A 51,637-nucleotide genomic window follows, 5' to 3' on the forward strand; every position below is an offset into this window, starting at 1 on the left:
TCCGAACAGAGTAGTTAAGCCCGTTAGCGCCGATGGTACTGCATCTCGTGGGAGAGTAGGTCGCCGCCTTGTTTTAAAGTCCGCATCAGTTTATGATGCGGACTTTTTTTATGCACTAAACTCAGATGTTAGACTAGAGTTCAGACCTTGAATTTTAAACCTTCAACTTTGAATGAAACCCGCGTTAGGGGTTGTAGTTGAAATCCTTTTAAACACAACAGGTGTTTAAAAGATTGAAACGAAAGACCCGACCCGAAGGGAACGCCCTGAAAAAACTATTCTTTATTAAGAAGAATGTAAGAAGGATACATTTAAAAATTTCGGTATGTTCCCATTAAATAACTATTTACCTCTTCTTCTTTAAAACGCGCCTTTTCAGCATCCCAATGCAGGGTTTGATTGGGAAAACGACCTGCTATGACGCCTAATAGTATAGTTTCGGTTAAACGTGCAGCATAATCAAAGGGTGCAGAAGTTTCACCTTTACCTAAACAGGCATCAATAAATTCGTGATAATGCTTTGGACTTTCGGCTTCATAGTCGCGTACCGGTGTTCCTAAATGGTGTTTTTCAGAAATTGTTTTGATTTCCTTACTGATATCAACATATTTTCCTTTTACAATTTTAAGAGGTAGTTGCATAAAGTGGGGTAGAAGTAGTCTTCCCTTTTCACCCACAAACATGGCTCCCTGTTCGGGAAGCTGCCCTTTTTCAGCAATACTGGCATCTAAGGAGGTTTTATCTTTTAGACTTTCATTTTTTGATGAATTGGACTTTGTATTTGTCGAGTCAGGAAGGATTAAATCTTCATTTAGTAAAGGTGCGCCCGGACCATCATACCAGATCCATTTTAAACTTTCTGTCGTGTATTTGGTACCCGGAAACTCATAAGTTACCGTATTCTGTTCCGGATAGCCGAAATCATTAGGAGGGCGGCAGTCATTTTTTATAGTTTGAGGAACGCCTAATGCCAATGCATTGTATGGTGTGTCAAAAATATGCACTCCCATATCTCCCAGTGTCGCGCAGCCATAATCAATCAGTTTTCTCCAGTTTGCCGGATGATAAAAGCCTTCTTTGTAAGGTCTCTCCTGTGCTGTGCCTAACCACAGATTCCAGTCTAGCTGCGGGGGGATAGGATCTGATCCTTCCGGTTCGGGGCCGTTATAGCCCCAGTTTTTGGGAGACCAGGCGTGAACGGTGTGTACTTTGCCTATAATGCCCGATTGTATGAGAAGGGTTGCTAACTTGTAATCGTAAAACGAATGCACCTGAATACCCATTTGGGTCACCAGATTTTTGTCAGCCGCCAATTGCCGCATTTCACGGGATTCTGATACATAGTGCGTTAAGGGCTTTTGGCAGTAAACCGGTTTGTTGTTTTGCATTGCGAGTATCGCAGCCGGTGCGTGAATATGATCTGGAGCCGAAATAACCACGGCATCGATCTCGTCTCCCAACTCTTTGAGCATTGCGCGGTAGTCAAAGAATATTCGGGCTTGAGGATGATTTTTATGTGCTACAGCTAAATTGATCGCGTCCACATCACAAAGGGCTTTTATAACGACCTGAGGATGCGAAGCCATAGCCTTTAAATCTTCAGCACCCATACCGCCAACGCCTATGTGCGCCGTACGAATGATTTCTGTATCCTTATTTAATCCTGATACTTTTGTTACAGATTGGTTTTCGGTTGCCAAAACGATTCCGGAGGTCATCAGCCCTAAAGCGCCAACCCCACTTTTCTTAAGGAAATCTCTTCTTTTATTGTATTGTGCTGCCATTATAAGCTTTTGATTTTAATATTTCTAAACCAAATAGGGCTTGAATGATCCTGCAGCCCAATATAACCGGTTTTAAATTTGCCGTAATCAGGCGCGTTGTCCCACTTACCCGATTGTTTTTTTTGCTGCCATTCTTCAGACCAGGGAACAAATTCAAGAATTTTTTCACCATTGAGCCAATGTTCCACTTTTTCGGGGGTAAAGACTATTTTGGTGGTATTCCATTCTCCGGCAGGATTGAGCTGTTTTTTAGACAGGTCTGGAGTATGCATCGCATAATCTGCTCCCGTGCTCTGCCAGTCCTGTAATTCTTCGGGATGTGCTGCTCCAAATTGGGAGTTGTAGCTCGTGAGATCATGTATTTTGGCATAATTCTCATCATCTATAAGCTGATATTCGGGAGCAACTTCGGGTGGACCCGAATAGCCTTCTTTCACATGGTAAAAGATGCCGCTGTTTCCGCCTTCCGGGATTTTCCATTCCAGATACAGTTCAAAATTGTCAAACTCTTCAGCCCCGTAGATGATGTCTTTTCCACCTTTATAATTTTGTTCAAGGCCCAATTCTGTATCAAACGTAAGCACGCTGTCTTTGACCGTCCAGCCCGGCGGAAGTGAATCTATACCATAACCCCGCCAGCCTTCGAGCGAAGTCCCGTCAAAAAGATAGGTCCAATCCTGTTCTGTGCGTTGAGAAGCCATTTCTTTTTCCGCTTGTTCGGTTTTGTTTTTGCAGGAAATTGTATTCACTGCTAAAATGCTTAAAATAAATGCTTTGAAGAAGGATAGTTTTTTGGTCTGAATCATAAAAAATAGAAATTGAAGGAAGATTAAGTTCTAGGGCCTGACTAAAAATACTAAAAACAGGAATAGGTATTCTGAAGACTTTTGAAAGTTTTGGCTTGAAAAGGCTACTACCTGTTCAGGCTGTTTCTCAAAGTAAGATAAAGTCAACATGAGCGTATATTTAAGTAACTTGCCCCTATGAAGCACCTGAATCTTAATTGGAGAGAAGAAGAATTCTGGAATGCCTTTTCCCACGGAATGGGAGTTTTGATGGGTATTTTTGGAATTTATTTGCTGTTGACTGAAGATCATTACAAGTCTGATTACAGCACCTTAAGTATTCTGTTTTACGGTTTTTCGGTCCTTATTCTCTATATCGCATCTACCGTTTATCATCTGGTTGCGCACGTTTCGTGGAAACAGATTTTTAGAAAAATAGACCACATCAGTATTTATTTCTTAATCGCCGGTACCTATACCCCGGTAGCGTTAATATCTTTAGCTGACCGCAACGGGTGGATTATTTTCTGGACGGTCTGGGGTATTGCAGCGGTAGGAACGCTTTTAAAGCTATTCTTTACCGGGCGTTTTGAAGCGCTTTCCCTGATTTTGTATCTGGCGATGGGATGGTTAATCGTACTGGATTGGGATAATCTGGTCGCTGTTTCTTCAGAGCAGGGTATTCAGCTTTTAATGCTGGGCGGGGCGTTTTATACGCTGGGCATTGTTTTTTATGTGGTTCGGAAAATTCCCTTCAATCACTTTATCTGGCACCTCTTTGTATTGGGAGGCAGTATTTGTCACTTCCTGTTTATCCTGACCGATGTGATTTAGGCTGTGATAAAATCCTGATACTCGTACCAGAACAATTCAAACTTCTGCATGTGTTCGTTGAAAAAGTCAAAGACTTCCGGCCAGTGCGTTTTGTTGTGAATATTTACTCCGGTTTTCTCCACATAAATTCTTGAAATGATCTTGCCACTGCTGCGCAAATAGTTTTGTTCTAAACTGATATCTTCAGAGATTTCAGCTTTCAATAGATTTTTCAGGCTTTCAAATTTCTCAAAATAGTACTCCCGAATGAGTTCGTCGTGTGTTTCAATATCGAAAGAAACCTGAGCTTTTTGGTTGTCAAAACTGAATTTGAGATTGATTTCCTTGACCTTGGTATCGTAAAGCAACCATTTTCGCGGATAGCGCTTTCCGAAAAAGATCCAGAAATCCTGACGTATTTGTTTTGATTCTTCTTTGCTAAACATATTACAGGATGTAAGCTAAACCAATTCCCAACAGGATTACTCCAAATTTACTCGCGTTAAACTGATGGTTTTTTGAAGATTCAAAGAGAATCGTGGTTGAAACGTGCAGTAGAATACCCACTACCAGCGCGTTGATGTTGCTTTTTATCACGGGTGACCAAATATCCAACTGTCCCAGAAAACTGCCTAACGGAGTCATTAAGGCAAAGATCAGGAGGAATACCAATACCTGAATGCGGCTGATGTTTGAGACCAGTAGAAAGGAGCTGATGATGATTGCAATGGGGATTTTATGAATGACGATCCCGTAAACAAGATCTTTATTTTCGGCAAGAGGAAAGCCTTCAAAAGCTGAATGTATGCATAAACTTATAAGGAGCAACCACGGAATTTGACGTCTTTCGTTATCCAGGTGTAAGTGCCCGTGTTCCGCACCGCGGGAAAGGAATTCGAGTAAAATTTGCAGCAGCAATCCGCCCATAATAAACAGACCGGTATTTTTTGAACCGAAAGCATATAAATCGGGTAAAAATTCAAAAATGGTTATCGATAATAAAAAAGCACCGCTAAAGGAGAGCAATAATTTTACGGCATTGTTGATTGCTGGTTTTAAAAAATAAGCAATAAAAAATCCTACCAGAACGGCGGCTACAGGTAAACTAAAAATCATATTCTAAATGGCTAGGCGTCGTTAGTCGTACTAAGCCGGTAAAATTAACCTATTTTTGCAATCTAAATTTTTAGGATGGAAGGCAACTTTAAAATGCTGGCCAAAACCTTGTTTGGTTTTGAAGAATTATTAGCCCAGGAACTTCGTGAATTGGGCGCCGGCGATATAACGATAGGCACCCGAAGCGTAAGTTTTACAGGGGATAAAGGCTTTATGTACAAGGCTAATTTATGCTGCAGAACCGCGATTAAGATTTTAAAGCCACTTAAATCTTTTGTGATCAAAGATGAAAACGCACTTTATGCAGCTGTTAAAAGTATCGACTGGAGCCAGTATATGCGCGTAAACGATACGTTTGCGGTAAATGCAACCATCAGCGGCGAGCAGTTCACCCATTCGCTTTTTGTGGCTCAAAAGGCCAAAGATGCGGTGGTTGATCAATTTAGAGAGCAAACGGGCGACCGGCCTGATGTAGATTTAAAATTCCCGGACTTAAGTATAGACGTACACATTCGGGAGAACCGCTGTACACTTTCTCTGGACAGCAGTGGTGTGTCTTTACATCAGCGCGGCTATCGTTTGTCTACCAATATTGCGCCTATAAATGAAGTACTGGCAGCGGGCTGTTTGATGCTCGCCGGCTGGAAAGGGCACAGCGATTTTATGGACCCGATGTGTGGTAGTGGAACAATGCTCATCGAGGCCGCGATGATCGCCTGTAATATTCCGCCTAATTTAAACCGAAGACAATTTGGTTTTGAAAACTGGCATGATTGGGATCCTGATCTGTTTGATGTTATAGAAGCCTCGGCGCTCAAAAAGGTACGGGAGTTTCATTTTACTATAAAAGGCTACGATTTGGATCCTTCAGTTATTGAAAAAGCGAAGGAAAACATCAATAATGCGGGGTTGAATGAATTCATTACGCTCGAACAGGCCGATTTTTTCAAGACCGAAAAGGAGAAGGAGCGTCATTTGCATATGGTTTTTAATCCGCCATACGGCGAACGGATTCCAGTAGAGATGGAAGCATTCTACAAAAATATAGGAGATACCCTAAAGCAAAATTATAAGGATACCGAAGCCTGGTTTATCACTTCCAATCTGGAGTCCTTAAAGCACGTAGGCCTGCGCACTTCCCGAAAAATTAAGTTGTACAACGGTTCGCTGGAGTCGCGCCTGGTAAAATACGATATCTACGCGGGTTCTAAGAAGGCGAAATATCAGCAGGAGTAGCGTTTTTTAATGCAGAATTATGAGTTTTCCGAATAGAGTATTTAATACAAATGCCCAATTAACTATTAACAGTTAACTGGTTTTAGCACTGAACTCCGAAAGAAGTAGAATTACTTTTAAATAACCCAATAACCTATACCACCTTTTTAATCACCCGAAGTTTATGCGTATGGGTGCGACGTTCGGCATTATAGATGCCTGTATGGTCAATGCGGTCGATACGCACTTCACCGTGTGCGTGAATGATGTGATTGTCCTGTAGCATGATCCCCACGTGCACGATACGGCCCTCATCATTATCAAAAAAGGCCAGATCACCCGGTTCACATTCTTCAATAAAACTTAAGGGTTCGCCCTGAGCGGCCTGTTGCGAAGCATCGCGAAATAGAGCATGCCCGTTAAGGCGGTAGACCATTTGCGTAAAACCACTGCAGTCGATGCCAAAAGGCGTTCGGCCACCCCACAGATATGGACTTTTTAAATACAGAAGTGCCGTATTCACAAAAGCACTTTTGTCTCTTTTTTCAGAAATGGTATTGCCTTCATACTGATCCCCGGTAAGATCCAGATTGGCCAGTTGTGCACCAAGCGGAATGCTCAATACGTGATTGTCTGAAGAAGTAGCCATCTGTAGCAAATCGGTAGCTAAAACCGGCGTGCGCTCATCTGCTGCAAAGTAGTTTTCTTCGGTAATTTCTTTATACTGCTTGTTGTCTATCCAGCCCTCATACTTATCGTGAGCTAAGCGAATGCGGCTCCATTTTTTACGGATTTCGAGCACTTTAAAGTGTTCTCCATAAAGCACCTGATTTACCATTTCGCCGGCATCTGAAGGTTCCAGACGCATAGGTACAATACTTAAAGGGCAAATGCCATAATTCATCAGGCTGATTCAAATTTTGGTAAACAACTTCTGCATTATATAGCGAAGCATTTCATTGAACAAAAAAATCGGAGCTTCCTTTTAACCAAAGTTCACTTCGTGAGTAAAAGTAATTCAAATGATTTTTCTGTACCAAATAGATTATTAACATTTGCCCTGTAAGCTGAATTTATCTGCTAATCACCATTGCCGAAGCACCGCCGCCACCATTGCAAATCGCGGCAGCTCCCAGCTTAGCATTATTCTGTTTTAAGACGTTGATAAGTGTTATTAAAATACGCACACCGCTACATCCTAAAGGATGCCCCAGCGATACAGCGCCCCCATTTACATTCACTTTTGAAGCATCAAGGCCTAGAATTTTCATATTGGCAAGACCCACAACCGAGAAGGCCTCGTTAAATTCGAAATAATCGACTTCATCCTGATTGATTCCGGCTTTATCAAGTGCTTTAGGTAAAGCTTTAGAAGGAGCGGTGGTAAACCATTTAGGTTCTGTTGCCGCATCTGCATAACTTTTAATGGTGCAAAGCACTTCCAGACCCAGTTCGTCTGCTTTCGCTTTGCTCATCACGATAACAGCCCCTGCACCGTCGTTGATGGTAGATGCATTGGCAGCAGTTACGGTGCCGTCTTTAGAAAATGCGGGACGCAGGCTTGCAATCTTATCCATATGCACGTTTTTGAACTCTTCGTCTTCTTTAACGACAAGAGGCTCCCCACGTCTTTGAGGTACTTCAACAGGAATAACCTCGTCGTCAAACTTTCCGGCTTCCCAGGCAGCGGCAGAACGCTTATAGCTTTCAATTGCAAAAGCATCCTGATCTTCTCTGGAAAACTCATATTCTTTGGCGCACAAATCGGCACAAACGCCCATAGCATTGCCGTCATAGGCGTCTACCAAACCGTCTTTCTGCATCCCGTCAACCAGTGTGGCAGGGCCAAATTTAGTTCCGTTACGCATGTGCACGTAATGCGGAATCTGGCTCATGCTTTCCATTCCGCCAGCGATGACAATCTCATTATCGCCCAGCGCAACAGATTGTGCGGCAAGCATAACTGCTTTCATACCCGAAGCACAGACTTTATTTACCGTGGTACAGGGCACTGTATCGGGGATTCCTGCCCCCAAAGCAGCCTGTCGTGCAGGAGCCTGTCCCACCCCGGCCTGAACGACATTGCCCATAAAGACTTCGTTAACCAGTTTGGGATCGAGATTTATTTTATCTAAAGCCCCTTTAATAGCGGCAGTGCCCAGTTGAACAGCTGTAAGTGAAGATAAGCTCCCTAAAAAACTGCCAATAGGCGTGCGTACCGCAGAGACAATTACAATTACCTTTTGCATAATAGTGTATCTTGGTTTATGTGTTCTGCAAATTTAAAGAATACCGTACGAAAACGTTATATTTTAGCAAGGCTTTAGTCTTTAGGTGAAAGCGCATTATTTAGTATTTTTACGAGGTGCGAAGCTATTGATCAGGGCATCAGGTTATAAGTTGGTTTTTTTAAGAACATTTAATTCTACCGAAATCATAATTTGTTGTATTCTGAATATATCTGACCTAATTACACTAATTTGCCTGTTCCCAGAATCTTTTTATGAGTGACCTATTAAACCGTTTTTACAAAAATCAAGGTTCTATTTACAAGGTGCTGCTGTGTATTGCAAGCACCATTCTCATTGTATACCTGTTTCCCAAAAGCGGAAAGTTTCAGTTTGATTTTCAACAGAATAAACCCTGGCAGTACGATAACCTTTATGCGCCGGTAGATTTTGCTATTTTAAAGAGCGACGAGCAGCTTGAAGTGGAGCGGGCAGAAGCCCGCGATAACATTATTCCGTATTTCAATTATGATCAGGATATAGCCAATGAAGCCAAAGCGGCTTATGAAAATCAGTTTGCTTCGGTCTTTACCGATTCGATTTTTAAAAATCGCCAAAAAGAACTCAAGACTTTCGGCCTTCAAATACTGGATGATATCTACAAATACGGTGTGATAAGTGATATTAGCGCGTTTGAAGATGGCCGTAAGATTTACCTGAGACGCGGTAATGAGGTTGAAGAAACCTCTATTGAAAACCTCAATACGACCGATGAGATTACCACATTAATAAACAGACGCCTGGTAAACGGACCTTATGTGCAGGCCGTGAACCGTTTTAAGGAACTGTTTTACGACATTGTACAGCCTAATGTGTTTTACGACGAAAAACTCACCACAAAAGAACTGAATGCCGAATTAAGCAAAATAGCACCCACCAAGGGAGTGGTAAATAAAGGCAGTCGTATTGTAGCCAAAGGTGAGATCGTTGAGCAGAAAACCTATCAGATTCTAAAATCCCTTCAGGCGGAATACGAATCGCAAACCTGGACAGCCAGTAAATACAACTGGGTGGTGTTTGGTTATGTGCTTTTAGTTTCGGTGGCACTTACGATGTTGTTGTTATTCATTCGTAACTACCGGGAGCAGGTTTTTGAAAACAATACCAAAGTAACCTTTATCTTTTTCAACATCATCCTTATGGTGTTGTTTACCACGCTCATCGTTAAGTATGATGCAAATTATGTGTACGTAGTGCCGCTTTGTATTTTGCCTCTGGTTATTAAAGCCTTTTTTGATGCGCGCCTGGGCTTGTTTACACACGTCATTGCCATATTACTTCTGGGGTTTATTGTACCCAATACTTCCGAGTATATGTTTTTGCAGGTGATTGCGGGTATTGTAACCATTCTTACGGTTTCTGAGCTGTATAAGCGCGCCAATCTATTTATATCTGTTGGGCAAATCACGTTTATTTATATTCTGGGTTATTTTGCCTTTCACATCATTCATGAAGGCACGATAGACAATCTGGAGTGGGAAACCTTCAGTATGTTTATCATTACCGGACTCGCAACCTTGTTTGTGCAGCCTTTGATCTATGCCTACGAAAAGATTTTTGGTCTGGTAAGTGATCTGTCATTGCTTGAGCTTACCGATACGAATTCCAAATTGCTGAAAGAGTTGGCAAACAAAGCACCGGGAACCTTTCACCACAGTTTGAATGTAGCCAATCTGGCGGAAGCGGCGGCGAATGAAATAGGAGCGAATTCTATGTTGGTGCGGGTAGGAGCTCTGTACCACGATATCGGTAAAATGGTCAACCCTACAGATTTTACCGAAAACCAGTCAACCGGGATCAATACACACGAAGACTTATCGCCCGATGAAAGCGCCCGTATCATCATTGATCACGTTTTAAATGGAATCGAAATTGCCCGTAAAAACAACCTGCCTGATCGCGTCATAGACTTTATACGAACGCATCACGGGACGAGTACGGTTTATTACTTCTACAAAAAAGCTCAGGAGCAGGACGGGGAAGTGAATGTAGAAGACTTTAGGTATCCGGGGCCATTGCCGTTTAGTAAAGAGACTGCGATACTGATGATGTCTGATAGCGTGGAGGCGGCCAGTAAGAGTCTTAAAAACCCAACTTCGGTGCTCATTGACTCGTTTGTAGAGAAAATTATCAATAAGCAGATGGACGAAAATCAGTTTTTAAATGCAAACATTACGTTTAAAGAAATACAGACGATCAAGAAGGTTTTAAAACTAAAGCTCAATAATATTTACCATTTGCGGATTGAATACCCGGAATAGTTTTTTGGCGGAATTCTTAGAATCAATCAGTTAGAGTAAAAATTAAAATTTCTTATCAAAATAGCCTGAAAAGCTTTGGTTGATCAAAAGTTTAAATATATATTTGCACCCGCGTTTTGAGACAGAGACGCTAGTTCTTAGGAGAGGTGCCGGAGTGGTAACGGAGCAGATTGCTAATCTGTCGACGGGTAACCGTCGCCAGGGTTCGAGTCCCTGTCTCTCCGCAACAAATTGAAAAGATAACCGAAATTCAATTGAAGTGTAGTTTCTTGACAAGCTCGAGATAAATTACAATACAGATTGAAATCAATCGGGGTGTAGCGTAGCCCGGTTATCGCGCCTGCTTTGGGAGCAGGAGGTCGCAGGTTCGAATCCTGCCACCCCGACTTTTTAACATATTAAATTATGTTATTCAAAAGGGTAATTATATGTAAATCATATAGTTACCCTTTTTTTTGTATCAAATTGAATCATTTAGCATCATTTTAAACGTGAGTTAATCGTGAGTTTAGTGTGCTAATCGTGAGTTGATCGTGAGCTCATATTTTGTAAATTCATATAGAATTAACCTCGGGTTAATAGTTTGTCTTTCGTGTTCACTAATTGTTTAACTAAACAGTATGATGCGATGCGTACAAACAAAACATTCTCCATTTCGTTTTTCATAAGGAAAACAAAAAAGTCCCCATCTAAAGCTTTACTTTATGTACGGCTTACCGTGAATGGTAAGTCTAAAGAAATAAGTTTAAAGCGGGAATTAGTCACAGATAAATGGAATCAATCTCAGTCTAAAGTGCAAGGATCAGGTATAGAAGCTATTCAGATCAATCGAAAGATTGAACGAGTTCGCTCCAAACTTTACGACTGTTACGACGAGCTCCTTAATGAAGAAAGTTTCATTACAGCAGATACCATTAAAAATAGATTTCTTGGAAGTGACGAAAAGCATAAGACGTTACTAACAATACTTGCTTACCATAGTACTAATATGAAAAGAGTACTAAAACCTGGGACACTTAAGAACTACAGTACTACTGAGCAGTATTTAAAGGAATTCTTAAAAATTGGTCTAAAAGTGCCAGACATTTATCTTAAGCACATCAATTACGAGTTTACCATAGGCTTCGAAACATTTTTGCGAAATAAAAGCTCCCTTAATAATAACGGAGTGATGAAACATATGGAGCGATTTAAAAAGATTATGGGTCTGGCCGTTAACTTAGATTGGATTGAGAAAAACCCTACTTCACGTTTCAAATTAAGGTTTGATAAAGTTGACATGGTTTATTTAAATCAAAATGAACTAAAGAGACTCAAGGAATTTCAATTCAGCAATAATACCTACAGTACTACCAGAGATGTATTTATTTTTGCTTGTTATACCGGATTAGCATATGCAGATGTGAAAGCCCTCAAAACGGATAATGTGCAAATTGGTGTCGACGGTAAAAAGTGGATATTTACCAAAAGGATTAAAACAGATACAGCTGTAAGAATCCCTCTTTTAAAGGAGGCAGAAAGAGTATTGAAGCAATATGAGATTGATCCTCGCACAATTAATTCTGACAAATTACTCCCTGTTTTTTCTAATCAGAAAACCAATAAATATCTAAAGGAATTAACACCAATTTGTAAAATACGCAAGAAACTAAGTTTTCACGCTGCGCGGCATACATTCGCAACGACAGTTACTCTGGCAAATGGTGTTCCTATAGAAACTGTATCAAAACTTTTAGGTCATCATAAAATATCCACCACACAAATTTATGCCCGAGTCATAGATGCTAAAATATCTAGTGATATCGACATATTAAGAACGAAGTTATAGGCTTTGTTGTTTTAGTGGGATCTAATCAATCAATATTCCCGAAAGTTAAACTCGCAAAATTTTTACGGAAAAGGGACGGCATAAAGCCAGGTTGCTACGCCGCCCTTTTTTATTCCGTTTCCTTTCCACTTCAAAATTTTGTCTTCCGTTTGATTCAATGCTCAAATTAAAGATTAGGCGGTTAACGGATATTTAATTATGAAAAGGTTTCAATGAATTTGAAATTAATTAGCCTTACCAAATAATAATAAGTTATTTAGGTTCTTAAATTTCAAGCGGATCTTTTGAACTACCAAAGGCCTTTGAAATTGAGCTAATTTGATTTTTTCGGGATAAAACCACTACGATATCATTGACAAATATGCGTGTCTCTCCTTCCGGAATGATGATCTGATTATTGCGTTTAATCAGGTTGATAAGGGTGTCTGCCGGAAGAATGCGTTCTTTACTCAATTCCCTGATTTGTTTATTTGCGATTGCAGATTGATGCTCTACAATGATCTCTAGAAGCTCAAAACCATCACCCAGATCCAGGAATTCTTTAACATTAGGCCCCTGTACCGCACGGTACAAATACCTGCCATTTAGCCGGTGCGGACTTTCCACCGTATCTATGCCCAACTGCTCAAAAACAGGAAGCAGATCATCATTATTGACAGAACTTACTAAACGGGATATCCCCAGATCTTTTGCGAGTAAAATGACCAGAGCATTTACAGCATCATCATGAGTGGTCACAATAATGGCATCAGCCTGTTCTGCTTTAGCCTCTTTGAGTATTTCAACGTGAGTTGCATCACCGTGTATAACCACACAATCAAAATTTGTGGCTACCCAGTTTGCTACTTCCTTATCTTTTTCAATCACATAGACATCCTGCCGGTCTTGAATTGCAGCCTGAATGATGTGTTTTCCGGTTCTTCCTGAACCTACTATAATAATGTGCATAATCGTAGTTATTTAAAATTAAAGTTTACGTGATTTCGTTCCATAAAAAAGAATGCGCACCAGCACCAGCACGGGTATGATCTCAATTCTGCCAGACCACATCTGAAGGATGTATACCGTTTCTAAAACAGGTGACATAGCAGGGTCTGTTATACCTGTGGAAAGCCCAACGGTTCCCTGGGCAGATGCTGCTTCAAAAAGTGCGTCAGCCAGTGTAAAATCGGTACTCATATAATAAACGGTGAGCATTGCTGAACCCAAAAGAAACAGGAGATAGATCAAGGTAAAAATGCCCGCACGTGCCAGTTCCTGATTCATCTGAGCCGGCATCAGATTGCGATTGTTAAACCGGACGCTTTTGATTGTATTTGTGGAAAGAAAAATTTTATTGATATGCCAGCGCAATCCTTTTTGCAGGAGCAGGGCTCTGATGATTTTGATACCCCCAACAGTACCTCCCGCCGAACCGCCCACAATCATAGCACCAGCAATTATAAAGAGTATGGAAAGATCACCCCAGCCACCAATATTAGAGGTTTGCCAGCCTGTGGTGGATAGGGCACTAATAAATTGAAAAACACCTTCTCTAATGGGATCTGTAATCTCACCTTCAAGCATAAGCAATACCGAGAGCAGGATTCCACCTGCAACCGAAGCGATAAGTATCGCCCGTGTCTGAATATCGTTCCATACTTCACTAAACTTTTTTAGAATGATGAAGCGGTATAAAAAGGGTATAGAGAGACCGCCCAGCAACATCGGGAGTAAAAAGAGAGCTTCCATTCGTTTTGACTGATACCCCGCGATGCTGTCATCAAGAGTACTGAATCCGCCGGTTGACTGCCCTGCCATTGCGTGATTTATCGCATCAAAGAGGGTTTCACCTACAGGATATTCAGGCAAAATCAATAGCGTGCCGGCTGTGAGGTAGAGAAACATAATCAGCGTAACAATGAAGTATACTTTCCAGATGGAGCGAGCGGTTTGTATGACGTTGGTTTTTAATTTAGTACCGCTGGCTTCAGAACCGTAAAGTAAGATGGCTGACTGACCCGGAATATGTTTAAAAACCGCCAGAGCCATAACGATAAATCCGGCGCCGCCCACCCATTGCGAAAAACTACGGTAGAACAACAGTGATTTTCCTATGGAGGGTTCGTGATAAGCCATGGTTAGCCCGGTCGTAGTGAAGGCGCTGGTGCTTTCAAAAATACAGTGCAGTATATTTCTGAAATTGAGCAGGCTGGACTCTACATAAGATACCCCGGCAGGAATAAATTCCTGCATAGTGGCAATTGGGCTTATCTGCGCGATAACAAAATAGGGTATAGCTCCTACAATTATTATACTGAGCCAGCCCAGTGCGGCAATTATTAATGATTGCTGATATTGAGGCTCCTGCGCTGTGTTTAGCAATTTATGCGCGAAGTACCCCAGTGAGGAAGTGAATATACCAGACACGGCAAAACCCAGTAGCGCATACCATTCTTCATAAATAAGTGCCACTATACACGGCACGAGCATCACGCCACCCAAAATGATTAAAAGGCTTGCTATTTGCTTAGCTATTGTTTTGTACATAAGTTCCTGTATTTAAGTCGTATGGTTTTAGCAGAAGTTGAATGTGCTTTAAAGGATCAGCTAATTTTTGAAGCTGATTTAGCTCCTTAAGCATATGGTTTACCTGTGTGGCCAATTGTTGAAAGTTGCTTTGCGCTTCGGTTTCAGTTGCGCTTGCCAGGATCGCTGCAACCGATTCTTCTAAGTGGGAATGGAGTTCAGCCAGATCTGTGAAAGCAGCATTCTTTAGAGAATGACCTGCAACCTGAATCGCTTTCAGGTGAAACAATACTGCGACTATAATATGGGCGTTTTCTTTATCCATAATTGATGAATCGATCTGATAAAGAAATCTTCGGCTTAAGAAAAGTCGATGTGAAAGGGAACTATAGGTACATCAACCGAAACTTCGTATTGCCAGATTTCTTAGACAGTACAAAGTTGAGCTGAAAGTCATATGTATAAAATCAAAGGAATCCCTCAGCGCATAAAGATTTTATAAAGACTACTGGAACCGGTAACCCACTCCGCTTTCCGTTATTAGGTGCTGCGGATTATTAGGGTTTTCTTCAATTTTTTTACGTAAAGTACCTACAAATACCCTCAGGTAGTGTGTTTCATTTTGATAACCATAGCCCCACACTTCCTTTAAAATGTATTGATGGGTAAGTACTTTGCTTTCATTTTTGGCGAAAAGGGCTAGTAAGTTGTATTCCGTAGCGGTAAGCTTGACAATCTCATCCTTGCGCTTGACCACCCGTGCTACCAAGTCTATCTCGAGATCTTTAGCATAAACCACAGAAGCATTTTCTACAAGCTGGCTTCTGCGTATTGCAGCCCGAATACGGGCAAGTAACTCTCCCGTTCTAAAAGGTTTGGTAAGGTAGTCTGTGGCACCGTTATCAAGTGCAGAAACAATATCTTTTTCACTATCAATGACGGAGAGTATAAGTATAGGTTTAGCATACCACTGTCTCAATTCTGCCAGAACCTCGTGGCCTGTAAGATCTGGTAAGCCTATATCGAGCAGAATAAGATCAGGCAAATGACTTGCTGCGAGGAGTATTCCTTCCTTGCCGGTAGAAGCCTGTAACACTTTATAATCATTGCTTTCCAGATTGATCTGTAATAACTTTCGAATTTGCGGCTCGTCATCAATGACCAGAATCGATACTTTGTTCATGCTCCTAATTCGTTAAATGAGATCGTCTTGACTGGTAGCTGAATAGTAAAAAGCGCTCCTCCTGTTTTTTTATTGACTAATTTTATGGAGCCCGCCAGGGCTTCGGTAAATCCTTTAGCAATAGATAAGCCCAAACCGGTACCCCCCGTAGATCTACTGCTTAATTTATAGAATTTATCAAATACCTGAGGGATACGTTCTGCGGGAAAGCCAGGACCATTATCTGAAACTTCAATTTCCAGGAGATTTGAATTTATTCGGGTATCGATTAAAATGGTCGTCTGCCTGGGAGTGTGTTGCAGGGCATTGTAAACTAGATTTTGAAGAATGGTTTCCAGAAAGCCGCCGTCTGTCCATACCAGATCCATTTTTTCAGGACTAAAAGCAATGTGGTGATTAGAATTCAGTTCCTGATTTTGATTGATCACCTTAAAAATAAGCTCGTTGATATCAAACCAGTCAAAGGAAGGTTTTAAAATTCCAGCTTCAAGTCTGCTCATGTTAAGTAAATTTTCAACCTGTCTGTTGAGGCGTAGACTGGCTGTGGCAATTTCACCGAATAACTCGGTTTGGTGTATTTTATGAAGTTTATCTCCCTGATCCTGTAGTGTATCTATTGAACCAATAATCGTAGCTATGGGCGTACGCAGTTCGTGAGAAAGCGAGTTTAAAAGTATGTTGTACAGATTAATTGTTTTATTCTTTTCTTCTTCATCCCGTTTTTTACGATTGTAATCTCTGATTTTGTAAGTTAAAACCGTATTTACTAGGGCCAGTATTAGGTACATAAAAAACATAAGTACATCTTCCGGACTTACTATTTTGAAAGTATAGAGTGGCGTGATGAAAAAAAAGTTGAGAATAATGGCACTGATCAAAGCAGTGATCAAAACCGGCCAAATATCAAATAACATGGCACTGATTGATACTACCAAAAGGTAGATGAGCGCGGCTCCCTGATATCCAATATATTCGATGGAAAGTTTTGAGGCTAGTGTGGCCGTGGTAATGAGCAGTGCACTCAACACATATTGATTCGATATCGTAAAGCTTTTAAAGCTCATCTTAATAATTTTTCGGAAGTTATAACCAAAATTGTAAAGATTTTATAAAAAGCTAAGACTTAAATAAATTTCTAATACTAAATATAATCTGAGTGATATTTAATAATATCAATATTCCCGAAAGTTAAACTCGCAAAATTTTTACGGAAAAGGGACGGCATAAAGCCAGGTTGCTACGCCGCCCTTTTTTATTCCGTTTCCTTTCCACTTCAAAATTTTGTCTTCCGTTTGATTCAATGCTCAAATATTGTTTAATCTAAATTCATAAGCTATGTATTTACAAAATTTGCAGCAGGATGAGATTTTTGTTTCTAATGAACTTACATCCCTTAAAGGTTTGACCCAGATGGAATCTCGAAGGGGTCTGGAAAATGCCGTTATTTCAAATGGTAAAATCGTTAATGTGGTTTCAAACAGTTATGGTCACATCTCAAATCAGGTATTCTTTGGCCAAGCAGAAAGTATGCTTAGTGATGCCGGCCTTAGGTTTATAAAACGAACGATCAACAAAAACGACCGGTCTTTTATTACTGATTTTATCATTGATGACTCGAGTCAATTTACCATTAAAAATGAGGCAGACATTATTCTACCGATGCTTCGCTTCAAGAATTCCTATGATGGTAGTGAAAAGACTTCGGGTCATTTTGGGTTTTACCGTCAAATATGCTCGAATGGATTGCATGTTTCACAAGCTGAAATCGAGTTTTCAATAAAGCATAGTAAAAACAATACAGATCTTATTATGCCCAGTCTGACAAATCTCTTCCAACGGTTTTTGGATAATGAATTTTACACGATAACTCAAAAGTTTCATAAGATGATGGATTTGGAAATCATAGATACTCATGAGTTCGTTAAAACTGTTTTAGATCAAACCAAACTCTTTCGATACGAATGCAGTGATACCAATAGTAATCCGTCAAAGAAATCGAGGACAGTATTAGAAATTTTGGACTATGAAGCCTTGGTGTTAAAGGAAACTCCAAACTTATGGTTGGGATATAATGCCTTTAATTCGGTTTTGCACAGCATCTTAAAAAAGAGTTTTGGGCAACAGGAGCGATTAGATAAAAAGCTATTTGATAGTATTTACGAAATGGTGTAAATAGGTAAAGGTTTTCCAGTTCCTTTAAAAAACTGGATTCATATCAATATTTGGTTACCCATTCGCTCACCCCATTTCCCTCCATTCCGCCAGGCTCCATTACGGTAAAAGAGCTTCACTCGAAGTCTTGGACCCATCTGTTGTTTTGATTCCTTCATTGCATTTACCCACTCGCTGCGCTTTTGGGTGCATTTCATTCTTTCACAAAAAACAGATACGTCCGCTTTTTTTGGAATAGGAAAGCCGGCATCCTAATTTTCTTAATCGGATTTTGCGGCAGGATCTTCTTGGCTCCTGCTCGCAAATCCTGAAAAACCAGGTGCCGTCTTGGTCATTTTAAGGGGTTTCTAATGGCTAAGGCCTTGCTTGTTTTTCGGGACAGCGAAAAACAGGCAGAACCTAACCAATTCTAAATTAAACCCGACTGCTCCGCTCACTTAACTTCCCGTACGCTCGCTTTTCATCCGGCTTTAAAAGAATTGCTAAGGCTCTTATGGAACTTGTCAAGGCTATACAGAGTTTCCAAGAAAAATAAGGTTTCTACTTCCTTGAAATCCATCCCTGTCACAGGGAGGATTTACTACGTCGCAGACACTCCTGATTTGTTCCCGGAAAGCCCTGACAAAACCCACCTCATCCATTGTGCTACGCACGTAAGAAGGCAAACAAACACCCCTTAAAATTTAAGTTCAGTTCCTTAAATCGGGAACGCTTAAATGGAAAAGGGAATTAGTAACCGCCTTTTACAGGCATTTAAACCCTTTCAATTATGGGAACTTTAAGAAACCATGTACAGTTAATCGGAAACGTTGGTCAGGAGCCAACCATCACCAATCTGGAAAGCGGCCGGAAAGTCGCACGCTTTTCCCTCGCCACCAATGAATTCTATAAAAAGGATAAAGGCGAAAAAGTACAGACTACCGAGTGGCACACCGTTGTCGCCTGGGGTAAAACCGCAGACCTCATTGAGAACTATGTAGTTAAAGGTAAAGAACTGGCCTTAAGCGGAAAACTCAAATCCCGCAGTTATGAGGACAAAGAAGGGGTAACCCGCTATGTAACCGAAATCGAAGCTTCCGAAATCCTTTTAATGGGCAGCAAATCTTAAACCAGTTTAAAGGCTTGGGCGCTGTTGATTGAAACAGTGCCCAACCTTTTACTAATTCTTAATTCGTATCACCATGGAAAATTCAAATATCAATTTAGCCCAAGAGCTGCAGCAATTTAGCGGAAGTGCCGTGTACTACACCTTACCGCTGTTTAATTATAAATATACCGAAGGGGTGCACTATCTGGCGGAGCAGGCAGCCTGCTACTGGATGCTTACCGATATCGCAGCAGTCGTTAAACGCTTTAGAGCCAAGCACAGATTTATTGTGGCTGTGTTTAAGCGGTACGATGAAGAAGATCAAAAACGAACCCACAAAGAAGCGGTAATCACCTATGGAGAAGGAAACGGAATTACCTTGTTTGAACAGCAGTATGACCTAACTGATTTTCCTTTAGATGAACTGCGCCTGTTTTTTGTAGACGATACCCTTATGCTACCCAACGAATATTAAGCCGATCGTTATGCAAACACAACTCAACGAAATCAAGCTTCGGTATTCCACCAAACAGAAAGCTACAGACTGGATTAAAATCAGTTCTTCGATACAGGCTGCAGAGGCTATCTATAAGAACTGGGATAAAGACGATATCGCCACTTTTGAATGCTTTAAAATCGTATTGCTCAATAACAGCAACCAGATCAAAGGAGTATTTCAGGTTTCGCAGGGCGGAATAACCGGAACGCTGGTAGATGTACGATTGATATTTGCGGTTGCGCTGAAATCTTTGGCGGTGGGGATGATCCTGACCCACAACCACCCCAGCGGAACCCTAAAACCCAGTGAAGCCGATAAAAGCATTACAAGTAAAATCAAAAGCGCAGGGGAGTTTCTGGACATCAAAGTTTTAGATCACATCATTTTAACCCCATCAGGTAAATATTTCAGTTTTGCGGATGAAGGAATTTTTTAAAATTCAGAACCATGATTTATCTCAATTTTACCGATTTAAGTGAGGAAGCACAAGAGCGACTTTTGGCTAAATCAAAGGAAGACGTCAAGAAGAAATACGGCAGGGAGCTGATGAATTACGCTTTAAAACATCATACCCCTATTGACCAGATGCTGGATGAAGAAGCGATGCGGAATTTATATTCCTATAGCTATGTATTTAAAATATAAAAACTCAAAACGGAAATCTACAAACGCTCCATAAAACGGGGCGTTTTTTTGTTTTTGAGATTCTGAAAATTCACAAAATAACGTATATTTAAAAGGCTGAAAAACAGCACACATTTTAAAAGTAGGGGTATCCATTTTTGACTTTCGCTGATAAACCTACCCAGCAAATACTAACATTTCGGAAATTTTTCCAGAGAAAAGCAAGGGTTGCAGATGATAATCTGGCAACCAAATTGTAGGGATTTTCGTTCGCCTGCGGCGAACGAAAAGGAATAGCAAGAGGATAACACGCTGCGCGCTGTTACGGATTCCTTTTTGTTTTTAATACATTGAAAATCAGCGGTTTAAAATCTATTCAATATGTTGATTCTCAATAATTTGCGACAAATGCCTTCAAAGCGCCTGTTTAATGGGAAGAATTTGCGACAAATCAGCGAATTATGGACCCATTTTTAGGCATTCGATTTAAGAAAACAACAGCAAAACGATTTCAGGAATTCTCCCGCAAACACTTCAAAACGCACACGGAAGCGATGGAGACTATGCTCGACTTTTTCCTGTATAATGAGATTTCTCCCAAAGAACAGTTAGGTCCTACCGGACGAACCCTGGAAGCCAAACTCCTGAAACGCATCAATGCGGTCATTGCGATTATCAAGGACGTGGAAAAGAACCAAACCAAACCCACTCAGGCTATGCTCGAAGCGCTATTCACCCAGACGGAAACGCCGGAAGAAAGGCCTTTGATTGTTAAACGGGAAGATGAACTGGATGATGCGCGGTTTGAAGATTGGGATGGAAAGGATTTTTAAATGCGAGCACTATGTACATCACCATCACACCTCAGAAATTAGGAACGCATTTCAATCAGAGTTCCAGTGATTTTGTCAGCTATTTAGAAAAAGAAAACGAAGATCGTACACTGGAGAATTTTGAGTATTTCTTCAACCAAACGGAGAATGATATCAAACCGGATCGGGTAGTGGCGGAAATTGATTCCAACACCGCAAAACTTAAGCGCAGTGAACCCCGGTTTTATTCTATCACCGTTAATCCGTCCAGGCGTGAACTCCAACAACTTTCCAATAACTCCGAAGCACTCAGGCGCTACACCCGGGAATTAATGCACGACTATGTCAAAGCCTTTAATCGGGAGATCAACGGCAGGCCCATACGAGTGGAGGATATCAAGTACTTTGCGAAAATTGAGCTTACCCGCCGTTTTAAAGGAACAGATCGCGAAGTAATTGCCAATCAGCCCATAGCTTCTAAAATTCAAGCCCTGAAGGATGAAGTCTATCGCATTCAGACCGGCACCACCACGGGTAACCTTCAGGCGCTACAGGATAAAATCAGACGTCTGGAACAGGAGGCACCCCATCAACTTAACGGCAAGCGCATTGTTCAGGGTATGGAAAAGCCCGGGCCTCAAAGTCATATCCACATAATCGTAAGCAGAAAGGATCAGTCGAATTCGATCAGTTTGTCTCCGGGAAGTAAGTACAAGGCATCAGAGGTGGAGTTTAACGGGAAGCAGATCAAGCGTGGTTTTGATCGGGATTATTTTTTCAGTCAGGCTGAAAAGACCTTTGACAGGCTCTTCAACTACGAGCGTAACTTTATCGAGCAATATACCTCACGCAGGGATTTTGTAAAAGATACCACCCAGTTTTACAAAAACCTCCTTAAGCTACCCAATCCCGAGCGTACTGCCGCATTTAAACTGATGCGGGAAGCCGGAATTAAATTGCCACCAACTGTTCCGGTCAATCAGGTGCAGCTGGCATACAAAGCCTTTAATGCCCTGAAAAGGGGAGTGGGCATTGCTGTGAAATCAAGTTCCATCAGTATATAAGTTTTACCATGGAGATCCCTAAATTGATACTTGTAGAGCTCGCCTTATTAGCACTGTACGGTTTGGCGAAGCGATTCTTTAGCCTTGCCTGGATATTTGGACTTTTGGTTTTAGGCTGCTCTTCAGCGCTTTTGACCTTATATACCGATTGGTATTTAATCCTGTTGTGCTATACCTGTCCGCTGTTTTTTCTGGGAACCTGTATCGAAGTATTTATTCCAACACTTAATCAGAATACCCGCTCGAAATATCAGGTTCATTTTACAACACATAATAAGCGCTTCCAGATTGAAAATATCAAACGGGGAGCATCGGTAATTGCTTCTGCCGGTAGCGGGAAAACCGAAAGTGTGGTCTATCAATTCCTAAAGCATTTTCAAAAGCATCAGTTTTGTGGCATCATACACGATTACAAAAACTTTGAACTTACCGAGATTGCTTATCCGCTTTTCCAAAAGTCGGACATCCCGTTCTATACAATAGCTTTCGATGACGTCATCCATAAGGTGAATCCTATTGCTCCACGCTATTTACCAAACGAAGAAAGCGTCAATGAAGTGGCTCGTGTATTACTGGAAAATCTTCTGGAACAAAAAGAACAGGTAGTGACGGGATCTTCTAAATTTTTTAATGATGCGGCCGAAGGACTTTTATGCGGCATGATCTGGCGTTTAAAGGAGGATTTGCCAAATCTGTGTACACTGCCACATATGATTGCGCTCTATCAGTATCTGGATACCAAACAACTGGTACTTTGGCTTTCTGAAAACCGGACTTCCCGAATTATGGCCAGCGCTTTTATAAGCGGGATGGATTCTGAAAAGCAAACGGCCGGAGTGATGAGCACCCTGGCAAATGCCCTGAAACGCATCAGTACCAAACGTATTTTTATGGCGCTTTCTGCAGATGAAGTGCCGCTAAATCTAAACAGTCCCGAAAATCCTGCTGTGATCAGTGTTGTCAATAACCCCAAGTACGAATCGGCTTATTCGCCCGTAATCGCGACCATTCTGCATACCGCAATTAAACAAATGAGTGTACGGGAGCAGCAATCTTCTTTTTTGATGATGGAAGAAGCTCCCACCATTCGGCTCCTCAATATGCACCGCATTCCCGCAACTCTCCGAAGCTATGATGTGGCTACCATTTATGTGATGCAGGATAAGGTTCAAAACGATATGATGTATGGAGATAAGGCTAGCCGGGCCATTCTGGCCAATCTGTCCTATCAGTTTTTTGGAAAGGTCAACGATCCCGATACCGCTAAATACTACGAACGCTTTTTTGAAATTATCAAAAATCCTACTAAAAGTGTGAGTAAGGGTTATTCGCTGGATTTTGATACCCGTGTTACTACCGGGGAGCGGGAGGTTTCTAAAGTGCGTGCTGATGTGTTTTTTCGGTTAAAGCAGGGAGAGTTTATTACCTATGCGGATGGCATCGACCGTAAAGTACAATTTAAGCTGGATAAAATTAAAAGACAGCTTCCTCAAGCCGAAAAACGCTCTTCAGAGGAAGATTATGAAACCAACTTCAAACGCGTTCATTGGGAAATTTTACGGCGATTCAGGAGTTAATCATTTGATCGTTCGAGGATTTCCAGAGCCATTTCAAGTCCTAAAATCTGATCTTGCAAGGATTGATGGCGTTGCTTGAATTCAGTATCTTCAAAACCCGTTTTATGAAGTTCCAACGCCTTTTTGCGTAACTCTTCAATGCGAATATGTATCTTCTGAGAATTGGTCATTTTGATACGGGTTTAGGTATTATATAAAAAGGAACCAGGATGCATTGTTTTTTAAGTTCGGACATTTTCCGCTTTATAGGATTCTGTCCAAAATTACTTCTTTTTTAAAAAAGCAGACAAGTGGTAGGGTAGGATTTTTGAGTATTTACAAAAGGAATCTGTTAAGTCTTGAAAATGTGTGAATACGCCACATCTTAAATCTATGCTAATCGAAGTATATTGCTATTAAGATAGACCGGTGGTTATCTTTTCATTTGCAAATTAAGTTAAAAAGGACTCTTCTCCCGAAGCCCTTTTTCCGTGACTTTCCATTGACCATCTTCTCTTATGAGTTTAAAGGTTTCCGGTCTATCTAAATAGTTGATGTTAAACTGTACCCAGGCGGTATCTCCATTCTGAGTTTGGTGTACTACCTTAAAATCCATTTCTGTTTCGGAAGTCTCTATAAAGAAATTTTGTATTTGCTTAAGACCCTGATACCCGGTTTGGGTGGTATAGGTTTGTAGTTGTTCGTTATCCTGTGCATAAAAGCTTTCCAGGACCAATTGGGTGACTTCTTCCGGGCTTTTACTTTTCGGATTGGAACAGGCTGCGAACAGGCCTATCCAGAGCATTACATAAATTGTTTTCATAGTATGTTAGTTTGGATAGTTTATAAAGCGTGGATTGATTTTGAGTTGAAGTTCGCGCTCGCCGTGAGCTTCGCTTAGGTCTACAATAAGCCTCCGATCCCTGCTTAGGGAAAATTTGGGTACCACATAGACAAAGCGCCTGAGCTCTCCCGCTTTGATCTTATCGGGAACCCCGTGGGTATATAGCGGTTCTTTGAGCAGTTTTTGCACGGACTTGCGTTTTCCTTTTAAACGGGTTTGGGTGGACAGGTTCAGGTAATTGAAATCATAATCCAGACCGGATCGATTCTCCAATTCCAAGACAAAATACAGGGCATCCTTGTGAAAAACGATGTTTTCGACGCTCAGGATAATTCCCTGATTCCGGGTTTTTAATCCACTAATTTTTTGGTTTCTTTTTAATAGGTATTCAGCATACCTGTCGAAGGGGAAAGGGGCAGGTTCTGAAGAAGTTTCTAGTTCTTCAGAACCTGGTATCGGGTCATTATCATTTGGGGTTTCAAAACCAATACGTTCCTGGTTCTGAATAAAATAGGTAAACGTATCTAGCGATTCTTTATACATCACAATAAAGGTAAAAACAGAACCCGAAGTGCTGATGACCAACAAATTACTGGGCTTCCCGGGTTTGGCCTGTAAGAGGCCTAAATGCTGGGCTGTATCCCGGTTGAAACTGAATACATAATCTGACGAACCCACGATTCCCTGTCTGATGGGTTCCGGAAAGAACAGCGCCACATTTGTGTAATCATTGGCGTAGATGGTGTCTAATTGTATAGCATTCTGGTTTTGCCCTTTCGCATTGAAGCAGGTTAACAATACCATCCAAACGGAAACGTAGACTAGATTTTTCATAGGATACAGATTTAGTTAGCTGGTTTAAGCAACATTTTATAATTATTGAGCACGGTGACTTTAACCGTACGGTTTCCCCGGCGCAGGATCTGACCGATCCCGCCTACTTGAGGAACACCCGGGATATTAACTTCCTGCATTAAATCGTCCAGCACTTCCCGTGTGGCCTCAGCCCGAAAGTTGTTTTCCACATAAATACCTTCCTGTGAATCCTCTAGATCAAAAGCCTCCAGGTCTACCGGTTGCTGGGCAATACTCTCAATACGGATCTTCACCCGGTTGGGCTGAAAGCTTACAAAGCCAAACACATGAGTGTTCTTAGGAATCGTTCTGCCCTGATGAACCGTTGCCTCCGTTGTTCGCAGGCGCAGGCGGCTGTTGGCCTTAACCACCTGATCCCCATCCACTACAACCGGAATAATTTCGCGGGCTATAGCCGGATTTGAAACTAATTGAGGTCGGGCTGCAAAGAACAGCTGATGCTCCAGTCCCAGTTCCTGAACTTCAACTTTGCGGGTTTGGATGCGCTCCAGAGAATCCAGTTTTGAATCCGTTTGAGGATAGGAACGTGGTTCTTCTTTATCGTCAGGCTCGGAGTAGGTATCCGTATCGTAGTTGATGCGTGCCGATGCATAGATGCTGTCGATGATGCGTTGCTTTTGGTTCTCCGGATATTCAGGATCAAAATAGCCAAGCGAATCCATCAGGAGTTCGTTATACACACTGGGAGCCGTGCTCTTCCGTTCTTCTTTTAGCGCATTAATTGCATCCAGTTTAGACCGGTAGATCTCCGGATCTACTTCCAGTTCGGGAACCTGGGTTTCTTTTAGAAGTTGGGGCTCCTGATCGCGGTTGGCCAGCATCATCGTATAAGAGACTAAAAACATAATGATCACCGCGATAATCGAGGCAAAGACGAGTTTGTTTTTTTGGATTTTCATAGTCTTGGTTTTTAGGTTTACCTGCTTACCGCATCAATTTTGCGCAGGCTTTTTTCAAAGAAATCGGTAATCAACAATCCGTGAGGATTATGCGGAAAATTGCGGTCTACCTGTATGAGTTTGCCGGTTGTGATGAGTTCGTAAGTGTCGGTGATGCTGCCCCGATTGATTTCAAAAACCAAAGTGGTTTGAAACGCATAGGGGTAGGCATTTAAATCAACCTTCGATTCCATGCCTAATACGTTTTGCACCAGTGAGTACTGAATCAGTCGATTATAAACCCCTTCAGTCTTTTTTTGGCGGTAAATATTGTCAACTGAATTGTTACCTAGCCACAATGCTTTCTCCAGATTTGTATCGTAATTGCTGGCATCGATATCGTAGAAATACGCGTGAAATAATTCGAGATGCGCAAGAGCTTCCACCTCCAGATTTTCGTTTTGATCAACCAGCTTTAGGGGAATAACTTCTCCGGTAGTGCTGATTGCAAAAGCATTTTGAAGGGATTCCTGATAAATGCTATATGCCATCCAGCCCGAAAACATACTGGATAGTGTTGCGCATAAAACGACCAGCCAAACGATGAGCCGGTTGGTCTTTAAGGTGGAATACATGGAGGAATAAGGTGTTTTCATAGTACTTGGTTTAAGCCGTGAATAAGCGAAGGGTAAACGAGATGGCCCGGCGGTAGAGCTTGAATTTTAGAAAAACGATAAAACCTATAGAGCCCAACTGTACTACCGGGGCAAAAAACTCCTGCCCGTAATCGCTTCCAAACAGATTGTGCCAGAAGTGTTCGTTGATCTCCGTGTAAATCGCATTGATAAATACATTGACCAGAAAGAATGCCGGTACCAGCATATAGACTGCAGCATAGAGTTTAAAGAATCCGTAAGCCAAAGAGCGGAATTTCTCAAATACCGCCAGACTGATAATCAGTGGAAAAAAGGCCTGCATGATGCCCAGCAGGAAGAAGCGCTCGGCAAGGAACAACGGGTAGATAAATAAATCCAGAATCCACAAGATAATACCCCCGATAAACGCGAAGATTTTAAAACCAAACAAAGGGGTAACCAGGGCCTCGTAAAGCAGCGCCATTGCGGCTTTCATCCCTTCGTACATGCCTACTTCCTCTTCAATGGGGATTTCCTGCATCTGTAGCGGTAATAGGGCAGGGGCGGTATCGCGATACTGCGATTCTATGGCGACCAGAATACCGTCAAAGAAACCCAGAATTTGAGTGGAAAAGACTGCCACCAGTACCACTGCAAAATTCTTAGCCAGTTCGCCCGGACTCAGTCCCCAGGTGTAACCGTAGCGGTCTGCAATACCTTCATTGTATTTTTTCAGGATGTTTACCAGAAAGAACAGCACCGCCAGGGTTTTCATTCCGGTTATGGTATACTGGGCTACCGGACTGGCGATGATGGTGTCAAAAATGGTATCTACATACTCCAAACCGATTCCTAAAATCACAAGCGCAGCCATCTTTAGAATCCGGTTTCGCGGTTATTGATTTTATCCTGCAGTTTCCGAAAAGCGATGATCTCCTTATAGCGTTTGGTCTTTAAATTGATCGTAGCCACCATTTCTTTAGACTCCGCTTCTTTTTCTTTTAAGATTTCCGCGCGGTCTGCATCAGACATTTTTAAGTAGTTACTGGAGAGGATCTCGTCTATAAAGTCCATCGCCTCCAGCGAGTTGTCTATAAACTGATTGAATGCTTCCGTGATGCGTACTACTTCATCGGGTTTGATATAGGGAGAGCTGAGAATTTCCCGCAAGTCCTGTCGCATCACCTGAATAAGACGGGCATTGTTTTTCCCGATTTTCTTAACGGCTTTGAGCTGCTTGACCACATTGTTTACCTTTTCCAGATTTTCTTTTTGTTGTTTCAGAAATTCCACCGTTTTAAGGAGTTGGGTGGTTTGTTTGGCTGATTCCAATAAAGACTTAACCAGACTTACAAAATTGGTATTATCATAAACCGGCATCCCCTGGCAGGCAGCGCCTGCAGGCGTTAATAGGACTGTGATTAGGCCTAATCCCAGGACTAGTTTCCTGATGTGACGTGTGAGGTGTGTTTTCATGGTGGTATGAATTAAAAGGTTATTGTTTTTGTATTTCAGTCTGGGCCGGTCGTGACGGACTTATGAATTGTTTGATGGCCGCTTCCATATCCTGAGTTTGCTCATAAAGGCTTAGGATGGCTTCATTTTCACTGCCGTCTGTGAGGTAGGCGGCATAAACTTCAGGGGGAACTTCCAGACGGAAAATGTTACTCTCCTTACCAATCTTGATAAAAATCTCGGTGTACTTTCGGGAGCCGCTAAGCTTGTTGCGGATGGATTTTAATTGATTGAGATCGTGACTCGAAAGGTTAAGCCTGCGGGCGAGTTCGTCATAGCCTTTTTCATTATTCAGGCTGTAAATCACCTGCGTGTTTTCCAAAATACTTGCTGAAGTTGCGTTGCCCGGCAGTTGGTTGATGGATTGCAGAATGATACCAATCGCCCCGTTTTGTTTACGGATCGCCTGATAGTAAAACTCGACGCTCTCCAGTACATTGTCAAACTTGAGCTGCTTGGCAAACTCATCAAAAAGGATAATTCCCCGTTCGGCCTTGTTTTTCCAGATGGTGCGCTGTATGGCAGTTTTAATAAGCTTCAGCATTACCGAAAGGATTTCCTTATTGTCTTTGACTTCGTCCAGCTCAAAGATGATCATACGCTTATCTTCCAGGGTATAGGTCTGATCTTCGTCTACTTCAAACAGGTAGCTGTATAGACCATCGCCAACATACTCCGACATCACGTGCAGGAACGCCTGAATATCGAAGTAGTCGGGATGGATTTTAAGTTGCGCCAGCAGGTCTTTTCGATTGCTAAAAACAAAGTCGTAGAATCCGTTGAGCGAGTGCTGAGATGGGTTAGCTCTGTAATAAGCGGTAAGTATTTTTTTTAGGGAAACCGATTGGGCTTTAGCCTGCCTGCCTTCGGTATGGTAGAGTTCAAAAAGAAATACGGTAAGATCTTCCAGACGTTCTGCAGAAGGGATTTCACCTTCAGGGGTATAAAATGGATTAATCCCCAGATTCTTCCCGGCCTCATAACGCAGGATGATGTGTTCATCAGGATAGAGTTTGGCAAATTTGGTATACGAGCCTCCCAGATCTATAATTACCAGACGCACCCCTTCTTCGTAAAACTGCCGCAGGATGTTATTGGCCAGAAAGGATTTACCTTCTCCGGTGGGTGCAAAGATGGCAAAGTTACGGGCCTTGATGCGCTTTTTAGATTCATCCCAAACATCTTTAAGTACCGGAATATTATATTGGCGGTCGTTAAAGAGGATGCCTTTAGGGTCGGTCTTGTAATTGGTGCTATTCAGCATCAGACACAGCGCGTGCTTCAGATCGGTAACGTACAGGTCTTCATCTGAAAAATGGGAAGCGAATCCGAACCAGGAATTTAGGAAGTAGTTTTTTCTGGCTTCGCCTATGGGATAGTAGGGAACAATATCCAGCTCCTTGAATTCGGTTTTGATTTTCGCCCCAATGGCATCCAGTTGCTTTTGGCTCTCTGCCCAATACAGCACACTCAGCTGTCCGCGGATCACCCGAGAGCTCTCATCGGTATTGATCTGTTCCAGGATCTCCTGAATCTTTTTCAGCACCACCCGATTCTGAGAACCAAAGTTGGAACTCTTGCTGAGTTCTTCAACTTTCTTATCCAGTATTTTACGCCACTTATGCTTGTCATCCAGAATCAGGATTTGATTGACGACGTGGTTTTCACTAAGGGTGAGTCCGAGTCCGTCTATAAATCCCTTATGAAATTGAAAATCATCAGCCGTAAAGCGTTCGTCAATACTGCTGGTTTTTACCTGCTCTCCAAAGCACAGCTCACTATTTACAGCCAGTACCTCAAAGCGGTGTTTACCAATGCTGATGCGGTTTTTATCCAACAGGATATCGGTATTCAGACAATCATTAAAGCCGTTGAAATAGGTATGGGTTAGCTTCTGGAAGTCGTCTGCATTTAGAGGATTCAGTTTGATTTTTTTACCCGAATTGAGGAAGCTAACAGCATCTTCAACAGCTCCCGTAAAATGGCGTACAGCATCATCCAGAGTGTTCGGTAGGTTTTTGAGGATCTTGCGGAAGGGATTGGTGTAGGTTGCATGGGTATTGGATTTATGGGTTAGCACAAAAAACAGGTAGCTGGTATGCGCGGTATATTCCCGATTTTGGAAATAGCTTTGGGTAGCCTTTCCCAGAAAGGATTTATCCGGCAGGGAGGAAGCATCAAAGGCGGTGTTGTGATAGTAATCCTGTTTATGGATCAGCGTCCCGACAGGCAGCGTTTTAAAGGCCTGAAACCAGCCTGAATGCAATTCTTCAAAATCCTTTTCAGAAAGGGAATAGATCTCCGGCAGATCGAGCCGGTAGCCCAACACCACATTCCCGTTACTGCAAAACATCAGGTGATCGCTGGTAGCTGCTATGGGATGGAAGTTTTTGTTTTTAATCGTGATCATAAGAAATACCGGTGTTTTGTTTGGTACTGATGAGACTTGGAAAGGCGCTGGCGAACTGCAGAAACTGCATCAGACCTTGTAGTCGGGATAAACAGACGTAAAGCAGGACATTGATTACTAAAGCAACCAAGATGGTCAGCATGCTGAAGGAGAAGATGACGATCAGCAAGGAGGCGATAAGCGCGCACATTTGAACCGCAAACAGGGAAACCGGCAGCCCGAAGATGACCGCCCGTTTCCGGATGTTTCTATAGACCGCGTAGCTCTTCATTGGATACCGATTTAGACAACGATGTCTATGAGGTACGTGAAGATTCCCACCACGCCCCCGGCTATAAGTACAAATACCAGTACGCGGGTGATGCCCTTTTTTAAGTCGGCATTCTCTCCAAAGAAATGCCCGGCATTAAACAGAAATCCCACCAGGAAAATAACGCCCAGGAGAATGGGGAATACGGTGCGTATGGTATCGGAAACATCGTTTACCGAATCTTCAATACCACCTATTTGGGCAAATAGGGGAGTAGATAGCAAAGCCATACTGGCGAATAAAGCGTTTGATTTTTTCATAATTCTAAGATTTAAAAGATTGGAAATCAATGAGAAGAAAATTACCTATATTTATTTTCAAATAATTGAAAATCAAGTAATTGTGAATAAAATAATTCTTGTTTCTATTTGATTTCATTTGCTTTTAAATCCCATCAAAACCTATTAAAATGAAAAGTCATGTTGTTAATAACTCAAAATGCCAGACTTAGAAAAAAGCTCCAAAACGTCATTTGGATGTTTCTGCTGCTTAATATTAGTTTGATCTATGGGCAGGAATTGGACAGACCTTTGCGTGTAGTAATCGACCCCGGACACGGCGGTAAGGATTCCGGGGCAGTGGGTGTAAATGGAATTCAGGAGAAGGATTTGGTACTGGAAATCGCTTTAAAGATGAGTCAGCTTAATGAATTTGACGGGAAGCCGGCTGAATACTTCCTGACCCGATATACCGATACCTTAATCAGTCTTAGAGATCGCACAAAACTAGCTCGCATACTTAGAGCGGATTATTATATATCCCTGCATTTTAATGATGCGCCGAATCGTAATGCTTCCGGTGTAGAAGTCTTTGTATCTAATCAGGAGAACCGATATTCCAGGCAATCGATTTGGCTGGGACTTGTCCTTGGGAAAAGTTTGGTAAGGCTTACCGGGCAACGGAATCGGGGTGTCAAGTTTGCAAATTTTCAGGTCTTGCGGGACCTTAAAGATGTTTGTCCGGTCGTGCTGGTCGAGTTGGGATTTATTAATACCCTGTTTCACTAAATGGAAACGCTAATAAAGTTGATTTTATTTATGTGTTTTAAACTACTGTATAATAAAGTAAGATCCGCTTTTTGAAAGTAAAAAAGAGCTGGGTAAAGAAATAAGGTGTCAGCCAATTTCGTAATTTTATACAAATGGATTCTCTGTATAAATAATTAGTAATCAATGATTATGAACTTCATATCGTAAGTGCTTTAGCGCACGGTGTATCCGTGGGCAAGCTGCCAATCTTTTTTTGTAATAGTGATTTTGAACTGGTTTTGATGAGTAGTTTTTAATAGAATTTAAAGAGTAAACTCAAAAAAAGTGGGATGTGTGACTAATACTCACTCGTGTATAGCCATCAACTAATTCATCTTAATTTCGACGGTTTGGCTTTATAGTTTTGAACTTTTCAACCAAGAGGATTTAGTATTTAAGTATATGATCTACCAATTAAAGTCCCGAGAAGGGGTTATTTTGCATCAACAACCACAAGGGCTGCTGTTTCCTGATTACCGTTCTGTTTTAGAAGACGCGTTGACCAAAAATATAGATTTGACAGGGTTAAGTTTAAAAGATGAAGATTTAAGTAATCTCAAGTGGATTGGAGTACGGGCTACTGAACTCTATTTTAAAAACTGCTCTCTAACTAACAATCGATTTGAGGATTGTCGGTTTAACTATTTTTCTTTGCAACACTGTGATTGTTCTCATTCCGTATTTAAAGATACAGATCTTAGATATGGACACTGGTCAAATTTAATACTGGATCATGTACGCTTTTTGACTATGCCTAATATGGAGCTTTTTATTATTGATTGCAGTTGTAAGGCTGTTCTTTTTAGGAATTGTAATCTAAGCCATATCACCTTTCATTCCGTAAATCTTACGCAGACCACGTTTAAAAATAGCAGGTTAGGTTACGCCGCTTTTATTAATGCGGAAACAACAAATTCATGGATGGATGAAGTTTCCTTTTTAAACTGCAAAATAGGTGAAGTTCAATTCCATAAATACAATAATCTAAGGAATCTGTATTTCTGGAAAACACGAATTGTAGACATCGATTTTGCGTATTGCGAAAGACCCGTGATTTTCAGAGTTGAAAATCCAAGCTGTATCGTTGTATATTGCGTAGATCAGGATGTGCTCTGGTGGAAACCGGAATTCTGGGCTGGAAAGTCTCCGAGAATTTGGAGATCGGGACTTCAGGAATTTGAATTTGAAATTAAGAATACCTATCCTAAGACTCAGGTATTGCAGAGTCCTCTGGGGGCTTTTGTGGATGAAGAATTACAGCTGGTTTGTTCCTACTTTCAAGCATTAAAAGCTCATTATCGGCCATCTTTAGCCTAAAGTAGTTATTAAAAGTATCATGCGCTCAACTATTCATTTTCTTTTATCTCCGGCATTTTGATCAAAAGCTACCAGGTTAAAAAACTCCCGCATTCTACTGCGTACGCGGTTGCCGTAACGAGCTTCCAATTCATCGGCGTTTAGGTTGGTCGTGGCATGGGTTTTAAGCTGCCGTTTAGTGCTTAGGTAGAGTTCGTAGCGCGATAGCAATACTTCCCCCATCACATTCAGGTCTTTGCCGTAATACCGGCCCGCCGGTTCTACGCCCAGATCGTCAAAGCAGTAGTATTTGGAATTCCCGTATGCTTCAATCGACTTAAACCCTAAATGATTAAAGGCAAAGCTGATGTTACGACAAGGAATGAGTTCGTAAGGCTTTTGCAGGGGTACCAGAAAACGCAGGAGTTTCATCAGACTGGTTTTACCACAGCCTACCGGCCCGGAAAGCAGAATGCCTTTTTCGATGTCGATGCCCTGAGTTTCGCAAAAGGCTTTATCGCGAATGAAGTAGGAGCAGAGCTTCCGCAGGATCTCCTGATCTTCCTCGTAAATGCGGAATTTTTTACCAAACTCCAGCTTGCCTTTGGCATTGAGGTAAATGAGCACTTTAGGAAAATCATAGAGCATTTTTTTGCCGTTGAATGTCCCCAGGCTGTACTCCACGCCACCTTCGATGATTTTAGAGGGGTTTTCCATAATCCTTGTTTTTGGCGGTTCGCAGGTTGTCCGAATCGAAATCGGGTTTCTCGTTTTTAATCCAGCTGAGGGCTAAAGCCTGCCAATCACGCACAGGCTTCCCCCCGGCATCTTCCCAGTTTGTTGCCCGGTAGTGATCGTAAAATTTTTCTGCTTCTGTGGCATCTGCGTGTTGTTCTTCAAAAAATTCTAAAACGGCCAAATAGTCCTTTGGCTGTTTTATATTGTTTGCATGTTTTGTATTGTTTGTAGTAGATACCAGTGCTTGTCCATCTATGGGACGGTGGCGGCCTACTAGCGGTACATTATCGGGACGGTAGTGTCCCAGTTGCGGTATCGTGGTGGGATGGTAGTGTTCCGCTACGTGTTCCAGTCTGGTATCAGACCCGTCTGCTACCGGTTCATCACTGGTCTCAAATAAGGTCATCTTAATGGTGCTGCCCTTATAGGGATTATTAGACGGCAGATAGGTCAGGTATCCCCAATCGTTAAGCTCGGTCATACAGCGATGGTAGGTGGTCTTAGAGCCTAATTTGGCCACACGCATCAATACCCCGCGACTCACGTAAAACCCATCACTAAAGCGGGAACTGTTCCATTCCTGAAACAAAGCCATATAGAGGCTGATGTGAGTAGGGTTTAGGCGTTCGTCGTCGTAGAAAAGCGTAAAAGCTGCGTGAAGTAGCTTTATGTAATTCATCGTTCAAGGTTTTAGACCGTAGTGTACCCGGTTGTCTTCCATTACTTTTTGAATATCCTGGGCATCGTAGTAGATGATACCGCCCACTTTGGTAAAGGGCAGGGTTCCGTTGATGCGTAGGTTTTGCAGGGTGCCGGGGCTAACCTGAAGCAACTCCATCACCTCGGAGGATTTGAGGTACTTCTTGAGTTTCTGGGTTCCCTGATTGTTGATAAGGGTTTTAATCTCTTTAAGCAGTTCGCGTTTGAACTCACGCAGATCGTCTGTGGTAATAAGTGTTGCTGGCATAATAGAACGTTTTTAAAAAAGAAAGGGACTATCGTGGTTATCCTTTTTTTTTGATAGTCCCAATCCCGGTTTGACTTTCGTTCTACGAATTTGAGGTCATTTGTAACCATTTGTTCCCAGGGAAACCGGAGCCCCGGTTAAACTTTAACAGCCGTCAAAAACCGGTATTTCATCACAGAATGAAGGGAATTGTAGAAAATGGCTAAGCAGTTAGTACAGCTGATTTTTCTTTTCGGGGGTATACCGGAGTGGGGGATTTAAAAGTCCTCACGGTCCATTGCCAATGTCAGATTCATAGTCATCTCGTCGAGGAATTTGGTTCTGCTTTTTTTACGGGATTTGATTTCAGAATAGGTTTTATAGACATCACCGGGATCCATATTGAAGAAATTAGCCAGTGCCCGGGCGATCTCAATAATGTCGGCTTTTCCTTTATGGATGACTTTAGCGTGATACAGGGCGTAGGTAAGTTCGATAAGATCGGTACGCGACCCGCTCCAGTCTAAATGAGGAGTGTCTGGTACAGCTACAGGGCGGTCAACCAACTGCGTAATTTTGGTTTTAAGGTATTCGGTAAGCAGTGTTGCAGCTGCCAGTTTTGCGCTCAAAAAATCTCGTGGTGTTGAATAATTTGGATTGTATTGGAGCCTGAGATCATCGGGATCGTAGGGGAGGGGTTCCCTGCGTGTAAAGTAGATTGCGTCTAAATGGGTTTGTTTTGATTTAAGGTAGTAGGCAAAGGCTTTATGTCGCAGTTTGAAGCGGTACTCTATATCGAATTGTTTTTTGTAAAACTTTATTTGTGTTTTAAGCCCTTTTACAGGTTTCTCATGCTCTATTTGGATAATCTTCCTGTAGAACAGGTTATGTGCACTAACAATGGGTTTAATGTGCTTAAAAAAGTAGATTTCTTCCGTTTCTTGTAGATCTGATATAGCTTTAAAATCCTGTTTCAATTGCTTTTGAACCTGGGCCACATAGTTTAAACACAATACATTCAGCCTTGTGCTATAGGCATGTTCTTGCTGCAGATGTTTCAAATCTGCTTTAAACTTTTGTATGTGCTCATCCCATTTCATTTATGCTCCGCTAGGCAAAAGAAATTAATAGGATTTGATGGATTTTGCTGTACTTTAGATATGTAGGTTCTATTGATTTATAAAAAACATCCAATAGCAGTTTACTTTTATAAAATGCAACAGCTGGTAAGAAAATTAAAAACGGGCCAACTCCCTACAGTTGGCCTGCTTACCAGTCCGATAATTAGTTTTTATAGTTTAAGACTTGTTTTAGCGTTATTAGGATAACATGGGATTTATGAATTGGCATTTTAAATCGCTTCAACTATCTTTATCTAAACGCTAAAGATGAAAACCTCTGCTAAAATGCCCAATCTCAGCTCCTATGAGCGCTATCTTCTAAGTGCTTTGGCTCACGGAGTTCCTGTAGGTAAAATACCGGTAATTCTGGAATTCTACGCTATAGAGGCCAACTCCATGAGCAGTGTTGACAAACACCTTCGCAGCCTGCGTAAAAAATTCAATTGTAAAACCAATACCCAACTGGTTTACGAATTGCGCAACCGGGTCATTGCATTAGATCTGGAACGTATGGGCTTATAAACTTTAGGTTTTGAAAATCCCGAATAGAAGGGTTGCCGAAGAATAAGGGGATATTTGACACCTCACTTCGTATTTCAGATGCTACACCTTCACCTCAATCACCTCATTTAATCGCGTAGAATACCTGCGGGAAAGGTGTTTTTGCTGCATTTTCCAGACTTTCTTTAAATCCTGTGCGCCGAGTTTTACCTGATCAAAACAGGTGCGGTTGAGCTTATCAATAGTTTGCATCAGGGCTTTATGCCGGGGATCTTCGTTGTAGAAAAAGGTGAGTTGTTTTTGGGAATCCGGTGTAAGGCCCATAACAATGATACCCGCTTTTTTATAGTGATACCCTTCTTTATAGATGCGTTTTAAACCGGTCATTACGGCTTTGGTAATCACCAGAGACGAATTGGTCTCATAAGGCATTTGTACGGTGATGCCGTTATGGTATTGCGCCAGATCATCGCGGTGTACGTTTGTGTGCAGAAAGATGTAGGCCAGTTTACAGCAGGAGTTTTGTTTACGCAGTTTGTAGCTTACTTTGCCGGCATAAGTGGCTACCCGTTCGCGTATATCCTCAAAGTCGGTATACATACGTTCAAAAGGAGCGGGTAACGGCAATGTTTTTCTTTTTTGCCACGTCTTCGAGATCCAGTGTAGCTTCACCGGATAGGTCTCTTTTAAGCCTTAAACCTACCACACTCAGTTCTTTTCGTACATATTCATCCGGGAGGTTGGTAAACTGCCAGGCATTAAACACCTGTATGTTTTGGAGTTTTTTGGCATACTGCCTGCCGATACCCCAAACGTCACCAATTTGAGTCCACTTCAGGCCTTTTTCGATCTGATCGGGTGTTTGCATTAGGTATGCACCCCGCGTGCGTTCCGGAAATTTCTTGGCGATTTTATTGGCTACCTTAGCCAGTGATTTGGTAGGGGCTATGCCCACACTGATGGGAATACCGGTACTGCGTTTTACTACCTCGATCATTTTATGGCCATAGGCGGTAAGATCAAACAGGTCAAAGCCCTCCAGTTTCAGGAAAATTTCATCGATGGAGTAAACTTCCAGCTCCGGGGAGTAGTTTCCCAGAATGTTCATTACCCATGCGCCCATATCGCCATACAGGGTATAGTTAGACGAAAAAACGTGTATGTTATGCTTCCGCAACAGTTCTTTAATTTTAAAGGCGGGCGCTCCCATAGGGATGCCCAGAGCCTTGGCTTCATTAGAGCGCGCTATCACACAGCTGTCGTTGTTGCTAAGTACGACCACAGGTTGCCCGTTGAGACCAGGGTTAAAGACGCGCTCGCAGGAGGCGTAGAAATTATTACAATCAATTAGCGCAAACATGCTAAAGATCTTTAATCACATTGGTTACCACCCCCCAGATTAAAAAGTCGTTGTCTTTAGTAACTTTGATGGGTTTGTAATTGCGGTTCTCAGCCACTAGCCAGATCGTGTCTTTTTCGATCTTAATACGTTTTACGGTAAACTCCCCGTCGATAAAGCATACGGCGATCTTACCGTCTCTAGCCTCCAGGCTTTTATCGATGATGAGTAAATCCCCATCTGCCAGCCCGGCGCCCAGCATCGAATCGCCTTTAACCCTCCCAAAAAACGTGGCTTCCTTATTGCGGATATAGGCGGTATTTAAATCAATGCCATCGTCTAAATGATCGTCTGCTGGGGAGGGGAAACCACATGATAAACTGGATACAAAAGGGATAAAACAGGAATGCAGTATAGTGGAAATGGGGCTTACTTGAACAATCATAGCGCTTGTTTAATGGATTTAATCCTTTAATTAGGATATAATCCAAATTTAGCTAATTTAGCTTTGGCTTTAAAGCAGGCTCGACTAATTTTTTCCAACAAAGATTTAAGGCCAGCTTTTCAGAATGATTACGAAAGTGAAACTGGGGATGTGGACCGGTATACGTATGCTTGCGGTGACACAAACAAAGGTAGTATGGGGTATTTTTATAAAGCACCTTGTAGAGGCTAAAAGTAGGATCATGTGCCATACGCTCAATAGAGGCATTGAGGTAGAAATGATTGGCGAGATCGTAACGTTCTTTGCGGGTAGGCATACTCCTTCTAAATTACTAAATTAGATAAAAATGTACGACCTATGTGTTATGCAACCAGTTTGACTAAATCGAAAAAGGAAATCGAAGAAACCTTTAAGCGGGATTTTGCCGTTCCCCTGGAATACCAAAAGCATTATCATTTAAACGGTTTTGGCAGCGGAATGCTTTATATAATCCCCATGGAAACAGATCAAATTTATCCCTCCAGCTGGGGATTGATACCGGAATATGCATTTGAGGATCCGGCGGGTTTTAAAGCGGATTATAATACCCTCAACGCGCGAAGTGAAAGCATTTTCAGCAGCAGAACCTATAAAAAGAGCGCCGCAGAAGGCCGCTGCCTGATCATTGCTGACGGGTTTTATGAGCCGCATCATTATAAAAATAAATCACAGCCTTATTATTGTAGACTGGAGGGACATCAAGTCTTCGCCTTTGCAGGATTGTATACGGAACTTGATGATGAACTCTATAGTGCCAGTATCATTACCGTACCGGCTAATGAGCTGTTTGAACAGATACACAATAAAAAGAAGCGGATGCCCCTGGTTCTTGATGATCTATTTTTGGATAGCTGGATCGAGTCGGGATTAAATCAAAAGCAGGTGGAAGAATTGATGCGGGTAGGTTTTACCAATACCCCATTTGAAACCTATCCGGTAAGCAATGCCATTTATAAGCGGGGAGTAGAAACCGATGTGCCCGGGATTTTAGAACCGGTACAACCCATAGACCCGGCCCTGGGTGGGGGAACGGAAGAGCTCACGCTTTTTTAGATTTGGACAAATTGGACTAAACAAATAGACCAAACCGACTACATATCAAGAGCCGAGTGAATCGAGAGGTTTACGTACGGTTCTTTGAGCGGTTTAAGGGTGAAACCCTCCTTTAACTATTTGATCAGCAACTGTGTTTTTTGCAACCAGTTTATATTCGTTTGGATGTTTAGTCATTTGAAATATAGGGATTTTTCTTTTATGAGCTAACTCAAATAATTCTCTTATTAAATCTTTGTCATTTTGGTTAAACCTTGTACCAAGATAAATTGCTTTCGGATTTGGAACATTCATTTTTTGAGGGAAATACTCTTGCTGTTTGAACATTGTAAGTCTCCATTCTTCTTCATATTCCCAATCCTTAGATTTAATTAGGCTTGACCCAACCATTTTCATAGTGTTGTAAGCCTCCAAAAAATCAATTTTTTCGATTTCTTGTCTATAAATTACTGGTTGTAAAAATGTTCTCAATTTATCAGTATCCAAAAAGTCGTATTCAATTGCAACTCCTTTATGTTGGTCAGCGTAGTGGCTCCACAATAAAAGTGATTGATTTGACACACTAAAACTGCATATTCGTATTTTCTCATTGGTTTCACGCACAATAACATTCCAGCGTTTATTCACCTTTTCCAAATGCTGTTCTGATGTAAGTGATAAAGGAATTTTTCTCTTCTTACAGATTTTTAAATAAGTTTCCCAAGGACTTTCACTTGTCTTAAGAGCTTTGATTTCTTTGTCCGTTATATTTTGTCCAGAGATAAAATGAAAGTTTTTCTTGAATCCGTCCGTGGAAAAATAATTCCTTAAAGCTTCGTTGTTGTCAATTTGAATTGAACATTCAAATGGGTCATTAAGTGTTGCAATATCAGCTAACCAAATATAATTTTGCTCAATATTCTCTAAAGTCCGTTTAGAAAGGTTTCTGAACTTATAAAATGATTTGGGAAAGTTGTCTATTTTCAGGGGAATGGCTTTTTCAAAATCTTCCGCCATCATATATTCCAAATATTCGCTTTTCCAATTTTCAGTCATTAATTAATACGTATTTTCAATAATTTTGCCAACATTCCAGGTTAACTCAAGTGGCGGATTGGGAAACGTAATTTATCGGTTCGATTATCTCTTTTAAGGTAGTTAAAAAAGGTTATTTTTGAACGATCTGCCGCTAATTGCTCGTTAACCGCTGTTGGTAGCTGAGCTATCTATAAATCTACTTTTTCAGGTTTTAATCTGAAGGAATTTTTTGGTTTTGTCATTTTATAAACTTGTGTTTGAACTAAGCTTTGTCTGGAAAAATTCTTAATCCACTTCTCATTTTCTTCCATCATTTTGCTGCCTAATAATATTTGAGAAATTGCGCTTTTATCAAACTCAAACAGAAATTTCTGATGATGATTAAATTTTAAGTTTGAAATAAAATTCTTACTTCTTCTTCATAGCTCCATATATCCGATTTTGTACTAATCCAGTGGTAGATTGATGCATTGTAATCTTCAAAATAATCCAATGATTTAAAGGTGTCCGTATATTTTACTTGAATTAATGCTAATTGATCTTTTTTTAAATCTCTTAGGCTGAAATATAATTTGGTTAAATCAAATCCTATACAAACTCCTTTATGCGATCGTGTGTAATGTGACCACATTAAAGAATTATCCCCTTTTTCGCTAAAACAGGAAACACCTATTGTTTTGGCAAAATTAGGGAAAGCATAATTTTTATAAATTTCAATAACCTTATCATCTGTAAGACTTTCTAAATCAATTTTTCTGTGATTTTCAGACGTACTTAATTTGGAATTAAAATCTGGGATAGATTTTCTTGTTCTATCTTTTAAGGCAGAACTGAAATCTAATAATTCAAGGTCACAATCGTAAGGATCATTAAATTCAGTTGGGCTTTTTGCCATTATTGTCATATTTTCTAGAAGCATTTTTGCTCCTTCAAATGGCATATACTGATAAATAATAGGAACTTAACTAATTAACCTTTCTATATCTTTAAAAGTATCGTCCTTACTCATCAAATTATTTGCTTTGTTGGCCACTTGTTATATCAACACTAAATATATCAATCTCTTTTCAAAATTGGCGGGACATCAACACTTTTAAGTTCCATTAATACTATGACTATTGTAATTTATATGCTTGTTGTAGAACCTATATGGGAGGGTGGGCAGTAGCCCAAGGCCCTATACTGCGTACTACAATTTCTGAGAAACGTTCAAGACAAGGAGGTTTTAATAGAATTACTTCAAGGAAAACATTTTAGTTATCGAACTGTAAAATGGAAATATCATCAATTCCAAAATTCCCTTTATATTCCCAGATATAGCCGGGTATTGAAAGCTCTTTCAAAACCTCATCTACAGCTTTTAAATATTTTATGCGTGATTGTTTATCTGCGTTTTGTGTTACTCCATATTCTGTACACCATACTTCAACACCATAAGTACTTCTCCATGTGTTTAATAAAGATAATTTATCACGAATAGCCTGATAGGTACCGGTTTGAGAATAATCCCTGTAATTTATTGCTCCTTCAGTACCCATAGCTTTTTCAGACAATTGAGGCATTTGTATAACTTCGGTAGAATCAGGATATGGAAATGGAATCCCTGTAGTTGCGTTCTGATTTCCGGTCCAGGTCGTTCCCTGATGAGTGAATATAAAAGGTTCATAGAAATGAAAACTATAAATAATGGATTTAAATGGAAGCGGTTGCATCCTTGATAATTCATAAATACTATTATAGTTGGATGCGCCACATACTATAATAACTTCAGGATGACTTGTGCGGATACTGGTGATGATGTTTTTAGCTGTTTCCTCCCATTCTTTAGGGTAAAGCACCGGCTCATTGACGATATCAATATACAGCTCTGGGTAAAGCAAATGTTTGTCATTTAAAAAGTCAAGTAATTGCAGCCAGTTCTTAGAAATGAGCTTCCCTTGAGACTTGTAATTTTCCTGAGAAAGATGGTGATTAAAATTTGAAAGTATCAAAGCCATCTTGTGTTTGGAAGCATATCGTGTTATGCGCTTTATCCACTTTTTAAATTCCTTTAATTCATTCTCGTTTGCATTTTCAAAAAAAAAGTTTAAATCTACAGGGAGTCTTATATTATTTATACCCTCTTGCGATAGCAATTGCAAATCATTAAACAGTCTTTGATACGCTGTTATTTGCTCTGATTTCCAGGTTTTTTCAAGACCTGTAATGTTAACTCCTTGAGAGTGAGTAGTAAATATCCTACACGATATAAAAATAAAACTTAAAAAAATCTTCCAATTGATTGATGTCATAGCTGTAATTATTATATTCGTACTGCACCCAAACAATTCCATGAGTACCAGGTTATCTAAAACTTACTTTTTAGAAGCGCTCAATGCGCAAATGTGGAAAGCTTCAAACATCTTAATTTGGGGTTCTATTTTCTTTATGATATTTATTTCCATTCTGGATTTTCTTTTAATAGAAGATAAATACATAATCCTTACATTTCTTAACGGTTGTACTTTAATACTAATTGCAACATCTAATTATTTGCTTACCAAAATACTTAAAAAACCCACGCTTATACTACATATAGTATTAGTCCTTTTAAGTTTTTTATTTCTTTATAGTATGAGCCTTACCGGAGCCATGGGCTATTATTTATACCTGTCACTTATTTGTTTGGCTTTTATAGCATTTAACAGTATTGCTGTATGGACATTGGGAAATGCAGTTTTTCAGTGTTTTGTATTGAGTATTTTACTTATTACAATGGATTATTTTAAAGTACTCCATTTTTCTGAGCTTGAACATTATGGGGTGTATACCACACTGGCTGTGGTAGCGTTCAGTATAACCTTTCCCTCTCTGAAAATGCTGAGTCTCGTGGATGACTTGAAAGAGTTTTACAGATTAAAACAAGAAAAAAAAGAGGTATCTCGTCTCAATCTATCACTCCAAAAAGAAAATGATATTCAGAAGCAAAAACTGAATCGTTATGAGAACAGTGCAAAAGTATTTAGGCACGACCTTAAAAACAAATTAGGTAGTATAGAATCCCTAATAGAGTTGATAGAACTTGAAGATCAATATCATTTGTTGCCGGGTCAAAACGATTATCTGGATATGATAAAAAATTCACTTGTAGAAGCCTCTGGTGAGCATACTTTTTTTAAAACATTCATGGAGGAAGCAGAAGAACAAATAGTACTTAATAAGTCTATGGTTGATCTGCACGAACTGGTTAAAAATAGTCGTTTGAAACTTTTTGAAAAAACATCTTCCCAAAATATAAAGCTTGATATTGACTTAAAAGCAGCAAATTCACTGATTTATGTGGATCAAAATTTAGCAAACTCGGCTATCTATAATTTGATGAATTACGCCATTAGGTTCTCAAGGAATAATGATACCCTGATGATCACTTCCCGCAATACTCAGGATGTGATAATGCTTGAGATTGTAAATACCATGACGGGTCTACCCATGGCACAATTGGAATCTTACTTTAAGAATCTTTCGTATTATCAGTTAGAGGACAAACAAAATAATAAGGGCTTAGGTCTGAGTATAGCAAAAAATAATATTGAACTTCTGGATGGTCATCTCAGGTATAGTTCGTCTACCACGCTGGGCTTTGAATTTCTCATTGAATTTCCACAGAACGCTAATTTGAATTAAATAGTTGATTATAAATTCTAACTATGAAGAAGAAACAAATAGGATTTACCGTTTTAGCTTTACTAAGCATCTTAAATGTATTTGCTCAAGTTACTCTCGATTTTACAGAGTTTAACTATCCCGAAGAAACAATTACCTGGGGATCCCATACTAAAATGACCTATTTCATTCCGGTGGATCGTACAAAACTCCTTAAAAATAACAGCATACATTTAGATTTTAAAACGTCTGAAGTCTTAACCCGAGAGAAAAGCTTTATTACCCTGGTCATTGCGGATACTCCAAGAGCGACAAAATCACCTGATGGAGATGACTACACCGTAAGTTTTACTGAAGCTTTTGGAGCTAAAGATGTTGTTTCCGGATTTTTAAAAATTGAAATCTTAAATAATTTATCAATTACCGATGATATATGCGAAATATATAATGAAGGTGCTTTTTGGATCCGACGATTAAATTCATCTTACATCAGTCTGGACTATGATCAATCCTACATCACACCAAATACTATCTCCGAATTTATTCCCAGGGTCGAGAGGCTTTTTATCCCTGAAAATCCTTCCTTTGAAGAATTGAATTACGCTGCCTACACACAATTTTTCTTTAAACGGGAGTGGGGAAAAGAACTTCAAATTGAATACATTCCTCAATCCTTTGACACCATACAAGCCAATAGTATCACACTGGGGAAAATTGAAAACCTGCCCTTAGGTATTAAGGAATCTGTTCCTGCTGATCTTAAATCAAAAGGATTAATCAAATTATTAACTCTAAGCAAATCAGGATCTGATGCTAAACCCAATGAGAATGAGTTGATTCAAACCTTATTAGTTACCGGAGCCGATCTAAAAGGCTTTTTCAAGGCTGCCCAGAGTTTACTCGCTAAAGAAATAACTCAAAGTGCATTTAGCACTACCTATCTTGTAAATGAAGGGATGGATATGAGCTATAAGCGTCCTTCAGCAGATCGTAAGCTCAATTTCAAACAGCTTGGAGTTATTGATGAAATAACTGAAGGTATAGGTAAACTTTCAAAAGAATTCACACTTTCCAGGTCGGTTTATGGTGCCGATCTCTCTGAGTTGACCATGCAATTATCATTTACCTATCGACCCCTGAAAGAAAACGAAAATGCTTATGTAAATATTTATCTAAATGATGAATTGGAATTGAGTGAAGCCCTAAACTCAACAGGTAAATTTGAACGTATTGTAAATTTTGAAAATTTAAATCTTGGTAAAAACAGTCAGTTTAGGGTAGAATATTACTATGTACCGGCAGGAGGTCTCTGCATTAAAAATCCCATCTTATTTTATGCTCAAATCAATCTGGAACGTTCATTTGTGCAGGCCGCGGGATATCGTGAAAATAAAGATCTGGATTTTTACTATTATCCGGAAATTTTGTCTACAAATCACCCGGCGGCTATCTATTTAGACATGCCCTATCAAAAAGATCACATACCCGCTTTAAGTAAACTCATTGGCAGTATAAATCCCATCGATAACGGCAATTCGTATTTGTATCCCAGAATAATGCCTGCCGACAGCCTGAAATTAGATGAGAAAAAGTACAGCCCAATTATTATTTCTTCAAAATCAGGTTCGCTAACCCAATTTAATGCGTCTACAGAAAACTTCACACTGGAAGGAAATCAATTCAATTTTGAGAAAACGGACTACACCAGGTATTTTAATATATCCTATACTGACGAACTGGGAGTGTCTCAATTATTCACTAAAAATGATGTTAAAGGTTTATTTATGTTTGTGCCCGAAGGAAAAGCATCCATTTTAAACTTTTTAGTAGAAAAATTGAAAGAACAGGGCAGCCAGAGCAGGGGAGACCTGATTTTAGCAAGCGACAGTGAAGCATTTGTATTTGACTTAAACACATTAAATAGTCAGGCAAATAAGGAAGAGATACAAAGTAATTTTGACGTTTTTTGGCTTAATTATCGGGTCTTTGTCATTTTCGCATTGTTTGTAATGATGGTGGTTACTCTAATTTATATTTTCCAAAAATCCCAACAGTCGAAAAAAAATATAGTAAATGAAAACTAAAATCACCTGCTTCTTTATTTGTTTTAGTGTTTATCTGATACGGGCTCAAAATCCAGAAGGTTTTAGTAGTCTGTCGCCAGACACAACCCTGGCAGATACGTCGGTTAGGTTAAATCCCTGGCAACAGGCTAAAGGGGAGGTTCTCATTGCTCCTTACCTAAGTCATTACATTGCAAATTCATATCGAGATTCTGAAGGAAAAAAAATTGACTTTGCCAATAATGGAAGGTACAGCAATTTTAATCCCAGAGTATTTATTGCAGCCCCTTTGATTTCAGAGAAAATAAATCTTATCGGTTCTATTCCCTATTTCTTTAATAAATATGAAACTGGTGCCGGTTTAGATACGAATGTGGATTTTGGGGATATAGAATTAGGACTACGTTTTCACCTGGCAAAATTTAAAAACAATTACCTGCTTGGAAGCTTAATAGGCTATATACCAGCTTATAATAATACACGACCGCCTTTTGCCGGTTATGATCTTTTTGCTTTGGAATCTCGCCTGGCCCTGGTAGGTAATCTACCCTTCCTGGGAGGTTATAATAACTTTCATAAAGTAGAGTTGGGCTTTCGTTATTTTTTTCCCAACGATCCTGCACAGATCCGTTTTTTACTTTCTGAAGGCTACCGCATAACCGATAAGTTTAGTATACTCGGAGAACTTGAAGGAATGTTTTCATTTAGTGAAAATGAAGAATTTTTCAATACCAATTTACAAGCTGTTGCCGACTACAAAATGATTAAAGCTTCGGGAAATCTGGGTTATGAGTTTACTTCAGATTTTACAATTTATGGAGGCTTTTTTCATGACATCTATAACCGAAATGCAGCAATTGGTCACGGATTTCAGCTATTCTCGGTGATTAAAATCAATTAATAATGCTGAATCATTATAGAAATGACATATTCTTAAAATCAGGTTTAATTACTCAGGATATCTATGCACGCATAGAAGAAATGAGTAAGAGTCTTAATAAATCATTTCTAAAGATTACCCTTAACTACGCATTTCTTTCCAGACTTAAGTTTAAAGAACACCTGCAATCATTAAACATTTGCTTTTTTCAATTTGATTACACTAATCTTGTTGAGATCAAAAAAAACCTTACTAAAGAAGAGTTTGACTTTTTACTGGATCAAAATTTATATCCTTTAGCACTAGATAACGGAAAGGTTGATTTGGTTACAGCAGATCCTTCTGATGACATAAGTATCACTCGATTTAAAGATTTCTTCGGTTATGAAGTAGGAGTTATTTATATAGGAGAAGATTTAGATATCGTAAAAGCTTTACATATGACTTATGGGGGAGCTATTTTACACAAAGCTGTTTTTGATTTGTATGAGAGGGATACTAAAAGTTCTGCCTTAGAAACATTTACTTTAAGACAGGTACTGGTGTTAGGAATACTGGGGTTCATTTTTTTAATAATCTTGCTTTTTTATCCAGTAACCACACTCATAGGACTCAATTTATTTATCAATTTGTTTCTACTCCTGGCAATAGGATTTAAATTTCTTTTGACAGTTGTAGGAGCCAGGTCTGAAACGATCCAGAAGATATCTCAGGCAGAGCTATCTGATATCAAAGATGAGGAGCTGCCTTTCTATACGATTCAATTACCCGTATTCAAAGAATCTGAAGTGATTTATAAGCTTGCTTCAAACCTTCAAAATTTAGACTACCCCAAAGAAAAATTAGATGTAAAATTACTTATAGAGTCAGACGACGAAGTCACCTTTAATGCTGTAAAAAACCTTAAGTTTCCGTGTATTTTTGATCCGGTAATTATTCCCTACGCTCAGCCTAAAACAAAACCTAAAGCCTGTAATTATGGACTCCATTTTAGCAAAGGCACTTATCTAACTATTTATGACGCAGAAGATATTCCGGATAGTGATCAGCTAAAAATGGTTCATAAGTTGTTTAAGAAGCTTCCGGAGGAATATATTGTAATTCAATGTGCGCTGAATTACTTTAATAAAACAGAGAATTTTCTTACCAGGATGTTTACGTTGGAATATTCGTATTGGTTTGATTATATGCTTCCGGGCCTAGATGGTCTAAAGGTCCCTATACCCCTGGGAGGGACCAGTAATCATTTTAAGTTTGACAAACTTATTGAACTGGGAGGATGGGACGGCTTCAATGTTACTGAAGATGCTGATTTGGGGATTCGGGCTTATGCTAAAGGCTATAAAGTCACAGTTTTAAATTCTACTACCTATGAAGAAGCAAATAATGCCTTCTACAATTGGATTAGACAGCGATCCAGATGGATTAAGGGTTATATGCAGACTTACCTTGTTCATATGCGAAATCCCGCTAAATTGTACAGGGAAGTAGGACTTAATGGTTTCCTGGGATTTCAGTTTTTTATAGGGGGTACTTTTTTTACCTTTTTGGCTTATCCGGTGCTTCTGTTGCTGTTTCTGTTTTATATTTTTTTGACTTTTGACATTAGTTCCTATGTTGTTGGGTCTTTAAATACTGAAATCGTCAACTTTTTTAAATTGATATTTCCTGAATGGGTAATAATCATTTCCGTTTTTAATTTTATGGCCGGGAACCTGTTGATGATTTATATCAACATGATAGCTGTTTTTCGCAGAAAATCTTACAGTTTAATTTTATATGCTATTACCAATCCTATTTATTGGCTAATGCACTCCATATCTGCATATAAGGGATTGTTTCAATTGATATCTAAACCTTTTTATTGGGAAAAAACCAATCATGGGCTCACCAAAGAGCATAAACCAGAGATAGAATGAAAAGGATAGTGACCGTTTTTTTTATTGGTATTCTTATTTCTGCGTATTATATCGGAGTAGGCTTTTATCAACAATTTTTGGGTTTTCAATTTTTGGAACCCTTATTTTTGACAGATCGTCTTCAGCTCCTTTTTACCAATGATGTCAAAACTCTTGAACTTTTTTACTTTACCTATCCTTCGTTAACGCATCTTATAAATATCCCGGCAGCATTTATCAATCCTTTGTGGGCACCCCTTATCACCTCGGGTATCGTGGTAGGTTTTTTCGCAGCACATATTATTGTAGAATTATTTAGCAAACAATTGAAAACTGTTTCTGTACTGGTAACCATCTACTTTCTCACCAGTCCTGTAATTTTATCCATTGCCATTTCAGGTACTTATCTCTATTTATTCCTGATTCTTTATTATCTATTTTTTAATTTTCTATTTCGATACACTCGTGATTACACTTCTTATAATTTTGTGATGATAAGCTTGTGCTTAACATTATTTGTCCTGCTTGATTATACTTTTTTGTGGATTATAATTTTTATTATTCCGGTGATCTTTTTGTTCAGTCTTTTTAACTTCAAAGGTTATGAAAAATCATACATAGGTATTTTTGAAGAACTTACACAAAACAGAGTATCAGCAAGAGAACTATTGAATAAATCGTTATCAACTCTTTTAGTTATTCTCTTTACACCCGTAATCAGTTTTGTGTTGTTTTTAATTATTAATTTCTGGTTTACGGGAGATTTTATGTTTTTTGCCGATGCAAAAACTACTATGTGGAATAGTCAACCTGAATTAAGTTCTATTTTTTATCAGAGGGAACACAAGGACTCCTTATTTTTTGATGGCTGGAAGTATTCGGTTACATGCTGTTTTCTTTTATCTGCACCGTTCTTGCTATCATTTTTAATAGGCAGAAAGAAATTACTGTTCCAAATTATCTTGTTTTTAGTGCCGATATGGCTCTTATATAAAATGAATTCTAACCCCTTAGAAAGTCTTCCCTTAGAAGACCTACTCATTATAACCGCTGCAGGGATAGCAGGTTTCATTCACCTTTTTCAAACTCCCTTGATTCACGTATTTCGGTCTAATAAATTAGTTTACTTGATTAGCTTTGCGCTTTTGTGCTTATGTCTTATTAGCGAATATTATTATTTTGATTTCTCAAAAAATCCAAGGGATGAAAATATGCTTTCGTTTTTAAAACAAGAAGTTCCTTTTAATACTATAGCTGTAAACGAAACTGTGCACTATATTCAAGAAAATATTCCCCGAGGCTCTAAAATCTTAACCGATAATTCGTTAACCTATCCGGTGAGCGCCTTGACTCGGAATGCTGTACACTACATTGATCAGTTTGATACTAATTATTATTTAGTTTTACAAAATCCGTCAATTCAGGCAGATTATGTGTTGATTGTAAATACCAGATATTATGATACACAAAAAGGCTTGAAGAATAAAGTTAATGGAGATATTGCGTCTCTTCCACTAATTTACCAAAATGAGGTTTTTAGTATCTTAAAGTCACAAGATAAGAACGATGATTTCAGGTAATTTACGCTCAATACTAATAGTTGATGATAATCCGTTAAATCGTTTTTTAATCACTACCATGGTCAATAAAATAGTTGTAGACGTGACGATACAACAAGCTGAAAACGGATATGATGCCTTACATTTTTTCAAATCAATAAGTCCGGACCTTATTTTTATGGACATTAAGCTTCCCGACCTGAATGGTTTCGAGGTTATTAAGCAAATACGAAATTTGGAGACCGAAAATCGAACACCAATTATTGTAATTAGTGGGAATCAGGCATCTGATGAAAATCATTTAAAGAATGAAAACCTTATCGATGCCTATCTTGAAAAGCCTATACGGTTTACAGAGCTTAAAGCAATTTTGGATACGATTTTTTATTAGGCTGGCCCTTCCTAAAATACCTATACCACTACCTAAAAATAAGGATACATCACTCCCTCTACCTGAGCTGCTCATCTTCTAAAAGTACTGAGCCAAGGGAGTTAAGATTTTCTATTTTAAACTCCGGTGCAGGGGTCCTATCGTATTTCCAAGTATCTACAGGAGCAGCTGAAGGCAGCAGATTCCAGAGGGCCTTATTTTTCCATACTGAAAACGGAATAACGTGGTCTATCGCATACTGCTCATTCGCTTGCCGGATTGTAAACAAGACCTGGGTACAATCTCTAGTGGCACAGGAGGTTTAAATGGATCATCCTGCCTTTATAGTAGCTTAATGCTGGAGGTATGTATGCCTTATCGTAGCCTTTTACTTGAGTGAAGTACGGGTGAAACACGGGTGAACCTTTCACTAGTGGTATTGAATGATTTATTTAGGATAGTGAGCATCCCCCCATTTGTAGGGCAGTTTTCAGCTTAAATTAAGTTCCGGCTATATTGACTAAGCTGCTTTTTGTTGTTTGTTTAAATACTTTACCAGCGGTATTTCGTTTTCTATTCCCTGATGCCTTCTTTTTGTATTGTAATAACTAAAATACGTTTTTAATTGTTGGTATAGAT

55 protein-coding genes, 2 tRNA genes and 1 rRNA gene are annotated in these 51,637 nt (G+C 40.1%); 25 read left to right on the plus strand and 33 right to left on the minus strand.

What is annotated here, in order from left to right:
• Window positions 1-72, plus strand: a 5S ribosomal RNA gene (gene rrf / locus LLW17_RS19080); the annotation flags it as partial.
• Window positions 73-311: 239 nt separating this feature from the next.
• On the opposite strand, the gene LLW17_RS16730 is transcribed toward rrf, so the two are convergent.
• Together LLW17_RS16730 and LLW17_RS16735 are read right to left on the minus strand one after the other, a co-directional pair.
• The gene (locus LLW17_RS16730) at window positions 312-1,784 is read right to left on the minus strand and encodes a Gfo/Idh/MocA family protein (RefSeq protein WP_228231438.1); all 1,473 of its coding nucleotides are present in this window, start codon (window positions 1,782-1,784) and stop codon (window positions 312-314) included.
• Window positions 1,784-2,590, minus strand: coding sequence for a 3-keto-disaccharide hydrolase (locus LLW17_RS16735; protein ID WP_228231439.1), 807 nt, complete (start codon window positions 2,588-2,590; stop codon window positions 1,784-1,786). Before LLW17_RS16735 ends, LLW17_RS16730 begins: the two co-directional genes overlap by 1 nt.
• Before the next feature lie 177 nt (window positions 2,591-2,767).
• Here LLW17_RS16735 and trhA point away from each other — a divergent pair, with 177 nt between their 5' ends.
• Entirely contained in the window at window positions 2,768-3,403 is a 636-nt protein-coding gene (gene trhA / locus LLW17_RS16740) for a PAQR family membrane homeostasis protein TrhA (RefSeq protein WP_228231440.1), read from the plus strand.
• Here the strand turns inward: trhA and LLW17_RS16745 are convergent.
• On the minus strand, window positions 3,400-3,828 hold the full coding sequence (locus tag LLW17_RS16745; RefSeq protein WP_228231441.1) for a DUF4268 domain-containing protein: 429 nt from the start codon (window positions 3,826-3,828) through the stop codon (window positions 3,400-3,402). The two genes, trhA and LLW17_RS16745, sit on opposite strands and share 4 nt — an antisense overlap.
• Before the next feature lies 1 nt (window position 3,829).
• Window positions 3,830-4,498 carry a ZIP family metal transporter gene (locus LLW17_RS16750; protein ID WP_228231442.1) on the minus strand — a complete coding sequence of 223 codons (669 nt, stop codon included), beginning with the start codon at window positions 4,496-4,498 and terminating at the stop codon, window positions 3,830-3,832.
• 75 nt (window positions 4,499-4,573) lie between these two features.
• Between LLW17_RS16750 and LLW17_RS16755 the strand changes: the two genes are divergently transcribed.
• Window positions 4,574-5,734, plus strand: a complete 1,161-nt coding sequence (locus tag LLW17_RS16755; RefSeq protein WP_228231443.1) for a THUMP domain-containing class I SAM-dependent RNA methyltransferase — start codon at window positions 4,574-4,576, stop codon at window positions 5,732-5,734.
• Window positions 5,735-5,867: 133 nt separating this feature from the next.
• Here LLW17_RS16755 and LLW17_RS16760 read toward each other — a convergent pair whose 3' ends face one another.
• Both LLW17_RS16760 and LLW17_RS16765 read right to left on the minus strand, forming a co-directional pair.
• Complete coding sequence (locus tag LLW17_RS16760) at window positions 5,868-6,617, minus strand: C40 family peptidase (protein ID WP_228231444.1); 750 nt, start codon at window positions 6,615-6,617, stop codon at window positions 5,868-5,870.
• 169 nt (window positions 6,618-6,786) lie between these two features.
• A complete protein-coding gene (locus LLW17_RS16765; RefSeq protein ID WP_228231445.1) occupies window positions 6,787-7,962 on the minus strand; it encodes an acetyl-CoA C-acyltransferase in 1,176 nt (391 codons plus the stop codon).
• 254 nt (window positions 7,963-8,216) lie between these two features.
• Between LLW17_RS16765 and LLW17_RS16770 the strand changes: the two genes are divergently transcribed.
• The 4 genes from LLW17_RS16770 (at window position 8,217) to LLW17_RS16785 (ending at window position 12,090) form a co-directional block, all read left to right on the plus strand.
• Window positions 8,217-10,262 carry an HD family phosphohydrolase gene (locus tag LLW17_RS16770; protein WP_228231446.1) on the plus strand — a complete coding sequence of 682 codons (2,046 nt, stop codon included), beginning with the start codon at window positions 8,217-8,219 and terminating at the stop codon, window positions 10,260-10,262.
• Window positions 10,263-10,402: 140 nt separating this feature from the next.
• A tRNA-Ser gene (locus tag LLW17_RS16775) sits at window positions 10,403-10,486 on the plus strand.
• Between the two features lie 87 nt (window positions 10,487-10,573).
• A tRNA-Pro gene (locus LLW17_RS16780) sits at window positions 10,574-10,648 on the plus strand.
• A 242-nt stretch (window positions 10,649-10,890) separates the two neighbouring features.
• Window positions 10,891-12,090, plus strand: coding sequence for a site-specific integrase (locus LLW17_RS16785; protein ID WP_228231447.1), 1,200 nt, complete (start codon window positions 10,891-10,893; stop codon window positions 12,088-12,090).
• 264 nt (window positions 12,091-12,354) lie between these two features.
• Here LLW17_RS16785 and LLW17_RS16790 read toward each other — a convergent pair whose 3' ends face one another.
• The 5 genes from LLW17_RS16790 to LLW17_RS16810 form a co-directional block, all read right to left on the minus strand.
• Window positions 12,355-13,038 (minus strand): potassium channel family protein, encoded by a 684-nt coding sequence (locus LLW17_RS16790; RefSeq protein WP_228231448.1) that lies wholly within the window; start codon window positions 13,036-13,038, stop codon window positions 12,355-12,357.
• Window positions 13,039-13,056: 18 nt separating this feature from the next.
• Window positions 13,057-14,619 (minus strand): TrkH family potassium uptake protein, encoded by a 1,563-nt coding sequence (locus LLW17_RS16795; protein WP_228231449.1) that lies wholly within the window; start codon window positions 14,617-14,619, stop codon window positions 13,057-13,059.
• The gene (locus LLW17_RS16800) at window positions 14,600-14,923 is read right to left on the minus strand and encodes a hypothetical protein (RefSeq protein WP_228231450.1); all 324 of its coding nucleotides are present in this window, start codon (window positions 14,921-14,923) and stop codon (window positions 14,600-14,602) included. The genes LLW17_RS16795 and LLW17_RS16800 overlap by 20 nt, the downstream gene beginning before the upstream one ends.
• Before the next feature lie 180 nt (window positions 14,924-15,103).
• A complete protein-coding gene (locus LLW17_RS16805) occupies window positions 15,104-15,781 on the minus strand; it encodes a response regulator (RefSeq protein ID WP_228231451.1) in 678 nt (225 codons plus the stop codon).
• A complete protein-coding gene (locus tag LLW17_RS16810; protein ID WP_228231452.1) occupies window positions 15,778-16,845 on the minus strand; it encodes a sensor histidine kinase in 1,068 nt (355 codons plus the stop codon). Before LLW17_RS16810 ends, LLW17_RS16805 begins: the two co-directional genes overlap by 4 nt.
• 271 nt (window positions 16,846-17,116) lie before the next feature.
• Here LLW17_RS16810 and LLW17_RS16815 point away from each other — a divergent pair, with 271 nt between their 5' ends.
• The 8 genes from LLW17_RS16815 to LLW17_RS16850 all read left to right on the plus strand — a co-directional run bounded on the left by LLW17_RS16815 (window position 17,117) and on the right by LLW17_RS16850 (window position 23,616).
• A complete protein-coding gene (locus tag LLW17_RS16815; RefSeq protein ID WP_228231453.1) occupies window positions 17,117-17,953 on the plus strand; it encodes a DUF932 domain-containing protein in 837 nt (278 codons plus the stop codon).
• A gap of 769 nt (window positions 17,954-18,722) precedes the next feature.
• Window positions 18,723-19,061 (plus strand): single-stranded DNA-binding protein, encoded by a 339-nt coding sequence (locus LLW17_RS16820; RefSeq protein WP_228231454.1) that lies wholly within the window; start codon window positions 18,723-18,725, stop codon window positions 19,059-19,061.
• Window positions 19,062-19,134: 73 nt separating this feature from the next.
• Window positions 19,135-19,515 carry a DUF6876 family protein gene (locus tag LLW17_RS16825; protein ID WP_228231455.1) on the plus strand — a complete coding sequence of 127 codons (381 nt, stop codon included), beginning with the start codon at window positions 19,135-19,137 and terminating at the stop codon, window positions 19,513-19,515.
• Between the two features lie 10 nt (window positions 19,516-19,525).
• Window positions 19,526-19,975: a JAB domain-containing protein gene (locus LLW17_RS16830; protein ID WP_228231456.1), complete on the plus strand. Its 450-nt coding sequence runs from the start codon at window positions 19,526-19,528 to the stop codon at window positions 19,973-19,975.
• Window positions 19,976-19,986: 11 nt separating this feature from the next.
• Window positions 19,987-20,184, plus strand: a complete 198-nt coding sequence (locus tag LLW17_RS16835) for a hypothetical protein (RefSeq protein ID WP_228231457.1) — start codon at window positions 19,987-19,989, stop codon at window positions 20,182-20,184.
• Between the two features lie 440 nt (window positions 20,185-20,624).
• The gene (locus tag LLW17_RS16840) at window positions 20,625-20,996 is read left to right on the plus strand and encodes a BfmA/BtgA family mobilization protein (RefSeq protein ID WP_228231458.1); all 372 of its coding nucleotides are present in this window, start codon (window positions 20,625-20,627) and stop codon (window positions 20,994-20,996) included.
• A gap of 11 nt (window positions 20,997-21,007) precedes the next feature.
• Window positions 21,008-22,039: a MobB family relaxase gene (gene mobB, locus LLW17_RS16845; RefSeq protein WP_228231459.1), complete on the plus strand. Its 1,032-nt coding sequence runs from the start codon at window positions 21,008-21,010 to the stop codon at window positions 22,037-22,039.
• Window positions 22,040-22,047: 8 nt separating this feature from the next.
• Window positions 22,048-23,616: a type IV secretory system conjugative DNA transfer family protein gene (locus LLW17_RS16850; protein ID WP_228231460.1), complete on the plus strand. Its 1,569-nt coding sequence runs from the start codon at window positions 22,048-22,050 to the stop codon at window positions 23,614-23,616.
• Here LLW17_RS16850 and LLW17_RS16855 read toward each other — a convergent pair.
• The 10 genes from LLW17_RS16855 to LLW17_RS16900 form a co-directional block, all read right to left on the minus strand.
• On the minus strand, window positions 23,613-23,786 hold the full coding sequence (locus LLW17_RS16855; protein ID WP_228231461.1) for a hypothetical protein: 174 nt from the start codon (window positions 23,784-23,786) through the stop codon (window positions 23,613-23,615). The genes LLW17_RS16850 and LLW17_RS16855 overlap by 4 nt on opposite strands.
• A 266-nt stretch (window positions 23,787-24,052) precedes the next feature.
• On the minus strand, window positions 24,053-24,418 hold the full coding sequence (locus tag LLW17_RS16860) for a nuclear transport factor 2 family protein (protein WP_228231462.1): 366 nt from the start codon (window positions 24,416-24,418) through the stop codon (window positions 24,053-24,055).
• Window positions 24,419-24,424: 6 nt separating this feature from the next.
• Entirely contained in the window at window positions 24,425-25,273 is an 849-nt protein-coding gene (locus LLW17_RS16865; protein WP_228231463.1) for a DUF4138 domain-containing protein, read from the minus strand.
• 11 nt (window positions 25,274-25,284) lie between these two features.
• Window positions 25,285-26,214, minus strand: a complete 930-nt coding sequence (gene traM, locus LLW17_RS16870; protein ID WP_228231464.1) for a conjugative transposon protein TraM — start codon at window positions 26,212-26,214, stop codon at window positions 25,285-25,287.
• A 17-nt stretch (window positions 26,215-26,231) separates the two neighbouring features.
• On the minus strand, window positions 26,232-26,849 hold the full coding sequence (locus LLW17_RS16875) for a conjugal transfer protein TraK (RefSeq protein ID WP_228231465.1): 618 nt from the start codon (window positions 26,847-26,849) through the stop codon (window positions 26,232-26,234).
• 10 nt (window positions 26,850-26,859) lie between these two features.
• A complete protein-coding gene (locus LLW17_RS16880) occupies window positions 26,860-27,702 on the minus strand; it encodes a hypothetical protein (protein WP_228231466.1) in 843 nt (280 codons plus the stop codon).
• A gap of 2 nt (window positions 27,703-27,704) precedes the next feature.
• The gene (locus tag LLW17_RS16885) at window positions 27,705-28,208 is read right to left on the minus strand and encodes a conjugal transfer protein (RefSeq protein ID WP_434084793.1); all 504 of its coding nucleotides are present in this window, start codon (window positions 28,206-28,208) and stop codon (window positions 27,705-27,707) included.
• A 115-nt stretch (window positions 28,209-28,323) separates the two neighbouring features.
• Window positions 28,324-30,753, minus strand: a complete 2,430-nt coding sequence (locus LLW17_RS16890) for a TraG family conjugative transposon ATPase (RefSeq protein WP_228231468.1) — start codon at window positions 30,751-30,753, stop codon at window positions 28,324-28,326.
• Window positions 30,740-31,024, minus strand: coding sequence for a hypothetical protein (locus LLW17_RS16895; protein ID WP_228231469.1), 285 nt, complete (start codon window positions 31,022-31,024; stop codon window positions 30,740-30,742). Before LLW17_RS16895 ends, LLW17_RS16890 begins: the two co-directional genes overlap by 14 nt.
• Window positions 31,025-31,035: 11 nt before the next feature.
• Window positions 31,036-31,323: a hypothetical protein gene (locus tag LLW17_RS16900; RefSeq protein WP_228231470.1), complete on the minus strand. Its 288-nt coding sequence runs from the start codon at window positions 31,321-31,323 to the stop codon at window positions 31,036-31,038.
• Between the two features lie 159 nt (window positions 31,324-31,482).
• Here LLW17_RS16900 and LLW17_RS16905 point away from each other — a divergent pair, with 159 nt between their 5' ends.
• Complete coding sequence (locus LLW17_RS16905; protein WP_228231471.1) at window positions 31,483-32,070, plus strand: N-acetylmuramoyl-L-alanine amidase family protein; 588 nt, start codon at window positions 31,483-31,485, stop codon at window positions 32,068-32,070.
• A gap of 423 nt (window positions 32,071-32,493) precedes the next feature.
• Window positions 32,494-33,408, plus strand: coding sequence for a pentapeptide repeat-containing protein (locus LLW17_RS16910; RefSeq protein WP_228231472.1), 915 nt, complete (start codon window positions 32,494-32,496; stop codon window positions 33,406-33,408).
• A 33-nt stretch (window positions 33,409-33,441) separates the two neighbouring features.
• On the opposite strand, the gene LLW17_RS16915 is transcribed toward LLW17_RS16910, so the two are convergent.
• From LLW17_RS16915 to LLW17_RS16930, 4 genes are all read right to left on the minus strand, one after another.
• Window positions 33,442-34,104: a P-loop NTPase family protein gene (locus LLW17_RS16915; RefSeq protein ID WP_228231473.1), complete on the minus strand. Its 663-nt coding sequence runs from the start codon at window positions 34,102-34,104 to the stop codon at window positions 33,442-33,444.
• Window positions 34,088-34,804, minus strand: coding sequence for a hypothetical protein (locus LLW17_RS16920; RefSeq protein WP_228231474.1), 717 nt, complete (start codon window positions 34,802-34,804; stop codon window positions 34,088-34,090). The genes LLW17_RS16915 and LLW17_RS16920 overlap by 17 nt, the downstream gene beginning before the upstream one ends.
• Window positions 34,805-34,807: 3 nt before the next feature.
• Entirely contained in the window at window positions 34,808-35,092 is a 285-nt protein-coding gene (locus tag LLW17_RS16925; RefSeq protein ID WP_228231475.1) for a helix-turn-helix domain-containing protein, read from the minus strand.
• 257 nt (window positions 35,093-35,349) lie between these two features.
• Window positions 35,350-36,171 (minus strand): RteC domain-containing protein, encoded by an 822-nt coding sequence (locus LLW17_RS16930; protein ID WP_228231476.1) that lies wholly within the window; start codon window positions 36,169-36,171, stop codon window positions 35,350-35,352.
• Between the two features lie 288 nt (window positions 36,172-36,459).
• Here LLW17_RS16930 and LLW17_RS16935 point away from each other — a divergent pair, with 288 nt between their 5' ends.
• Window positions 36,460-36,714 (plus strand): helix-turn-helix transcriptional regulator, encoded by a 255-nt coding sequence (locus LLW17_RS16935; protein ID WP_228231477.1) that lies wholly within the window; start codon window positions 36,460-36,462, stop codon window positions 36,712-36,714.
• Between the two features lie 81 nt (window positions 36,715-36,795).
• On the opposite strand, the gene LLW17_RS19030 is transcribed toward LLW17_RS16935, so the two are convergent.
• The 4 genes from LLW17_RS19030 to LLW17_RS16950 are packed head-to-tail and all read right to left on the minus strand — an operon-like array spanning window position 36,796 to window position 38,793.
• A complete protein-coding gene (locus LLW17_RS19030) occupies window positions 36,796-37,320 on the minus strand; it encodes a DinB/UmuC family translesion DNA polymerase (protein WP_350355220.1) in 525 nt (174 codons plus the stop codon).
• Window positions 37,298-38,053: a Y-family DNA polymerase gene (locus LLW17_RS19035; protein WP_350355221.1), complete on the minus strand. Its 756-nt coding sequence runs from the start codon at window positions 38,051-38,053 to the stop codon at window positions 37,298-37,300. Before LLW17_RS19035 ends, LLW17_RS19030 begins: the two co-directional genes overlap by 23 nt.
• 1 nt (window position 38,054) lies before the next feature.
• On the minus strand, window positions 38,055-38,477 hold the full coding sequence (locus LLW17_RS16945; protein WP_228231478.1) for a LexA family protein: 423 nt from the start codon (window positions 38,475-38,477) through the stop codon (window positions 38,055-38,057).
• 52 nt (window positions 38,478-38,529) lie between these two features.
• On the minus strand, window positions 38,530-38,793 hold the full coding sequence (locus LLW17_RS16950; protein WP_228231479.1) for a hypothetical protein: 264 nt from the start codon (window positions 38,791-38,793) through the stop codon (window positions 38,530-38,532).
• 41 nt (window positions 38,794-38,834) lie between these two features.
• On the opposite strand from LLW17_RS16950, the gene LLW17_RS16955 reads away from it, so the two are divergent.
• Window positions 38,835-39,569 (plus strand): SOS response-associated peptidase, encoded by a 735-nt coding sequence (locus tag LLW17_RS16955; RefSeq protein WP_228231480.1) that lies wholly within the window; start codon window positions 38,835-38,837, stop codon window positions 39,567-39,569.
• 93 nt (window positions 39,570-39,662) lie between these two features.
• Here LLW17_RS16955 and LLW17_RS16960 read toward each other — a convergent pair whose 3' ends face one another.
• The 3 genes from LLW17_RS16960 to LLW17_RS16970 form a co-directional block, all read right to left on the minus strand.
• Entirely contained in the window at window positions 39,663-40,604 is a 942-nt protein-coding gene (locus LLW17_RS16960; RefSeq protein WP_228231481.1) for a DUF2971 domain-containing protein, read from the minus strand.
• 370 nt (window positions 40,605-40,974) lie between these two features.
• Window positions 40,975-41,526: a DUF2971 domain-containing protein gene (locus LLW17_RS16965; RefSeq protein ID WP_228231482.1), complete on the minus strand. Its 552-nt coding sequence runs from the start codon at window positions 41,524-41,526 to the stop codon at window positions 40,975-40,977.
• A 313-nt stretch (window positions 41,527-41,839) separates the two neighbouring features.
• Window positions 41,840-42,877: a glycoside hydrolase family 5 protein gene (locus LLW17_RS16970; RefSeq protein ID WP_228231483.1), complete on the minus strand. Its 1,038-nt coding sequence runs from the start codon at window positions 42,875-42,877 to the stop codon at window positions 41,840-41,842.
• A gap of 40 nt (window positions 42,878-42,917) precedes the next feature.
• Between LLW17_RS16970 and LLW17_RS16975 the strand changes: the two genes are divergently transcribed.
• The 6 genes from LLW17_RS16975 to LLW17_RS17000 are packed head-to-tail and all read left to right on the plus strand — an operon-like array spanning window position 42,918 to window position 51,019.
• Entirely contained in the window at window positions 42,918-44,249 is a 1,332-nt protein-coding gene (locus LLW17_RS16975; RefSeq protein ID WP_228231484.1) for a sensor histidine kinase, read from the plus strand.
• Between the two features lie 23 nt (window positions 44,250-44,272).
• Complete coding sequence (locus LLW17_RS16980; RefSeq protein ID WP_228231485.1) at window positions 44,273-46,312, plus strand: cellulose biosynthesis cyclic di-GMP-binding regulatory protein BcsB; 2,040 nt, start codon at window positions 44,273-44,275, stop codon at window positions 46,310-46,312.
• Window positions 46,302-47,192 (plus strand): hypothetical protein, encoded by an 891-nt coding sequence (locus tag LLW17_RS16985; RefSeq protein WP_228231486.1) that lies wholly within the window; start codon window positions 46,302-46,304, stop codon window positions 47,190-47,192. Before LLW17_RS16980 ends, LLW17_RS16985 begins: the two co-directional genes overlap by 11 nt.
• A 2-nt stretch (window positions 47,193-47,194) precedes the next feature.
• Complete coding sequence (locus tag LLW17_RS16990; RefSeq protein ID WP_228231487.1) at window positions 47,195-49,090, plus strand: glycosyltransferase family 2 protein; 1,896 nt, start codon at window positions 47,195-47,197, stop codon at window positions 49,088-49,090.
• Complete coding sequence (locus LLW17_RS16995) at window positions 49,087-50,649, plus strand: hypothetical protein (protein ID WP_228231488.1); 1,563 nt, start codon at window positions 49,087-49,089, stop codon at window positions 50,647-50,649. The genes LLW17_RS16990 and LLW17_RS16995 overlap by 4 nt, the downstream gene beginning before the upstream one ends.
• Window positions 50,636-51,019 (plus strand): response regulator, encoded by a 384-nt coding sequence (locus tag LLW17_RS17000; RefSeq protein WP_228231489.1) that lies wholly within the window; start codon window positions 50,636-50,638, stop codon window positions 51,017-51,019. The genes LLW17_RS16995 and LLW17_RS17000 overlap by 14 nt, the downstream gene beginning before the upstream one ends.
• A gap of 58 nt (window positions 51,020-51,077) precedes the next feature.
• Here the strand turns inward: LLW17_RS17000 and LLW17_RS19040 are convergent, their stop codons facing one another.
• Window positions 51,078-51,287 carry an HNH endonuclease domain-containing protein gene (locus LLW17_RS19040; protein ID WP_350355222.1) on the minus strand — a complete coding sequence of 70 codons (210 nt, stop codon included), beginning with the start codon at window positions 51,285-51,287 and terminating at the stop codon, window positions 51,078-51,080.
• Window positions 51,288-51,637: the final 350 nt, after the last annotated feature.

Source organism: Leeuwenhoekiella parthenopeia, from assembly GCF_020782115.1.
GTDB lineage: Bacteria > Bacteroidota > Bacteroidia > Flavobacteriales > Flavobacteriaceae > Leeuwenhoekiella > Leeuwenhoekiella parthenopeia.

What these genes read in the sequence shown, in the direction of transcription:
- LLW17_RS16900 (WP_228231470.1), bottom strand. Translation starts at nt 31,323, where the DNA reads ATGAAAAAATCAAACGCTTTATTCGCCAGTATGGCTTTGCTATCTACT.
- LLW17_RS16890 (WP_228231468.1), bottom strand. Translation starts at nt 30,753, where the DNA reads ATGATCACGATTAAAAACAAAAACTTCCATCCCATAGCAGCTACCAGC.
- LLW17_RS16865 (WP_228231463.1), bottom strand. Translation starts at nt 25,273, where the DNA reads ATGAAAAATCTAGTCTACGTTTCCGTTTGGATGGTATTGTTAACCTGC.
- LLW17_RS16945 (WP_228231478.1), bottom strand. Translation starts at nt 38,477, where the DNA reads ATGATTGTTCAAGTAAGCCCCATTTCCACTATACTGCATTCCTGTTTT.
- LLW17_RS16930 (WP_228231476.1), bottom strand. Translation starts at nt 36,171, where the DNA reads ATGAAATGGGATGAGCACATACAAAAGTTTAAAGCAGATTTGAAACAT.
- LLW17_RS16835 (WP_228231457.1), top strand. Translation starts at nt 19,987, where the DNA reads ATGATTTATCTCAATTTTACCGATTTAAGTGAGGAAGCACAAGAGCGA.
- LLW17_RS16765 (WP_228231445.1), bottom strand. Translation starts at nt 7,962, where the DNA reads ATGCAAAAGGTAATTGTAATTGTCTCTGCGGTACGCACGCCTATTGGC.
- LLW17_RS16910 (WP_228231472.1), top strand. Translation starts at nt 32,494, where the DNA reads ATGATCTACCAATTAAAGTCCCGAGAAGGGGTTATTTTGCATCAACAA.
- LLW17_RS16840 (WP_228231458.1), top strand. Translation starts at nt 20,625, where the DNA reads ATGGACCCATTTTTAGGCATTCGATTTAAGAAAACAACAGCAAAACGA.
- LLW17_RS16950 (WP_228231479.1), bottom strand. Translation starts at nt 38,793, where the DNA reads ATGCCTACCCGCAAAGAACGTTACGATCTCGCCAATCATTTCTACCTC.
- LLW17_RS16925 (WP_228231475.1), bottom strand. Translation starts at nt 35,092, where the DNA reads ATGCCAGCAACACTTATTACCACAGACGATCTGCGTGAGTTCAAACGC.
- LLW17_RS16770 (WP_228231446.1), top strand. Translation starts at nt 8,217, where the DNA reads ATGAGTGACCTATTAAACCGTTTTTACAAAAATCAAGGTTCTATTTAC.
- LLW17_RS19035 (WP_350355221.1), bottom strand. Translation starts at nt 38,053, where the DNA reads ATGTTTGCGCTAATTGATTGTAATAATTTCTACGCCTCCTGCGAGCGC.
- LLW17_RS16905 (WP_228231471.1), top strand. Translation starts at nt 31,483, where the DNA reads ATGTTGTTAATAACTCAAAATGCCAGACTTAGAAAAAAGCTCCAAAAC.
- LLW17_RS16815 (WP_228231453.1), top strand. Translation starts at nt 17,117, where the DNA reads ATGTATTTACAAAATTTGCAGCAGGATGAGATTTTTGTTTCTAATGAA.
- LLW17_RS16820 (WP_228231454.1), top strand. Translation starts at nt 18,723, where the DNA reads ATGGGAACTTTAAGAAACCATGTACAGTTAATCGGAAACGTTGGTCAG.
- LLW17_RS16785 (WP_228231447.1), top strand. Translation starts at nt 10,891, where the DNA reads ATGCGTACAAACAAAACATTCTCCATTTCGTTTTTCATAAGGAAAACA.
- trhA (WP_228231440.1), top strand. Translation starts at nt 2,768, where the DNA reads ATGAAGCACCTGAATCTTAATTGGAGAGAAGAAGAATTCTGGAATGCC.
- LLW17_RS16810 (WP_228231452.1), bottom strand. Translation starts at nt 16,845, where the DNA reads ATGAGCTTTAAAAGCTTTACGATATCGAATCAATATGTGTTGAGTGCA.
- LLW17_RS16915 (WP_228231473.1), bottom strand. Translation starts at nt 34,104, where the DNA reads ATGGAAAACCCCTCTAAAATCATCGAAGGTGGCGTGGAGTACAGCCTG.
- LLW17_RS16960 (WP_228231481.1), bottom strand. Translation starts at nt 40,604, where the DNA reads ATGACTGAAAATTGGAAAAGCGAATATTTGGAATATATGATGGCGGAA.
- LLW17_RS16880 (WP_228231466.1), bottom strand. Translation starts at nt 27,702, where the DNA reads ATGGCTGCGCTTGTGATTTTAGGAATCGGTTTGGAGTATGTAGATACC.
- LLW17_RS16850 (WP_228231460.1), top strand. Translation starts at nt 22,048, where the DNA reads ATGGAGATCCCTAAATTGATACTTGTAGAGCTCGCCTTATTAGCACTG.
- LLW17_RS16970 (WP_228231483.1), bottom strand. Translation starts at nt 42,877, where the DNA reads ATGACATCAATCAATTGGAAGATTTTTTTAAGTTTTATTTTTATATCG.
- LLW17_RS16760 (WP_228231444.1), bottom strand. Translation starts at nt 6,617, where the DNA reads ATGAATTATGGCATTTGCCCTTTAAGTATTGTACCTATGCGTCTGGAA.
- LLW17_RS16790 (WP_228231448.1), bottom strand. Translation starts at nt 13,038, where the DNA reads ATGCACATTATTATAGTAGGTTCAGGAAGAACCGGAAAACACATCATT.
- mobB (WP_228231459.1), top strand. Translation starts at nt 21,008, where the DNA reads ATGTACATCACCATCACACCTCAGAAATTAGGAACGCATTTCAATCAG.
- LLW17_RS16800 (WP_228231450.1), bottom strand. Translation starts at nt 14,923, where the DNA reads ATGGATAAAGAAAACGCCCATATTATAGTCGCAGTATTGTTTCACCTG.
- LLW17_RS16980 (WP_228231485.1), top strand. Translation starts at nt 44,273, where the DNA reads ATGAAGAAGAAACAAATAGGATTTACCGTTTTAGCTTTACTAAGCATC.
- LLW17_RS16755 (WP_228231443.1), top strand. Translation starts at nt 4,574, where the DNA reads ATGGAAGGCAACTTTAAAATGCTGGCCAAAACCTTGTTTGGTTTTGAA.
- LLW17_RS16860 (WP_228231462.1), bottom strand. Translation starts at nt 24,418, where the DNA reads ATGAAAACAATTTATGTAATGCTCTGGATAGGCCTGTTCGCAGCCTGT.
- LLW17_RS16995 (WP_228231488.1), top strand. Translation starts at nt 49,087, where the DNA reads ATGAAAAGGATAGTGACCGTTTTTTTTATTGGTATTCTTATTTCTGCG.
- LLW17_RS16750 (WP_228231442.1), bottom strand. Translation starts at nt 4,498, where the DNA reads ATGATTTTTAGTTTACCTGTAGCCGCCGTTCTGGTAGGATTTTTTATT.
- LLW17_RS16875 (WP_228231465.1), bottom strand. Translation starts at nt 26,849, where the DNA reads ATGAAAACACCTTATTCCTCCATGTATTCCACCTTAAAGACCAACCGG.
- LLW17_RS16855 (WP_228231461.1), bottom strand. Translation starts at nt 23,786, where the DNA reads ATGACCAATTCTCAGAAGATACATATTCGCATTGAAGAGTTACGCAAA.
- LLW17_RS16990 (WP_228231487.1), top strand. Translation starts at nt 47,195, where the DNA reads ATGCTGAATCATTATAGAAATGACATATTCTTAAAATCAGGTTTAATT.
- LLW17_RS16975 (WP_228231484.1), top strand. Translation starts at nt 42,918, where the DNA reads ATGAGTACCAGGTTATCTAAAACTTACTTTTTAGAAGCGCTCAATGCG.
- LLW17_RS16795 (WP_228231449.1), bottom strand. Translation starts at nt 14,619, where the DNA reads ATGTACAAAACAATAGCTAAGCAAATAGCAAGCCTTTTAATCATTTTG.
- LLW17_RS16935 (WP_228231477.1), top strand. Translation starts at nt 36,460, where the DNA reads ATGAAAACCTCTGCTAAAATGCCCAATCTCAGCTCCTATGAGCGCTAT.
- LLW17_RS16805 (WP_228231451.1), bottom strand. Translation starts at nt 15,781, where the DNA reads ATGAACAAAGTATCGATTCTGGTCATTGATGACGAGCCGCAAATTCGA.
- LLW17_RS16895 (WP_228231469.1), bottom strand. Translation starts at nt 31,024, where the DNA reads ATGAAGAGCTACGCGGTCTATAGAAACATCCGGAAACGGGCGGTCATC.
- LLW17_RS16825 (WP_228231455.1), top strand. Translation starts at nt 19,135, where the DNA reads ATGGAAAATTCAAATATCAATTTAGCCCAAGAGCTGCAGCAATTTAGC.
- LLW17_RS17000 (WP_228231489.1), top strand. Translation starts at nt 50,636, where the DNA reads ATGATTTCAGGTAATTTACGCTCAATACTAATAGTTGATGATAATCCG.
- LLW17_RS16955 (WP_228231480.1), top strand. Translation starts at nt 38,835, where the DNA reads ATGTGTTATGCAACCAGTTTGACTAAATCGAAAAAGGAAATCGAAGAA.
- LLW17_RS16920 (WP_228231474.1), bottom strand. Translation starts at nt 34,804, where the DNA reads ATGAATTACATAAAGCTACTTCACGCAGCTTTTACGCTTTTCTACGAC.
- LLW17_RS16985 (WP_228231486.1), top strand. Translation starts at nt 46,302, where the DNA reads ATGAAAACTAAAATCACCTGCTTCTTTATTTGTTTTAGTGTTTATCTG.
- LLW17_RS16830 (WP_228231456.1), top strand. Translation starts at nt 19,526, where the DNA reads ATGCAAACACAACTCAACGAAATCAAGCTTCGGTATTCCACCAAACAG.
- LLW17_RS16735 (WP_228231439.1), bottom strand. Translation starts at nt 2,590, where the DNA reads ATGATTCAGACCAAAAAACTATCCTTCTTCAAAGCATTTATTTTAAGC.
- LLW17_RS16745 (WP_228231441.1), bottom strand. Translation starts at nt 3,828, where the DNA reads ATGTTTAGCAAAGAAGAATCAAAACAAATACGTCAGGATTTCTGGATC.
- LLW17_RS16885 (WP_434084793.1), bottom strand. Translation starts at nt 28,208, where the DNA reads ATGCCGGTTTATGATAATACCAATTTTGTAAGTCTGGTTAAGTCTTTA.
- LLW17_RS16730 (WP_228231438.1), bottom strand. Translation starts at nt 1,784, where the DNA reads ATGGCAGCACAATACAATAAAAGAAGAGATTTCCTTAAGAAAAGTGGG.
- traM (WP_228231464.1), bottom strand. Translation starts at nt 26,214, where the DNA reads ATGAAAATCCAAAAAAACAAACTCGTCTTTGCCTCGATTATCGCGGTG.
- LLW17_RS16965 (WP_228231482.1), bottom strand. Translation starts at nt 41,526, where the DNA reads ATGCCATTTGAAGGAGCAAAAATGCTTCTAGAAAATATGACAATAATG.